This window comes from Nocardia sp. A7, assembly GCF_046549215.1.
In the GTDB taxonomy this organism is placed as follows: Bacteria; Actinomycetota; Actinomycetes; order Mycobacteriales; family Mycobacteriaceae; genus Nocardia.
Genome location: NZ_JAJPWE010000005.1, coordinates 624824 through 682111, shown reverse-complemented (window position 1 = coordinate 682111; position 57288 = coordinate 624824). Strand labels below are relative to the sequence as shown.

52 protein-coding genes (2 of these 52 only partly in view) are annotated in these 57288 nt (G+C 67.0%); 27 read left to right on the top strand and 25 right to left on the bottom strand.

All coding sequences use genetic code 11. The features are described 5' to 3' along the window. The 3 genes in view from ACLJPD_RS28740 to ACLJPD_RS28730 are tightly spaced (each overlapping or abutting the next) and all read left to right on the top strand, a layout consistent with a single transcriptional unit that may run on beyond the window. Positions 1-402: the 3' portion of a ferritin-like domain-containing protein gene (locus ACLJPD_RS28740; RefSeq protein ID WP_410876289.1), read on the top strand. The gene continues 525 nt to the left of window position 1, outside the view; only the last 402 of its 927 coding nucleotides appear in the window; its start codon lies off the left edge, out of view; the stop codon is at positions 400-402. After that, positions 399-959, top strand: coding sequence for an NAD(P)/FAD-dependent oxidoreductase (locus ACLJPD_RS28735; protein ID WP_410876288.1), 561 nt, complete (start codon positions 399-401; stop codon positions 957-959). The genes ACLJPD_RS28740 and ACLJPD_RS28735 overlap by 4 nt, the downstream gene beginning before the upstream one ends. After that, complete coding sequence (locus tag ACLJPD_RS28730; protein WP_410876287.1) at positions 956-2431, top strand: flavin-containing monooxygenase; 1476 nt, start codon at positions 956-958, stop codon at positions 2429-2431. Before ACLJPD_RS28735 ends, ACLJPD_RS28730 begins: the two co-directional genes overlap by 4 nt. Before the next feature lie 16 nt (positions 2432-2447). Here ACLJPD_RS28730 and ACLJPD_RS28725 read toward each other — a convergent pair whose 3' ends face one another. The 4 genes from ACLJPD_RS28725 to ACLJPD_RS28710 all read right to left on the bottom strand — a co-directional run bounded on the left by ACLJPD_RS28725 (position 2448) and on the right by ACLJPD_RS28710 (position 6668). Beyond that, positions 2448-4430, bottom strand: a complete 1983-nt coding sequence (locus ACLJPD_RS28725) for an AfsR/SARP family transcriptional regulator (RefSeq protein ID WP_410876286.1) — start codon at positions 4428-4430, stop codon at positions 2448-2450. 21 nt (positions 4431-4451) lie between these two features. Beyond that, the gene (locus tag ACLJPD_RS28720) at positions 4452-5114 is read right to left on the bottom strand and encodes a TRADD-N-associated membrane domain-containing protein (RefSeq protein ID WP_410876285.1); all 663 of its coding nucleotides are present in this window, start codon (positions 5112-5114) and stop codon (positions 4452-4454) included. Positions 5115-5323: 209 nt separating this feature from the next. Then, positions 5324-5674 (bottom strand): histone-like nucleoid-structuring protein Lsr2, encoded by a 351-nt coding sequence (locus ACLJPD_RS28715; RefSeq protein ID WP_410876284.1) that lies wholly within the window; start codon positions 5672-5674, stop codon positions 5324-5326. A gap of 145 nt (positions 5675-5819) precedes the next feature. After that, positions 5820-6668: an SDR family NAD(P)-dependent oxidoreductase gene (locus tag ACLJPD_RS28710; protein WP_410876283.1), complete on the bottom strand. Its 849-nt coding sequence runs from the start codon at positions 6666-6668 to the stop codon at positions 5820-5822. Between the two features lie 42 nt (positions 6669-6710). Between ACLJPD_RS28710 and ACLJPD_RS28705 the strand changes: the two genes are divergently transcribed. After that, positions 6711-7700 carry an alpha/beta fold hydrolase gene (locus tag ACLJPD_RS28705; RefSeq protein WP_410876282.1) on the top strand — a complete coding sequence of 330 codons (990 nt, stop codon included), beginning with the start codon at positions 6711-6713 and terminating at the stop codon, positions 7698-7700. Here ACLJPD_RS28705 and ACLJPD_RS28700 read toward each other — a convergent pair. Further along, positions 7682-8272, bottom strand: a complete 591-nt coding sequence (locus ACLJPD_RS28700) for a dihydrofolate reductase family protein (protein ID WP_410876281.1) — start codon at positions 8270-8272, stop codon at positions 7682-7684. The genes ACLJPD_RS28705 and ACLJPD_RS28700 overlap by 19 nt on opposite strands. Further along, positions 8269-9078: a metalloregulator ArsR/SmtB family transcription factor gene (locus tag ACLJPD_RS28695; protein WP_410876280.1), complete on the bottom strand. Its 810-nt coding sequence runs from the start codon at positions 9076-9078 to the stop codon at positions 8269-8271. The genes ACLJPD_RS28700 and ACLJPD_RS28695 overlap by 4 nt, the downstream gene beginning before the upstream one ends. A 145-nt stretch (positions 9079-9223) precedes the next feature. On the opposite strand from ACLJPD_RS28695, the gene ACLJPD_RS28690 reads away from it, so the two are divergent. The 5 genes from ACLJPD_RS28690 (at position 9224) to ACLJPD_RS28670 (ending at position 13249) form a co-directional block, all read left to right on the top strand. Further along, on the top strand, positions 9224-9685 hold the full coding sequence (locus ACLJPD_RS28690) for a VOC family protein (RefSeq protein WP_410876279.1): 462 nt from the start codon (positions 9224-9226) through the stop codon (positions 9683-9685). Between the two features lie 87 nt (positions 9686-9772). After that, on the top strand, positions 9773-10609 hold the full coding sequence (locus ACLJPD_RS28685; protein ID WP_410876277.1) for an alpha/beta fold hydrolase: 837 nt from the start codon (positions 9773-9775) through the stop codon (positions 10607-10609). A 76-nt stretch (positions 10610-10685) separates the two neighbouring features. After that, complete coding sequence (locus ACLJPD_RS28680; RefSeq protein WP_410876275.1) at positions 10686-11348, top strand: hypothetical protein; 663 nt, start codon at positions 10686-10688, stop codon at positions 11346-11348. Positions 11349-11565: 217 nt separating this feature from the next. Continuing rightward, positions 11566-11733, top strand: a complete 168-nt coding sequence (locus tag ACLJPD_RS28675; protein ID WP_410876274.1) for a hypothetical protein — start codon at positions 11566-11568, stop codon at positions 11731-11733. Between the two features lie 244 nt (positions 11734-11977). Further along, on the top strand, positions 11978-13249 hold the full coding sequence (locus ACLJPD_RS28670) for a PucR family transcriptional regulator (protein ID WP_410876273.1): 1272 nt from the start codon (positions 11978-11980) through the stop codon (positions 13247-13249). Here ACLJPD_RS28670 and ACLJPD_RS28665 read toward each other — a convergent pair whose 3' ends face one another. Next, a complete protein-coding gene (locus ACLJPD_RS28665; RefSeq protein ID WP_410876272.1) occupies positions 13250-14803 on the bottom strand; it encodes an acyl-CoA carboxylase subunit beta in 1554 nt (517 codons plus the stop codon). A 204-nt stretch (positions 14804-15007) separates the two neighbouring features. Beyond that, positions 15008-16744, bottom strand: a complete 1737-nt coding sequence (locus ACLJPD_RS28660) for an FAD-dependent oxidoreductase (protein ID WP_410876271.1) — start codon at positions 16742-16744, stop codon at positions 15008-15010. A 515-nt stretch (positions 16745-17259) separates the two neighbouring features. On the opposite strand from ACLJPD_RS28660, the gene ACLJPD_RS28655 reads away from it, so the two are divergent. The 6 genes from ACLJPD_RS28655 to ACLJPD_RS28630 all read left to right on the top strand — a co-directional run bounded on the left by ACLJPD_RS28655 (position 17260) and on the right by ACLJPD_RS28630 (position 26087). Beyond that, positions 17260-22722, top strand: a complete 5463-nt coding sequence (locus ACLJPD_RS28655) for a carboxyl transferase domain-containing protein (protein WP_410876270.1) — start codon at positions 17260-17262, stop codon at positions 22720-22722. Positions 22723-22896: 174 nt separating this feature from the next. Then, entirely contained in the window at positions 22897-23850 is a 954-nt protein-coding gene (locus tag ACLJPD_RS28650) for an Acg family FMN-binding oxidoreductase (protein WP_410876268.1), read from the top strand. Between the two features lie 67 nt (positions 23851-23917). After that, positions 23918-24208 carry a hypothetical protein gene (locus ACLJPD_RS28645; RefSeq protein WP_410876267.1) on the top strand — a complete coding sequence of 97 codons (291 nt, stop codon included), beginning with the start codon at positions 23918-23920 and terminating at the stop codon, positions 24206-24208. 1 nt (position 24209) lies between these two features. Then, complete coding sequence (locus ACLJPD_RS28640) at positions 24210-24884, top strand: HemK2/MTQ2 family protein methyltransferase (RefSeq protein ID WP_410876266.1); 675 nt, start codon at positions 24210-24212, stop codon at positions 24882-24884. A 28-nt stretch (positions 24885-24912) separates the two neighbouring features. Beyond that, positions 24913-25092 (top strand): CDGSH iron-sulfur domain-containing protein, encoded by a 180-nt coding sequence (locus ACLJPD_RS28635; RefSeq protein WP_410876265.1) that lies wholly within the window; start codon positions 24913-24915, stop codon positions 25090-25092. After that, a complete protein-coding gene (locus ACLJPD_RS28630) occupies positions 25092-26087 on the top strand; it encodes an iron-containing redox enzyme family protein (protein WP_410876264.1) in 996 nt (331 codons plus the stop codon). Before ACLJPD_RS28635 ends, ACLJPD_RS28630 begins: the two co-directional genes overlap by 1 nt. Here the strand turns inward: ACLJPD_RS28630 and ACLJPD_RS28625 are convergent. The 4 genes from ACLJPD_RS28625 to ACLJPD_RS28610 all read right to left on the bottom strand — a co-directional run bounded on the left by ACLJPD_RS28625 (position 26062) and on the right by ACLJPD_RS28610 (position 28474). After that, entirely contained in the window at positions 26062-26490 is a 429-nt protein-coding gene (locus ACLJPD_RS28625; protein WP_410876263.1) for an ATP-binding protein, read from the bottom strand. The two genes, ACLJPD_RS28630 and ACLJPD_RS28625, sit on opposite strands and share 26 nt — an antisense overlap. 77 nt (positions 26491-26567) lie before the next feature. Next, positions 26568-26987: an STAS domain-containing protein gene (locus tag ACLJPD_RS28620; protein WP_410876262.1), complete on the bottom strand. Its 420-nt coding sequence runs from the start codon at positions 26985-26987 to the stop codon at positions 26568-26570. Positions 26988-27103: 116 nt separating this feature from the next. Continuing rightward, positions 27104-27940, bottom strand: coding sequence for an RNA polymerase sigma factor SigF (locus ACLJPD_RS28615; RefSeq protein WP_410876261.1), 837 nt, complete (start codon positions 27938-27940; stop codon positions 27104-27106). Between the two features lie 96 nt (positions 27941-28036). Next, a complete protein-coding gene (locus ACLJPD_RS28610; protein WP_410876260.1) occupies positions 28037-28474 on the bottom strand; it encodes an anti-sigma factor in 438 nt (145 codons plus the stop codon). A 385-nt stretch (positions 28475-28859) separates the two neighbouring features. Here ACLJPD_RS28610 and ACLJPD_RS28605 point away from each other — a divergent pair, with 385 nt between their 5' ends. Further along, positions 28860-31007 (top strand): catalase, encoded by a 2148-nt coding sequence (locus ACLJPD_RS28605; protein WP_410876259.1) that lies wholly within the window; start codon positions 28860-28862, stop codon positions 31005-31007. A 122-nt stretch (positions 31008-31129) separates the two neighbouring features. Next, positions 31130-31396 carry a hypothetical protein gene (locus ACLJPD_RS28600; protein ID WP_410876258.1) on the top strand — a complete coding sequence of 89 codons (267 nt, stop codon included), beginning with the start codon at positions 31130-31132 and terminating at the stop codon, positions 31394-31396. Positions 31397-31403: 7 nt separating this feature from the next. Here ACLJPD_RS28600 and ACLJPD_RS28595 read toward each other — a convergent pair whose 3' ends face one another. Continuing rightward, positions 31404-32090, bottom strand: coding sequence for a PAS and ANTAR domain-containing protein (locus ACLJPD_RS28595; protein WP_410876256.1), 687 nt, complete (start codon positions 32088-32090; stop codon positions 31404-31406). A gap of 122 nt (positions 32091-32212) precedes the next feature. Here ACLJPD_RS28595 and ACLJPD_RS28590 point away from each other — a divergent pair, with 122 nt between their 5' ends. The 3 genes from ACLJPD_RS28590 (at position 32213) to ACLJPD_RS28580 (ending at position 34167) form a co-directional block, all read left to right on the top strand. After that, the gene (locus ACLJPD_RS28590) at positions 32213-32386 is read left to right on the top strand and encodes a CsbD family protein (RefSeq protein ID WP_410876255.1); all 174 of its coding nucleotides are present in this window, start codon (positions 32213-32215) and stop codon (positions 32384-32386) included. A gap of 82 nt (positions 32387-32468) precedes the next feature. Then, entirely contained in the window at positions 32469-33572 is a 1104-nt protein-coding gene (locus ACLJPD_RS28585; RefSeq protein WP_410876254.1) for a glutamate--cysteine ligase, read from the top strand. Between the two features lie 124 nt (positions 33573-33696). Beyond that, positions 33697-34167, top strand: a complete 471-nt coding sequence (locus tag ACLJPD_RS28580) for an anti-sigma factor antagonist (protein WP_410876253.1) — start codon at positions 33697-33699, stop codon at positions 34165-34167. Here ACLJPD_RS28580 and ACLJPD_RS28575 read toward each other — a convergent pair. Next, a complete protein-coding gene (locus ACLJPD_RS28575) occupies positions 34115-34900 on the bottom strand; it encodes an alpha/beta fold hydrolase (RefSeq protein WP_410876252.1) in 786 nt (261 codons plus the stop codon). The two genes, ACLJPD_RS28580 and ACLJPD_RS28575, sit on opposite strands and share 53 nt — an antisense overlap. 229 nt (positions 34901-35129) lie before the next feature. On the opposite strand from ACLJPD_RS28575, the gene ACLJPD_RS28570 reads away from it, so the two are divergent. The 3 genes from ACLJPD_RS28570 to ACLJPD_RS28560 are packed head-to-tail and all read left to right on the top strand — an operon-like array spanning position 35130 to position 38685. Further along, positions 35130-35630 (top strand): 2Fe-2S iron-sulfur cluster-binding protein, encoded by a 501-nt coding sequence (locus ACLJPD_RS28570; protein WP_410876251.1) that lies wholly within the window; start codon positions 35130-35132, stop codon positions 35628-35630. Then, the gene (locus ACLJPD_RS28565; protein ID WP_410876250.1) at positions 35627-36613 is read left to right on the top strand and encodes an FAD binding domain-containing protein; all 987 of its coding nucleotides are present in this window, start codon (positions 35627-35629) and stop codon (positions 36611-36613) included. Before ACLJPD_RS28570 ends, ACLJPD_RS28565 begins: the two co-directional genes overlap by 4 nt. Then, a complete protein-coding gene (locus ACLJPD_RS28560; protein ID WP_410876248.1) occupies positions 36610-38685 on the top strand; it encodes a xanthine dehydrogenase family protein molybdopterin-binding subunit in 2076 nt (691 codons plus the stop codon). The genes ACLJPD_RS28565 and ACLJPD_RS28560 overlap by 4 nt, the downstream gene beginning before the upstream one ends. Here the strand turns inward: ACLJPD_RS28560 and ACLJPD_RS28555 are convergent. Then, a complete protein-coding gene (locus ACLJPD_RS28555) occupies positions 38668-38949 on the bottom strand; it encodes a hypothetical protein (protein ID WP_410876247.1) in 282 nt (93 codons plus the stop codon). The two genes, ACLJPD_RS28560 and ACLJPD_RS28555, sit on opposite strands and share 18 nt — an antisense overlap. A gap of 154 nt (positions 38950-39103) precedes the next feature. Between ACLJPD_RS28555 and ACLJPD_RS28550 the strand changes: the two genes are divergently transcribed. After that, a complete protein-coding gene (locus ACLJPD_RS28550) occupies positions 39104-40015 on the top strand; it encodes a hypothetical protein (protein WP_410876246.1) in 912 nt (303 codons plus the stop codon). A 7-nt stretch (positions 40016-40022) separates the two neighbouring features. Here ACLJPD_RS28550 and ACLJPD_RS28545 read toward each other — a convergent pair whose 3' ends face one another. From ACLJPD_RS28545 to ACLJPD_RS28525, 5 genes are all read right to left on the bottom strand, one after another. Beyond that, entirely contained in the window at positions 40023-41699 is a 1677-nt protein-coding gene (locus ACLJPD_RS28545; RefSeq protein ID WP_410876245.1) for a DUF885 domain-containing protein, read from the bottom strand. Between the two features lie 78 nt (positions 41700-41777). Then, positions 41778-42419 carry a DNA alkylation repair protein gene (locus ACLJPD_RS28540; RefSeq protein WP_410876333.1) on the bottom strand — a complete coding sequence of 214 codons (642 nt, stop codon included), beginning with the start codon at positions 42417-42419 and terminating at the stop codon, positions 41778-41780. A 68-nt stretch (positions 42420-42487) separates the two neighbouring features. After that, entirely contained in the window at positions 42488-43120 is a 633-nt protein-coding gene (locus tag ACLJPD_RS28535) for a class I SAM-dependent methyltransferase (protein WP_410876244.1), read from the bottom strand. Positions 43121-43158: 38 nt separating this feature from the next. Continuing rightward, on the bottom strand, positions 43159-43872 hold the full coding sequence (locus ACLJPD_RS28530; RefSeq protein ID WP_410876243.1) for a DUF3159 domain-containing protein: 714 nt from the start codon (positions 43870-43872) through the stop codon (positions 43159-43161). Positions 43873-44094: 222 nt separating this feature from the next. After that, positions 44095-44649 carry a hypothetical protein gene (locus tag ACLJPD_RS28525; RefSeq protein ID WP_410876242.1) on the bottom strand — a complete coding sequence of 185 codons (555 nt, stop codon included), beginning with the start codon at positions 44647-44649 and terminating at the stop codon, positions 44095-44097. 330 nt (positions 44650-44979) lie between these two features. Between ACLJPD_RS28525 and ACLJPD_RS28520 the strand changes: the two genes are divergently transcribed. Beyond that, positions 44980-45795, top strand: a complete 816-nt coding sequence (locus ACLJPD_RS28520; protein ID WP_410876241.1) for an NAD(P)H-binding protein — start codon at positions 44980-44982, stop codon at positions 45793-45795. Between the two features lie 342 nt (positions 45796-46137). After that, on the top strand, positions 46138-46944 hold the full coding sequence (locus ACLJPD_RS28515) for a DUF4129 domain-containing protein (protein WP_410876239.1): 807 nt from the start codon (positions 46138-46140) through the stop codon (positions 46942-46944). A 58-nt stretch (positions 46945-47002) separates the two neighbouring features. On the opposite strand, the gene ACLJPD_RS28510 is transcribed toward ACLJPD_RS28515, so the two are convergent. The 5 genes from ACLJPD_RS28510 to ACLJPD_RS28490 form a co-directional block, all read right to left on the bottom strand. Then, positions 47003-47590: a TetR/AcrR family transcriptional regulator gene (locus ACLJPD_RS28510; protein ID WP_410876238.1), complete on the bottom strand. Its 588-nt coding sequence runs from the start codon at positions 47588-47590 to the stop codon at positions 47003-47005. Then, positions 47587-49128, bottom strand: a complete 1542-nt coding sequence (locus tag ACLJPD_RS28505; protein WP_410876236.1) for an MFS transporter — start codon at positions 49126-49128, stop codon at positions 47587-47589. Before ACLJPD_RS28505 ends, ACLJPD_RS28510 begins: the two co-directional genes overlap by 4 nt. An 82-nt stretch (positions 49129-49210) precedes the next feature. Beyond that, entirely contained in the window at positions 49211-50290 is a 1080-nt protein-coding gene (locus ACLJPD_RS28500) for an alpha/beta hydrolase (protein WP_410876235.1), read from the bottom strand. Positions 50291-50300: 10 nt separating this feature from the next. Continuing rightward, the gene (locus tag ACLJPD_RS28495; RefSeq protein ID WP_410876234.1) at positions 50301-51869 is read right to left on the bottom strand and encodes an ArnT family glycosyltransferase; all 1569 of its coding nucleotides are present in this window, start codon (positions 51867-51869) and stop codon (positions 50301-50303) included. A gap of 16 nt (positions 51870-51885) precedes the next feature. Further along, a complete protein-coding gene (locus tag ACLJPD_RS28490; RefSeq protein WP_410876233.1) occupies positions 51886-54096 on the bottom strand; it encodes an MMPL family transporter in 2211 nt (736 codons plus the stop codon). 272 nt (positions 54097-54368) lie between these two features. Between ACLJPD_RS28490 and ACLJPD_RS28485 the strand changes: the two genes are divergently transcribed. Continuing rightward, positions 54369-57288, top strand: the 5' end (the start) of a protein-coding gene (locus ACLJPD_RS28485) for an SDR family NAD(P)-dependent oxidoreductase (RefSeq protein WP_410876232.1). 3506 nt of this gene lie beyond the right edge of the window; only the first 2920 of its 6426 coding nucleotides appear in the window; its start codon is at positions 54369-54371; its stop codon lies beyond the right edge, outside the window.

The following is a 57288-nucleotide window of genomic DNA, read 5'->3' as shown; positions in this document are numbered from 1 at the left end:
GGTTTCCAGGTGCTCGAACAACTCGGCGCCGGCCCGCTGCGCCGGATCGCCATCGAGACAGCAGGTTTCGCGGTGCGCCCGTCGTTCGTGCTCGGGGCGCTGCTGTACGCGCCGCTGCTGTCACGGATGTCGACCAATATCATCGCGCTCGGGCTCGACGAGGAGAAGCTGTGGCAGGCGGTGCGCCGGTACGAGAACGTGGGGGAGCGCAGTCCGGCCATCCGCCGGGTTCCGCTGTATCACGTGGTGAAGATGCACGGGAAAGCCACCATTCACCGCCGTCAGCCGTTCCAGTTGCTCGCCGATGTGTCCAATGCCTGTATCGATCGCTTCCCGATCCGGGTCCTCGGCCACCGGCCGTCCTGGTCCGACGAGCTCACCTATGAACCGGTGGCGAAATGACGACGCCCCGTTTCGTCGGCACCTTCGCGGGCCGTCAGCTCCACACCACCGCCTTCACCCCGCGGCACGAATTCAGCGGTCAGCGAGTCGCGATCATCGGCAGCGGGGCAGCGGCCGCGCGACTGCTACCAGGAATCGCCGCCGAGGCCGCGCGGGTGACGGTGTTCCAGACCGAGGCGGCCTGGATCCTGCCACGCCTGCCGCTGCTCGGTGCGACGACGCCGCGTCGAGCACCGCAACGGCTCATCAGGCTGGTGGCTCGCGTCAATCTTCTTGTCCAGGTGCGTGATTCATGGTTGCGCCACCGTCTGACACCGGATGACACCGCGGGCGTCGCGGTGCACAACAGCTACTACCGCACCCTGCGGCAACCTCACTGCACGCTGGTGACCTGGCCGATCGCCCGGCTGGTGCCGATGGGTGTGCGCACCGTCGACGGCATCGAGCACCGGGTGGACAGCATCGTCTACGCCGACGACGCAGGCCACGTCGTGCGCACTGTCGCCCGGCCCGGCCGCCTGCATCCGTCGGCGGCACTCGTGAAGGAGATCGCATGAGCACCAAGGGAATCGACCACGAGATCGTCATCGTGGGAGCCGGGTTCTCCGGGATCGGCGTGGCGATCGAGTTACGCAAGGCCGGGTTCGACGACTTCGTGATCATCGACGAGGCCGACGGCGTCGGCGGCACCTGGCATTGGAACACCTATCCCGGTGTCGCCGTTGACATCCCGTCGTTCAGCTATCAGTTCTCCTTCGAACAGCGCACCGACTGGTCGCGGGTGTACGCGCCCGGCCGCGAACTCAAGGCCTACGCCGAATCGTGCGTGGACAAGTACGAGCTGCGTCCGCGCATTCGCTTCGGCATCACCGTAGTCGGCGCGGATTTCGACGAAGAGGCCGACCGATGGGTGCTGCACACCACCGACGGCGAACTCACCGCGCGGTTCGTGATCAGCGCGACCGGCGTCCTCACCAGGCCCAAGCTGCCCGAGATCCCCGGCATCGAGAGCTTCACCGGGACCACCATGCACACCTCGCGCTGGGATCACCGTCAGGACCTGCGCGGCAAGCGCGTGGCGATCATCGGCACCGGAGCTTCCGCGGTGCAGGTGATCCCGGAGATCGCCTCGCAGGTGCAACACCTGACGGTGTTCCAGCGCACGCCGATCTGGTGTCTGCCCCGCCCTGATCTGCCGTTGCCCCTGGCCGCTCGCCTGGCGCTGAAGATCCCCGGTGGCCGCACCGTGACGCGGCTGGTCAGCCAGACCTACGTGGAGTTCACCTTCCCGCTCGCCGCCCACTACCACCGCTCCCTGCCCACCGCGGCGATCGGCGAACGCGCGGGCCTGGCCCATCTGCGCCGCCAGGTGAAAGACCCCGCCGTGCGGGCCGCACTGACCCCGAAATACGCCCTCGGGTGCAAACGACCGAGCTTCTCCAACGACTATCTGTCGACCTTCAACCGGGCGAACGTGACCCTGGAAACCGAGGCGATCAGCGAGATCACCCCCACCGGTGTGCACACCACCACCGAACACCCCGCCGACGTCCTGATCCTCGCCACCGGCTTCAAGGTCATGGAGTCGGGCAACATGCCGACCTACGACCTGCACGGCGTCGGCGGCCGGAACCTGGAAACCTGGTGGGACGAGAACCGCCTGCAAGCCTACGAGGGCGTCAGCGTCCCCGGGTTCCCGAACTTCTTCTCCATCATCGGCCCCTACGGCTACAACGGCGCGTCCTACTTCACCCTGATCGAGAACCAGACCCGCCACATCCTGCGCTGCCTGCACCACGCGCGCACCAAGGACGCGGACCGCATCGAGGTCACCGAGGAAGCCAACGACCGCTACTTCCGCGAAATGCTCGCCCGCCGTGGTGGTCAGGTGTTCTGGGACGAGAGTTGCGCCGTCGCCAACAGCTACTACTTCGACAAACACGGCGACGTACCCCTTCGCCCTGCCTCGACCCTCGAATCTGCTTGGCGCAGTGGGCATTTCCCGCTGACGGACTACGCCTTCACGTAGCGGCGAGACCGGGCCGTCAGTGTGACGACAGCGCCGACTCGATGTTGTCGAGGTATTCGCGCACCGGACCCACGCCGATGAGCCCGCTCTGCGCGGTGGTTTCGGCCGCCGCGGGTGACAACTGGGTCCGGGCTCGGCGCATGATCTCGACATCGTCGACGGCAATGGCCGCCTGTGCCACGATCGCCCACAGTGCTTCGAACAGCAGGTCACGTGGCGGGGACGTGATGTCGTGCAGAGCGTTTTGCGCACTCTCGGACTCGCCGCGCGCGACGAGCAGGAGGGGCTCGACCCAGGATCTGTAAGGCCCCCAGTCTGTCTCGGAGGCGATCGCGGCGATCCGTTCTGTGTCGTGATGGCGCAGATACAGGCTCAGCTCGGCCAGTGGTAACAGGCCGCGTTCGAGTCCTGGCATTCCCGCTCCGTCGAGGGATGCGGCGGCTGCCGCGTACGCCGCTCGTGCGGTATCGAGATCCGTTGTCGCACTGGTACGTAAGGCCCGGTACCAGGTGGTGAACACCTCGACCAACGGCAGTTCGTAGCGCTGGGCGAGCGCGTCGGCAGCGTCGGCATGGCGGTCGGCGCCGGCGTGATCGTCGAGAGCGCACCGGGTTTGGATGAGGATGAGGTGGCCGAGCACCTCGGACGTGACGAGTTTGCTGTGTGCCGCTACCTCGACGATCTCGGTGCCGACAGTGTCGCGTCGCTGCGCCAGTCCGGCGCGCTGGAAGCTCTGCATGAACACACCGTTGAGGGCGAATGCCAGCAGCGTGGGCTCGCGCAGCCGCCGCGCGATTTCCTCGGCCTGGCGGGACGCACGCAGCGGGCGCAGACCGGACTCGGTCGGTGTGTCCACCGGCAGGGCGCCACGGGATTCGACGGCGATGGTCGCGAGCAGTCTGGCTCGGTCGGCGTCGTCGTGGGCGGGCAGGCGCAGGAGGGTCTTCTCGGCGATGTCGACGAGCCGTCGGTCCTGTGCGGGGTCGTCGGAGCGGGTCCAGATCGCGGGTACGTCGTAGATACCGATCACCCGGGCGGTCAGTTCGGCGTCACCGAGTCGGTCGGCGGTGACGACAGCTGAAATCCTATGTGCGCGGGCGGCTTCCAGTCCGCCGCCGCCCGTCACCGCGAGGTCGCGCATCAGGCCCGCGGTCGACTCGAGCCGCGTTCCGGTGCCCGGCGGTACCGCGCTGTCGTACGCGGCACGCGCCTGTTCCCAGACCTGCACGGTGGGATCGGTGGCGACCGGGTCGAGGTGTTGCGCCTGGCGCAGCAGATCGTGTTCGAGGCGTCGCAATGCCGGTCCGGGGTCGATTCCGAGATTCTCGGCCAGCATTCGCCGGGCCCTGGCGAGGACAGCGAGCGCGTCGGCTTGACGGCCCGAGCGGTACAGGGCGGTGGCCAGCAATCCCCATGCGTCCTCGCGCCACGGGTGCTCGGCGACGTGCGCGTCGAGGTCGGGAACAGCCGCAGCGGCGGCACCCAGTGCCAATTGCGCTTCGGCGCGGCGTTCGACCGCCAGCAGTCGCTGCTCGGTGAGCCGTGACCGTTCGGCCTGTGCCCATCCCGCGTCGGCGAAGTCGCTGTAGGCAGGTCCCTGCCACCAGCGCAGTGCCTCGGTGAGTAGTGAAAAGGCTCGACCCGCGGGCAGTGTCGATGCCGACCGCACCGCATCGTCGAATCGCCACGCATCGACGGCATCGGGTTCGGCGCGCAGCGCGTAGCCGAGTCCTTCGGTGACCAGCAGGCGTGCCGGTGTGCGGGGCGGGCGGTCGGGCTCGAGCGCGCGCCGCAGCCCGGCGACGAAGGTACGGACCGCGCCGACCGCGTCTGCTGGTGGCTCGTCCCACAGGTCCTCGACAAGCAGGCTGACCGGCACGATCCGCCGGTGGGCGAGGATCAGCCGGGCGAGCACCTCGCGGTAGCGCGGACCGCGCAGCGCGACCGGTTCGCCCAGGTCGTCGTGCGCGAGCACCGGACCGAGCACCTGAAACCGCATCAGGCCGATATTAGTGCGCGGTCATCGGTTACTCATCGCCGCACCGTGCCCCGACGCCGGATGATCCACTCCGGATTCGACGGGCACGGCCCGAAGTAGTTCGGTGACTTCCGTTGGCGTCGCGGACGGAAACAGTTGTCGCACGCCGATCATCGCCAGCAGCCGATCCTGATCGGCGCCGACCCCCATCCGTGACACCACATCATGCGCCGCGCGGTTGGCTTCCGCGATCTCGTCGGCTTTGCTCAGGCGCGTGAGGTTCTCACTCACCAACTTGTCGAGATCGGTCGAACGCTTGTAGAACAATGCGGTGATCCCGACCGGAACCGCCCCCATGATCGACGTCGCGGCGGCCGCATCCCGATTCCCGAATGCCACCATCGACGCCGCGGCCAGTACCACTACAACGCCACAGCAGCCACTGATCATGTATGCCCAGAAGAACGCTGTACTCTGCGCCATCGCACTGCGCACCTGGCGCAGGTATTCCTCCGTACGAGGACGGATCGCCGGGGCGTAGTCGATCGTCGAATCCGCCTGCTGCCCCGTCGTCACTATCGGGTCCGGGTCACCTGCAATGGCCACTTCGATTGCCCGCTTGTTGATCCGGCGGCTGAACGTCGTCGAGAACCAGGCCGACACGGCCGCGACAAATGTCGGAAACAGACCACCCAGGCCGATCAAGGCCAGTATTTCGTCCATCGTATTCCCCCGAAAGAAGCGCTCACACCCCAGCGAAGATGCACTCTACCGCGATTCGATCGGATCCAGCCCGCTCACCCAGTGGCACAGCACGATGCGCGGGACGACGCCGGACTGCGCTCGATGGTCGGAGCGACGAAAACAGCACGGCGCGCAGGGAATGCGCGCCGTGCTGTCGATGAACCGAAACTTTATGCCGAGGCCTGCTCATAGGCCGAGATGACCTCCGCCGAGATCCTGCCGCGGCTGGACACCGTGTGCCCGTTCTGCGAAGCCCACGCCCGGATCTCGGTCAGATCGTTGCGGCGGGTGGATTCGACTGCCGGTGCCGTGCCGAGCCGACGTGCGGTGCCCGCCTTTGCCCGGCCGGTGCGACGCGCGTAGGGAACCCACTGCTCGAATACCTCACGCAACTGCGCCGCGTTGGCATCGGAGAGGTCGATTTCGTAGGCCGCGCCGTCGATTCCGAATGTGACAGTCGCATCGGCAGCGGACGTGCCATCGAAATCATCGACAAGTGTGACAACGACTTTGCGCGCCATGGGAGTCCTGTTCGTTCGGGTGCCGAGAATTACCGTCGCCGATCTTAGTTGACCGGCGCGCGGGTTATTCGCTCGGTATCGGTGGCGATCGGTTCGCGCGTTTACCGGATTCATCACGGGCGGTTTCGTCGACGAGGGTTACGGATCAGTCGGCGCGCGGAATGCGTCCGTCTACGTCGGTGAACCCGTAATCCTCGGCGAGGTCGGCGACTTTCCAGGACTTGCCGGAGCGCGTGGACCGGCCCGGGTCGGCCGCGAGGGCAACCACCCCGCGCCCGGCGAAACGCGGAGTCTCGGCGGCGTCGAGGTCGAAGGTGCCTTCGCCGGGCAGGGTGACCTGACGGCGGCCGTGCTCGTCGGCCGGAACCAGCTGCAGCAGCTCGGTGTTCACGATTCCGGGCCAGATCGAGACCGCTGTCGCGCCGGTGCCGTCCAAGTCGTGGGCGAGGTCGGCGGTGAGGCGGTCCAGCGCGGTCTTGGCGACGCCGTACACGGCGTTGTGCATGTACCGCCGGGCGCCGGGGGAGGATACGTTGACGATGAGCCCGGTCGATTCGATCAGCAAGGGCGCCGCGAAAACGCTCGCCACGTAATGGGATCGCACGCCGATGTCGAAGGTCTGGTCCCAGGCTTTGGCAGGCACGTCCCAGAACTTGCGGCCGAGCCAGCGGGCGGCGGCGGGGGAGTTGTAGACGTTGTTGACGAGCACGTCGAGGCGGCCCTGCTCCGCACGGATGCGGGTGAACAGTTTCTCGACCGCGTCGTCGTCGCGGTGATCGCAGATCACCGCGATGCCGTGTCCGCCGAGCTCGGTGATCATCGCGGCGGTGTCGTGCACGGTGCCGGGTAGTTTTCCTGGCTCGGCGGTGCGTCCGGTGACATACACGGTCGCACCGGCCGCGCCCAATTCGAGGGCGATGCCTTTGCCGATACCGCGACTTGCCCCGGTCACCACCGCGACGCGCCCGGCCAGAATCTTGGGTGTTCCGCTCATGACCTCCGGACACTACCGTCAAATCAGAACACGTTCTAGAAAATGGAGGCGGCAGTGGAACAGAGATTCCTCGATACCGGCGGCGTCAGGATGCATGTCACCGAACAGGGGCAGGGCTACCCGGTGGTGTTCTGTCACGGTTTCCCACATACGGGATACATCTGGCATCGGCAGGTGGCGGCCGTGGCCGCGGCGGGATTCCGGGCCATCGCGCCCGACCTGCGCGGTTACGGCCGCACCGATGCCCCCGCCGACATCGCCGCCTACACCAACGTGGCGGTGATCGGTGATCTGCTGGCCCTGCTCGACGACATCGGCGCCGAGAAGGCCGTGTTCGTCGGCCTCGATTTCGGTGCCCAACTGGTGTGGGAGCTGTCGCTGCGTGCTCCCGAACGCGTCGAAGCCGTTGTGGTGCTGAACAATCCGTACGCTCCGCGCCCGCCGCGCCCGCCGTCGGCATTCTGGACCAAGGCGGCCCAACGTCATTTCCTGCACCTGTCCTACTTTCAGGAGCCCGGGGTGGCCGATGCCGAACTGGCCGCGCGGACGAGGGAATTCCTGTCCCGCGTCTACTACTCGCTCTCCGGCGACTACCACTATCTCGACACCTGGAAGAACCCACCGGGCCTCGGCTACCTCGACGTGCTGCCCCAGGCGCCCGCGCTTCCGTGGGCCTGGCTTTCCGAGAGTGAATTCGACGCCATCGCAGCAGAATTCGAACGCACCGGCTTCACCGGCGGTTTGAACTGGTACCGCAACCTGGACCGCAACTGGGAACTCGCCGAGCCCTTCACCGACGCCATGATCCAGGTTCCGGCCTACTTCCTCTACGGCGAGAACGACCCCGACATGGAAGGCTTCAGCGGCCGTGACCCCCTCGCCACGCTGCGCGCCAATGTCGCCGATCTCCGCGCGGTAGTGGAACTTCCGGGCGCGGGCCACCTCGTGCACCTCGAACGAACTGACGAGGTCAACGACTTCCTGATCACCGCCCTGCGGGAGGTCGGCGCCGATCAGCGCACGCGGTCGTAGGTCAGGGCCATCTCGCCCAACTCGCCGACCTCGTGACGTGCGAGCGTCCACTGTGATCCGGGCAGGCCGTCGTCGAACAGCCGCTGACCGTTACCGGCGATCTCGGGACAGATCAGCAGGTACAGCCGGTCGATCAGGTCCGCCGCGAGCAGATCCTTGATGACGGTCGGGCTGCTGTTGACGAGAATCTCGCCCGTCCCGGTGCTTTTCAGCGTGGTGACGAGGTCGGCGGCGGGCATGTTCACGATCCGAGTGCGCTCCCACGGCGCTTCGGTCAGCGTGGTCGACAGGACCACCTTGTCGGTGTCGACCAGCCATTTCGCATAGGCGCGGTCGCGGGGGTCGGCGTTCTCGTCGGCGGCGACGGTGGGCCAGTAGGTCAGGAAGCCTTCCGCGTTGACGCGGCCGAGCAGTGCGGTCGACGCGCCGTCCCAGATGCGGGTGAGGTGGTCGCGGGCGACCTCGGTGGTGGCGTAGCGGACGATCGCCTGCGCGTCGGTGGGGCCGCCGGGGCCGTTGTAGCGGCCGTCGAGGGTGAGGCCGATGTTCGCGGTGACAAGACGGTTGGTCATGGCTGTTCCTTGCTGTGGGGGAGGGTGTTCGCGAGGTTGTCGAGGACTCGGTCCCAACCGGTTTCGATGCCGGCGATGAAGGGAACGGCCGCGACGGTCGTTTCGGTGATGGTGAGATGGAGGGTCAGGCGGGTGCCGCCGGGGTGCTCGTCGAGGGTCAGGTCGTAGTGGCCGGTGAAGGAGACGGCGCCCGCGGCGTCGAGCACCGACAGATCGAACTCGAGCCTGCCCGGCTGTTTCGCGGCCCCGACCCGCCCCTCGGAGCGGTATCGCCGTCCCTCGGCGTCGCGGTAGTCGAGCACCGCGTGGCCGCCCTTCCTCGGCTCGATGACGCAGTCTGTGATCGTCATCGCCGGTGGCGCCCACCAGGATTCGAGCAGACTCGGATCTGTCCAGTACTGCCAGACGAGGTCCCGGGACGCGGTGAACGCGCGCTCGAAGGTGAAGCTGCGTCCGTCGGCCCACCGATTCCGGTCCGCGGCAAGCGATTCCACCGCGATGGCGGCTCGGTACCGCTCGACGACGTCGCGCTCGTCCGCGTGTGCGGCGATGGTGTCGACCAGGTCGGCGAGCCTGCTCTGGAGTTCCCGCAACGGTGCCGACTCGACCGCGTAGACGCGACGTTGTCCCAGCGGAAAGACCGTGACGAGCCCGGCGCGGGCCAGCGTCTGGAGGTGCTTGGTGGTCTGCGGCTGCCGCAATCCGGTCGACTCGGCCAGTTCGCCGACGGAGCGGGGTCGCTCGGCGAGTAGTTCGACGATGCGCCACCGCGCCTTGTCTCCCAGTGCTGAGGCGATCGCGTCCATGGTTTGAGTATTCACTAGGAGGAATATTCCTGTCAAGGAATATAGCGAGGTTGGCTGGACGCGGCTGGTCGGGCGGTGGTTCGCAGCCGAGTTGTCGGTGGCCTCGCCTACGGTGACGAAAAGGCCTGCCACGAACGGAGCAATGATGAGTCGCCATATTCAGATCACCTTCGACGCGCACGATCCGGCCGCGCTGTCCACCTTCTGGCGTGATGCGCTGGGTTATGTGCATCCGGGGCCGCCCGGGGTAGAGGTGCCCGCCGGTGTCGAACCGTTGGTGGTGTGGGATCAGTTTCTCGAACGCCTCGGGGTGCCTGCCGAGGAGCGGAACTCGAAGTCGGCCATCGAGGATCCGGCGGGGCACGGGCCTCGGGTGTTCTTTCAGCGGGTGCCGGAGGACAAGGTCGCGAAGAACCGGGTGCATCTCGATGTTCGCGCGGCACCGGGGTTGCAGGGTGACGAGCGAATGGCCGCCTTGGAGGCGGAGTCGGAGCGGCTGGTCGGCCTCGGGGCCACGCGGGTCGAGCGCTTCGAGCCCGAGCCGCCGATGAGTGCCGGGTGGATCGTGATGGCTGATCCCGAGGGGAACGAGTTCTGTCTGGACTGAATCCCCGTGCGAGCGGGTGCGTCGGCGTTACCGTGGATCGACCACGATGACGTGGTCACGTGGCTGCCACTGGAAGGAAGCCCGGGGATGCGGCATTTCGACTTTCGCGGAACCATGATCGCCTACGACGAGGCGGGTTCGGGGTCGCCGATCGTCTTCTTGCACAACCTCGGCGGCGACCGGCACATCTGGCGCGAGCAATTCGAGGCACTCCGGCACACCCATCAGGTTTTCGCGATCGACCTCATCGGCTACGGCGAATCGGACGCCCCCGACGACGGGTACACGGTCGAGAACTACCTGGACATGGTCACCGCGTTCTTCGAGGCGCACGATCTGCGCGATGTGACGCTGGTCGGCCACTGTTTCGGCAGCGCGTTGTCGCTGCTCTACACCCAGCGTCATCGCAGCCGGGTGCGGTCGCTGGTGCTGAGCAGCCCGCTCACCCCGGCCACCCTGCGACCGACCCGCACCGCATGGGCGGCGCAACTCGGCCGACGCCTGCGCATCGACTCGCTGCTCGCGCACGTCCGCGTTCCCGGCCCGCTGGCCGGGCTGATCGTGGCGGAACAACTCGGTTCGCAACGAGATCCGCAGTCGGCGGAGATCGGCGCGCACTTGCGCAAGAGCTGGACCGAACCCCGTCGGCTGATGGTCACCGCCGCGATCTCGCGCGAGATTCCGCTACTCGGTGAACTGGACGGCTTCGTGCCGCCCACCGACTTTCCGCCCATCACCACGGTGTGGGGGAATCGAAATCGCGTGCTGTGCGCGCAAGCCGGTGCCGCGCTGAACCGCACGTTGAAGCCGTCGCGGTCGATAGTCGTCGACGGTGCGGGTCATCTGGTGATGGTCGAGGCCCCCGATCAGTTCACCGCCGCGGTGCTCGCCGCGACGGCGGGCACGCGCGTGGCCGATTCCTAGGCTGCGACATGCGGCCACAGCGGGCGCTGTCCGTCGGTGCACCGAACTTGTCGGTGCGCACCTTTAGTCTGCTCACATGGACGGACCGGACTCTGCGCTACGCCGCCTGACCCGCGAGGCAGGAAAGTTGTTGCGGCCATACGGCTTTCATGGAACGGAAGCCGCTTGGACGCACGTCACCGCCGACGGTGTCGCCTCGATTCGCCGCACCCGCACCCAGCGGACCTGGACCGATGGTCAGCAAGTGCTCGGATTCGGCCTGGAACTCAGCGCGACGCCGAGAGCCTGGTGGGAATTCTGTCACTGGCGCGATGGCGTGCGAGGTCTCGAACCGATCGCGCTCGAACAGGCAACCGGGCCCGGATTGATCGATGAGCGCGGTCTGGGGGCGGAGCTGACCGAGTTGTGGTCGCTGCGGGTCGACCCGGCGCAGCGGGGACGTCCCGCGCTCCAGGCTGACGTCGACACGGTGCGCGCGGACTTGCCGGTGCGCGTGCACGCCTACGCCCGCCGGGCCCTGCGCCTGCTCGAACCGGACGCCTACCTCAACGAACTGCTGGCTGATCCGAACCCGCAGCCCGCGACCTTGGAAGCGATCGTCGTCCTGCTCGCCCAGCACGGCCCGGGGCCGCGGTTGGACGACGCGGTGACCCGGTTCCGATTATCCGTCGCGGACCAGGACGAGTCGGGCGCCGAAAACGCCATCGCCTACGTGCGCGGCCGAGCCGTTCCGGTCTGAGATGTCGTGCGTGAGCAGTTCGACGGATACCTCACGAGGATGCGAAACGCGAGAAATTCGCGGCGGAAATTGTTGTGGAAATCTCTGACAATTTCGCGGCGACGGAATTGGAAGGTCAAAAACTGTGCACGGTGATAGCGATCGTCGTGGTGGCCGTGATCTGATCGAGATGTCCCGATTCGGGGATGCTTCACAGAATACGAACAAGGATGACCGTATGAACTCCAGAATCACCCGTCCGCTCGCTGTTGTCGCCATCGCGCTGTCCGCCGGCGCGATCGTTGCCGGTCCCGCGTCCGCCGCGGCCCCGGCGCCCGTCTCGGGTTCGGTGGAAGTGTGTCTGCCGCTTCCCCTGCCGCTGCTCGAGGTCAGCTTGTGTCTGTGACCGGCTAACACGGCTATTTTGCGGCGGTGGCGACACCGTTCACGGAGTGAAGATGTGCGCGGCTCCGATTCGGATCCGCCACCGCCGCACCGCCGTAGACCCGCAGGCCTGTGGGTTTCTTTGTCGGAAAGCATCATTGATCCAGTGTTCTCTTGCGCCTTGTCACAAGCGAAGGTTGGACGGGGGATTGTCGATCACGGTAGTTTGGGGGCTTGCCCAGTGATCTGGGTGGGAAGGACTTATCATGGCTGGCACAACTTCCATCGAACCGTTCCTGACCGTTTCGGGGCGGCCGGTATCGAACCCCTTGAAAGATGTGCGGACGATTTCCCGCCACATGGTCATGCATTTCATCGAGAATGTCGTGCCGTGTGGCACGTTGCCCGGCGAAGCGCTCGACGGAGACGTCACCACGGTGACCCGGGTCTGTCTGGAACTGACCAGGAGCATGCTCGACGGCCGCGATATCCCGGGCCGGGTGGAGCGAGTACAGGCCGCCGCGGCCGATTGGGCGCGTGAGGGAATCCCGATCGACACCATTCACGACGCCGTGCACGAGGGCTTCAAACTCGGCTTCGATCTCGTCATCACCAATGTCACCAACCACGACTACGACACCGTCGTCGGGGTGGCGCGTCGGCTGATGGACGCCCAGAACATGATCACCTCGGCGGTCTCGGTGGCCTACGTTCGTGAACTGCGCTCGGTGGACAGCGAACACCACACGGCGGTGCACACGCTGACCTCGGCCTTGCTCGGCGGCCAGAACACCGCGACGATGGCACGCGAGTGCGGCATCGAAGTAGCCGAGCGCTATCACGTGATGGCACTGGAACTTCCGCCGCACGCCGAGGAATTCGACCCGTCCCTCGATGCGAAAGTCGTGGCTCGCCGCAAATTGCGCCGGGTGCAGGCCGAACTGGCGGACCGATGCGACGGGAAGGTGCTCTCGCTGTTGAGCGTGGACGGCGGTACCTTGCTGCTACCGGTCCCGGAATTCTCCGAAGCCGAATTGGACGAATTGATCGCGCATTTGTCCGCCGCGGCACAGGTACCGGTGCGTGCGGTGGCGACGATGGCGACGCCGACCGAAATCCCGCTCGCTGCCGAACAAGTCCATGAACTGGTCGAAATCGTGCACCGATTCGGCGGCCCAAGCAAGGTCTATCGCCCGCACGAATTGGCCCTCGAATATCAACTGACGCGACCGGGGCCCGCCCGCGACTATCTGAGTTCGATCGTCGATTCACTCGAAGCGCATCCGGAGCTGCTACGCACGCTCGAGGTGTATCTAGCCACGAATATGCAGCGTGCCAGGACCGCCCGCACCATGTTCATCCACACGAACACCGTCGATTACCGATTGAAACGGATCGGCCAGATGACCGGGTTCGACCTCAACGATGTCACCGGTCTGTGCCATTTGCGCGCGGCTCTGTTGATCCGGGCCCACCGCGGGTCCGGATCAACAGAGCTCTATCCCGGCCCGCGCGAAAACAGCTCTCGCGCAGGCTGATCACATCGGGTAGACCGAGTGCTTACGTGGGTTGAATTCCGGGGTGACCGGCGCCTTGTCGCGCAGCAGGCGCAGCGCGTGCCGAATCTCGAGGCGGGTGCGTGAGGGTTCGATGACAGCGTCGATGTAGCCGCGTTCGGCGGCGATCCACGGCGTGGCGACCGTCTCGTTGTACTGGTTGACCATCCATTCGCGCGCTGCGGCGCGGTGTTCCTCGGCGATAGCGGCCAATTGGCGTTTGCCCGCGAGGTCGACCGCGCTCTCGGCGCCGATCACCGCGATCCGGGCGGTCGGCCAGGCGAAGCTGACGTCGGCGCCGACCTGGCGGCAGCCCATCATGCCGTAGGCGCCGCCATAGGACTTGCGCACCACGAGGTTGATGATCGGTACCGTCGCCTCGATGATCGCGCGCGGGACCCGACCACCGCGGATGATCACGCCCGCGTCCTCCTGATCGAGACCGGGCAGCACGCCGGGGGTATCGACGACGAAGATCAGCGGGATGTTGAAGGCGTCGCAGAGCCGGATGAAGTAGGTCGATTTATCGGAGCATGCGGCGTCGATGGAACCGCCGAGCACCAGTGGTTGGTTGGCGATCACGCCGACCGGAAAACCGTCCACCCTGGCGAACCCGGTGATCAGGTTCGGCGCGAAAGACTCTCGGATCTCATGGAATTCACCGTCGTCGAACAGGCGGAGCAGGATGTCGTGCATGTCGTAGCCCGTGCGGTCGGAATCCGGGATGATCGTCTCGAGTTCCAGGTCGTAGGCGGTGATGTCGGGTTCCAGCCCGGGATTCACGACCGGCGGCTGTTCCAGACAGCTCGACGGCATGTAGCTGAGGTAGTTGCGGGCCCAGTCGAAGGCGTCCTGCTCGGTCTCGGCGACATGATGCAGGGTGCCGCGTTTGGCCTGTACCTCGGCGCCACCGAGCGCCTCGGCACTGACGTCCTCACCGTTGACGGCCTTGATCACGTCGGGCCCGGTGACGAACATGTAGGAAGTCTTGGTGCCGATGAGCACATCGGTGTTGATCGGCCCGTACACCGAACCCGCGGCGCACTTACCGAGGATGATCGACACCTGCGGCACATAACCGGAAAGCTTCTCGAGCACCCGGGTCATATCGCCGAAGGAGGCGATCGAACCGACCGCGTCCTGAACGCGCGCGCCACCGGAGTCGTTGATCGTCACCACCGGGCAGGCATTGTCGAACGCCAGTTTCAACGCACGCATGAACTTTCGTGCCGCTGCGACACCGACCGACCCGCCGTACACGGTCTGATCGTGGGCGATCACCACCACCGTGCGGCCACCGATCAACCCGCGGCCGGTGACCAGGCCGTCACCGTAGAGGGCGTCGGGCTGATCCGGCTGACGCACCAGGGCGCCGATCTCGATGAATGTTCCGGGATCGAGCAGCATGTTCATCCGCTCGCGAACGCTCGGGATGCCTTTCTTCGCCCGCTTGGCGATAGCGGCGTCGCCGGCGGGCTCCGCGGCGATCGCCAGAATTTCGGCAAGTTCATCGAGCTTCGCCTTGGTAGTTACCACGCTTACTGCCACCTTCCCAACAACTCAAGTGCTGTGCGCGACGGTAGTCGAATCACCGTGTGACCAGCGTGATAAGCGGCGGAGGCAGGAGAGATCACAAAGTCTGGGCCAGCTCTCTCATCGCATTCTCAACAACGCGCCGGACGCAGCGCACGCGCGGCGATTCCGCCGCAGCGCAGGGTCGCGGCGAATTCGCGGGTACGTCTAGCGATCTTCGTGTGCGGGCGCGGTGACCGGCCAGATCGGCAGGCGGAGTGCGGCGGTCGCGGTGGCGGGGACGACGGGGCTGTTCGGGGCCACCGCGGCGATCCGCTCATAGGGGCCGCCGGGCGCCGGGCGCGGATCCGGTTCGCCCTTGTTCGGCCACAGCGCGGCGGCGCGTTCGGCCTGGGCCGCGATCGTCAGTGACGGATTGACACCGAGGTTGGCCGAGATCGCCGCACCGTCGACGACGCTGAGGCCGGGGTAACCGTGGACCCGGTGGTAGGGGTCGATGACGCCGGTGCCCGGCTCGGTGCCGATGACGCAGCCGCCGATGAAATGCGCTGTCATCGGGACGTTGAACACATCCGGCCACGTACTGCCCGCTGTCGCACCGAGTTTCGCGGCGACGTGCCGGGTCGCCTCGTGGCCCGGTGGAATCCAGGACGGGTTGGGCTCGCCGAATCCCTGCTTACTGGTGAACCGGCGACCGAAAAGCCCGGGCCGAGTGTAGGTGGTGATCGAATTGTCGAGGCTCTGCATCACCAGCAGGACCAGCGTGCGCTCGCTCCAGCGGTTGGTGCGCAACAGTCGCACAGTCTGCACCGGGTGGCGCCCGGCGATCAGCAGGACCTGCGCCCATCGCGGCAGTCGCTGATCGCCGTCGACGAGGTAGGTGTTGAGCAGTCCCATGGCATTGGAGCCCTTGCCGTAGCGCACTGGCTCGACGTGGGTGTTCGGCGTGGGATGGAACGAGGACGTGATCGCCACGCCCTTGGTGATGTCGACATCCGGGTCGACCTCGGTGCGTCCGGCGCCGAGGATGGCCTCGGAGTTGGTCCGCGTCAGCACACCGAGCAGTGGCGAGAGTTCGGGCAGAACCGCGGTGTCACGCATGCGGAACAGCAGGTGCTGGGTTCCCCAGGTACCCGCGGCCAGGACGACGTGCCGCGCCGACAGGGTGGCGCGGTGTTTGCGGATCCAGCTTCCGGTGCGTTCGGTGTCGACCAGCCAACTGCCGTCGGCCTGTGGCCGGATCGCCGTGACGGTGGTCATCGGCGAGACCACGGCGCCTGCCTTCTCCGCCAATCCGAGGTAGTTCTTGACGAGGGTGTTCTTGGCGCCGTGGCGACAGCCGGTCATGCACTCCCCGCACTCGATACAGCCGGTGCGCTCGGGACCGACGCCGCCGAAGTACGGGTCGGCGGCGGTCTGACCTGCTTCTCCGAAATAGACCCCGACCGGGGTCGGCACGAAGGTCTCGCCGACTCCCATCTGTTCGGCGACCGACTCGATGATGATGTCGGCCGGAGTCATGTGCGGATTGCGCACGACGCCGAGCATGCGCCGCGCTTGGTCGTAATGCGGGCTGAGTTCGGCGTCCCAATCGGTGATATCGGCCCACTGGCGATCACCGAAGAACGCCGACCCCGGTTTGTAGAGGGTGTTGGCGTAATTGAGCGAACCGCCGCCGACCCCGGCGCCGGCCAGAATGAAACAGTCACGCAGGCGATGAATGCGTTGGATGCCGTAGCAGCCCAACCTGGGGGCCCACAGATACCGGCGCAGATCCCAGTTCGTCGCGGCGAAATCCGCGTCCGCGAACCGACGACCCGCTTCCAGGACACCGACGCTGTACCCCTTTTCCACCAGGCGCAGGGCAGTGACACTGCCACCGAACCCCGACCCGACGATCAAGACGTCGTAGTCGTAGGCGAGGGCGGGGGATTCTTCTGACACCGCCCCGACGGTAGAAGCCCGCTTGCCGAAGCGACCGGTTCGGCGCGCCCACTGGCAGAACTCACTATTTCGGGCGCGCTGTTATGGCACAGGTGACAGCACCTCGCCGATGGCGACTGTCGCGGCCGCGCCGATGCGGGCCGAGCGGACCGGTGAGGCAAACTGTGGGAAGAGAGGGATATCACCTCGAATATGTTGTAGGTCAACATGATTGATAGGATTTCGCAGTGAGTGGATGGTCCGGGACCGCAGACCTTGGCCGTCCACTCGCTTGGGGGATGTGATCGTTCAACCGCGTGGCATCGCGATGCCCGCCGCTGGTCATCTCGGCGTCTTCGTCCGCTCGTGTTCATCCGGTTGTATCGTGCTCGGCGGCCGCTCGTGTTCCGGCTACGTGCCGGTAACCCGCGCGCGGTGCTTGTATATGGGACACGGGGGTGCAGACTGCGCACGGACCGGGAGTTGCAAACCTCACCTGCAGGACGATGTCCTGGGTAAATGGAAGGAGTCGGCGAGTGTTCAGCCGTATCGCCATCGTGAATCGGGGCGAGGCCGCCATGCGCCTCATCCACGCCGTCCGTGATCTGGCGGCGGCGACCGGGCTACCGATCGAAACCGTCGCTCTGCACACCGACGTCGACCGGAATGCCACCTTCGTTCGGGAAGCCGACAGCGCCTATGACCTCGGTCCGGCGTCGGCCCGCCCGTATCTGGACCTCAAGGCTCTGGAGAAGGCACTCGTCGCCACGAAAGCAGACGCCGCCTGGGTCGGCTGGGGCTTCGTCGCCGAAGATCCCGCGTTCGCGGAGCTGTGCGACCACATCGGCGTCACGTTCATCGGGCCGAGCGCCGACGCGATGCGCAAGCTCGGTGACAAGATCGGCGCCAAGCTGATCGCCGAGGAAGTCGGCGTGCCCGTCGCGCCGTGGAGCCGGGGCGCGGTCGACACCGTTGAGGACGCCATCGAGGCGGCCACCGAGATCGGCTACCCGCTGATGCTGAAGGCCACCGCCGGTGGTGGCGGTCGCGGCATCCGCGTGATCACCAACGAGGCCGAACTCGTCGACGCCTACGAGCGCACCAAGCAGGAAGCCGCCCGTGCCTTCGGCAGCGGCGTCGTGTTCCTCGAGCGCCTGGTCACCGGCGCCCGGCACGTCGAGGTCCAGGTCATCGCCGACGGCCAGGGCACCGCGTGGGCGCTGGGCGTGCGTGACTGCTCGGTGCAGCGACGCAATCAGAAGGTGATCGAGGAATCCTCCTCTCCCGTGCTGAGCGCCGCCCAGACCGCCGAACTCAAGGCCTCCGCCGAGCGCCTGGCGATCGCGGTCGGGTACTGCGGTGCGGCGACCGTCGAGTTCCTGTACCACCCCGGCGACCAACTGTTCGCCTTCCTCGAGGTCAACACCCGCCTGCAGGTCGAGCATCCGATCACCGAGCTCACCACCGGTTTCGACCTGGTGCACGCGCAGTTGCGGGTGGCCTCGGGCATCAAGCTCGAGGGTGAGCCGCCGGTGGAGCGCGGCCACGCCATCGAAGCCCGCCTCAATGCCGAAGACCCCGACCGCGACTTCGCGCCCGCCCCCGGCCGCATCGTTCGCCTCGATCTGCCCGCGGGCCCCGGCATCCGCGTCGACACCGGCGTCAGCCAGGGCGACACCATCCCCGCCGACTTCGACTCGATGATCGCCAAGATCATCGCCTACGGCCGCGACCGCGGCGAAGCGCTCGGCCGACTGCGTCGGGCCATGGCCCAGACCCGGGTCGTCATCGAAGGCGGCGCGACGAACAAGAGCTTCGTGCTCGACCTGCTCGACCAGCCCGAGGTCATCGACGCCAGCGCCGACACCGGTTGGATCGACCGGGTTCGTGGCGAAGGTCGCCTGGTGACCCATCGCCACTCCACCGTGGCGCTGGCCGTAGCCGCGATCGACGCCTACGAGGAAGACGAGCGGGTCGAACGGCATCGGCTGCTGTCGACCGCGTCCGGTGGGCGCCCGCAGGTGCAGCACGAATCGGGACGGCCGCTCGACCTGAAGCTGCGCGGCGCGGGGTATCGGGTGCGCGTGGCCCGGATCGGCCCCCACCGCTTCCGCGTCGGCATCGAGGCCGGTGGCGAATTGCGCACCGCCGATGTGGATCTGGAGCGTTTCGATCACCACACCGGCCAGATCGTCGTCAACGGCACGCGCTACCGCCTGATCACCGGCACCCACGGGCCGACGCACGTGGTGGATGTGGACGGGGTGACCCACCGGATCAGCCGTGACGAAGGCGGTGTCGTCCGCTCGCCCGCCCCCGCGCTGGTCGTCGGCACGCCGCTCGAGGTCGGCGCCGAGGTCGAGGCCGGTGCGCCGGTACTCGTCCTGGAGAGCATGAAGATGGAAACGGTGCTGCGCGCACCGTTCCGGGCCAGGCTGAAGGAATGCGCGGTCTCGGTCGGCACGCAGGTCGAGGCGGGCGCGCCGCTGTTGCGGCTCGAACCGCTCGCCGATGACGACGAAGAAGCCGAGGCCGCGACCACCGGCACGGTCGAGCTCGACCTGCCCAGCGCGACAACACCTTTGCGCGCACACGAGCGCGTGGCCCGCGGTCTGCAGGACTTGAGCAGCCTGCTGCTCGGCTTCGACGTGGACCCGCACGACGACCGCCGTGTCCTCGACGACTACCTCACGGCCCGCCGTGAATCCGTCGCCGACAGCCTGCGCCCGCTCGCCGAAGAGCTCGAACTGGTGCAGATGTTCGCCGATCTCGCTGAACTGAGCCACAACCGGTCGGCCGACGACGATCACGGACAGGGTCACGTCCACAGCGCCCGCGAGTACTTCCACACCTACCTGCAGAGTCTCGATGTCGAGCGGGCCGGGCTGCCCGAGTCGTACCAGGCCAAACTCGGTGCGGCGCTGGGCCATTACGGGGTCACCGAGCTGGACCGAACCCCTGACCTCGAAGCGGCGGTCTTCCGGATCTTCCTCGCTCAGCAGCGTCCCACCGACACCGTCAACGTTGTCACCGCACTGCTGCGCGAATGGCTGACCGAGCCGATGCCCGACCAGGTACTGCGTGAACCGGTCGGCCTGGCGCTCGAGCGACTGGTGGCGGCCACGCAGGTGCGCTTCCCGGTGATCGCCGATCTCGCCCGCGGCCTGGTCTACGCCTGGTACGGCCAGCCGCTGCTGCGCCGCAACCGTGCCCGCGTGTACACCAACGTCCGCAAGCACCTGAGCTACCTGGACGCGAACCCGCAGGCGGACGATCGCACCGCCCGGATCGCCGAAATGGTGCGCAGCACCGAACCTCTGGTGCGATTGCTCGGCCAGCGGCTCGAGCGTGACAAGCACGATCACACTGCGATGCTCGAGGTGCTGACGCGGCGCTACTACGGCAACAAGGGTCTCACCGGGGTCCGCACCGAACAGGTCGGTGACACCACCTTCGTGGTCGCCGACCGCTACGGTTCGACGCTGGTCTCCACCGCCGTGAGTTTCGACAAGCTCGACTCCGCACTGGACGGTCTGGCCGAATCGGCCACCGGCGCGGTCTCCATCGACGCCGACATCTACCTCAGCTGGGAATCGCAGCCGGAGGACTTCGACGCGATGGCCGCGGCCCTGCAGGACGTACTCGGCGCGCATCCGGTGCCCAAGCAGGTGCACCGGATCACCGCCACCGTCGCGGGCAGCGGTGGCTCGGTCATGCACCACCACTTCACCTTCCGTCCGTCGGTGACCGGGATGGCCGAGGAGCGGTTGATCCGCGGCCTGCACCCCTACATCGCGCAGCGGATGCAGTTGGAGCGGTTGCGCAAGTTCGACCTCACCCGGTTGCCGTCCTCGGACGAAGAGGTCTACCTGTTCCGCGGCGTCGCCAAGGAGAACCCCTCCGACGATCGCCTCATCGCCTTCGCCCAGGTCCGCGACCTCGCGGCGCTGCGCGACCACGACGGCCGACTGGTGGCACTGCCCACCGCCGAGAGCGCGATCGCCACCTGCGTCGACTCGATCCGTCGGGCCCAGTCGCGGCTGCCATCGGCCAAGCGGCTCAACACCAATCGCATCGTGATGTACATCTGGCCGCACATGGATGTCACCCGCGCGGAGCTCGAGACCATCGGTGGCCACGTGCTGCCGTCGGCCGCGGGCGCCGGGCTCGAGGAGATCCTGCTCATCGCGCGTCAGCGCGATCCCGAGACCGGCGAGCTGACCAAGGTCGGTGTGCGCATCTCGTTCCGTCCCGATGGCGGATCCGAGGTGACGGTCGAGGAGCGGACCGACGAGCCCGTCGAGCCGTTGGACGAATACCGGCAGAAGGTGCTGCGCGCCGCGGCCCGCAACACGGTGTACCCGTACGAATTGACCGCTCTGCTCGGTGATTTCGCCGAGTACGACCTCGATGCCGCGCATGCGCTGGTACCGGTCGAGCGGCCGAAGGGTCACAACAAGGCGGCGATCGTCGCCGGTGTGGTGACCACACCGACGGTCGTGCATCCCGAGGGTGTCACCCGCGTGCTGCTGCTCGGTGATCCCACCAAATCGCTCGGCGCGCTGTCGGAACCGGAGTGCCGCCGGGTGATCGCCGCGCTGGATCTGGCCGAGAGCATGCAGGTGCCGCTCGAGTGGTACGCGCTGTCCTCGGGTGCGCGGATCTCGATGTCGTCGGGTACCGAGAACATGGACTGGGTCGCGGCCGCGCTCAAGCGGATCGTCGAATTCACCCAGGGTGGCGGCGAGATCAACATCGTGGTCGCGGGCATCAATGTCGGCGCGCAGCCGTACTGGAACGCCGAGGCCACCATGCTCATGCACACCAAGGGCGTGCTGGTGATGACGCCGGATTCGGCCATGGTGCTGACCGGAAAGCAGTCGCTCGACTTCTCCGGTGGCGTCTCCGCCGAGGACAACTTCGGCATCGGCGGCTACGACCGCGTGATGGGCCCGAACGGCCAGGCGCAGTACTGGGCGCCGAACCTGTCCGCCGCCCGCGACGTACTCATGGCGCACTACGAGCACACCTACATCGCCCCCGGCGAGCAGGCACCGCGCCGGGCCGAAACCACCGACCCGGCCGATCGCGATATCTCCGGCTTCCCGCACACGTTGGCGGACAGCACCTTTGCCACCGTCGGTGAGATCTTCTCCGCCGCCGCCAACCCGGATCGCAAGAAGCCCTTCGATATTCGCACCGTGATGCGGGCACTGGCCGACCAGGACCACCCGGTCCTGGAACGCTGGGCCGGCATGGCCGACGCCGAGACCGCGGTGGTGCACGACGCGCACCTCGGCGGAATCCCGGTGTGCCTGTTGGGCATCGAGTCCCGCAATGTGGCACGCCGCGGTTTCCCGTCCACCGACGGACCCGACACCTACACCGCGGGCACCCTGTTCCCGCGTTCGTCGAAGAAGGCCGCACGGGCCATCAACGCCGCCAGCGGTAACCGGCCACTGGTGGTGCTGGCCAACCTGTCGGGCTTCGACGGCTCGCCCGAGTCGATGCGCAAGCTGCAGCTCGAGTACGGCGCCGAAATCGGCCGCGCCATCGTGAATTTCGACGGCCCCATCGTGTTCTGCGTGATCTCGCGCTACCACGGCGGTGCGTTCGTGGTGTTCTCGAAGGCGCTGAACCCGAACATGACCGTGCTCGCGCTGGAGGGGTCGTTCGCCTCGGTGCTCGGCGGCGCACCGGCCGCCGCGGTGGTGTTCGCCGGTGAGGTGAAGGCAAGGACCGCCGCCGATCCGCGCGTGCGGGAGCTGGAGAGCCAGGTCTCGAACGCCGTTGGTACCGACCGCGCCACGCTGAGCGCCGAACTCGACGAGACGCGCTCGTCGGTGCGCGCGGAGAAGCTGGGCGATGTGGCGGCGGAGTTCGACCGCGTCCACAACATCCAGCGCGCGGTCGAGGTCGGTTCGGTGGATGCCATCGTCAGCGTCGCGGATCTGCGCCCGCGGATCATCGCCGCGATCGAGGCTCGACTGCCCGCGTAATCAGGACCCAACGGACCGGGCTCGGCGACTGCGCCGGGCCCGGTCCTTTGTGTGTCGGTATCAAAGCCCCAGGTCAGGGGTGTTCCCGCTCACATCGACCGCACCTATACCCTGAATTCCTCGAACCGCATCCGCGCAACGCCGACCTACGAGCGGAAGGGAGATCGGCGAGTTATGCCGAGCATCGCAACATGCCGAGACGCGCTGGAATTGGCAGTGCGCGCCCCCTCGGTGCACAACACCCAGCCGTGGCGATGGCGGGTCCAGCCGGGCCTGGTCGAACTGTTCGCCGACTTCGGGCGTCAGGTCACCGCGACAGACCCCAAGGCGCGTGCGCTCGTGGTGAGTTGCGGCGCCGCGCTGCATCACCTCGAAGTGGCCTTCGCCATGCTGGGCTGGCAGGCCCACATCGATCGGATGCCTGACCCGGATCGACCCGACCATCTCGCGACAGTGCGGTGCACGCCCCGCCCGCCGTCGGACCTCGATATCCGACTGGCCGCCGCGATCCACCTGCGGCAATCCGATCGGCGCCGCTATCCCGGCCGCCCGGTGCCCGCGCGGGAGCTGCGCGCGGTGTCACGGTGCGCCTCCCGATTCGGGGCCGCGGCCCGCCACGTCCCCGAACGCATGCTCCCCCAGCTGGCCGCACCCATGCGCCGCGCCGCCGCCCGACATGCGACGGACACCCGTTATCTGACGGAATTGGCGCAGTGGAGCGGCTGCCACGGCGGCCCGACCGGGGTACCCGCCCGCAACGCGCCTGCTGCCCGATCCTCGGACGAACTGCCGGTGCGGGTCTTCGCCGAAGCGGAGTTGGCCGAGTACACCGACGAACCCGACTCCGCCCACTGGCTCGTCGTGTGCACACCGAACGACAATCAGCTCTCCCAGCTGGGAGCGGGCCAGGCGACGAGCGCGATGTTGCTGCAGGCCACCTATCTCGGCCTGGCGACCAGCCTGCAATCCGAACCGCTCGGCATGTTCGATCTGCGCGAGCAGATCCGCACCACGGTCCTGCAGGAGTGCGCGTATCCCCACGTCATGATCAGGGTCGGCGTCATGCCACCTGCCGCGGCACCGCTGGAATCCACGCCGCGTCGCCCCCTGGGCGAGATCATCGACTGATTGTCTTCCCGGTTTGCGGGCATGTCCATGATCAGGGCGGCGTCTGCCGTCGAAAGGAGCGTGCGCGATGAATCAGTCAGAGAAGCAGTTTCCCGATGACGCTCGGACCACTCGAACGCATGCGGGGGAGTCGATCAGAGACGCCCGGAACTGGCCCGGTTTGATCCTGATCGGTGTGGGGTTGGTGCTGGTCGGCCTCACACTCACCGCGGCCGGATACGGCTTCGCGGGCTGGGCCGTGATCGCGGGTGTGGCATGCGGGCTGTGCCTGGTGGCGGGCATCGGGCTCGTGGTCTTGGAGCATCGGCGGGTGAAAGCGCAGGAGGGTCTGGCGCTCGGCGAACCGCGGGGGCACTGACGTGGTGGTCATCCGCGCGCCGCGGGTCTACCGTCCGCAGGCCGACACCTGGTTGCTCGCCCGTGCGTTACGTGAGGTGCCGTCGCTGCGCGGCGGCCGGGTGCTCGATGTGTGCGCGGGGTCCGGCGCGCTCACGGTGGCCGCGGCGGCGGCGGGTGCGGGCAGTCTGACCGCGGTCGATCTGTCCCGGTCGGCGTTGATGTCGACGTGGATGAACTGTCGGCTGCGGGGGATCGCGGTGGAATTGCTGCACGGCGACTTCGCGTCGGCGTTGCGGTTGCCGCGCTTCGACGTGGTGGTCGCGAATCCGCCGTACGTGCCCGCCGAGCAGGTGGCCGGACGAGGTGCGGCGCTGGCGTGGGACGCGGGCCCAGATGGTCGCAGCGTGCTCGACCGGCTGTGCGCGATGCTGCCGGACCTGCTCACCGAACGTGGCGTCGGGTTGATCGTGCACTCGGCGGTCAGCGACCCACAGCGCAGCTTGAGCCAGTTGCGCGAGCTCGGCGCGAATGCCCAGGTGGTGGCGACCGGAACAGTGCCGTTCGGACCGGTCATGCGGGCCCGAGCCGGATGGCTCGCCGCGAACGGTTTCATCAGGCCTGGCCAGCGCGAAGAGGAACTGGTGGTGATCCGTGTCGACCGAACATCTTCTCCCGTCGCCGCCGACCCTGCCTGAGTCGAGCCGACCCGATTCGCGTCGCGTTGTGCTCACCGAGGATGGGCCCGCGCTCATCGACGGCCCTGTCGATCTGGTGACCGCCGACGGCGAGGTGCTGCACTGCGACCGCTTCGTGGTGGCGCTGTGTCTGTGCCGCCGATCGAGCACGTATCCGCTGTGTGACACCAGCCACCGGCGCCGACGTCGTCCGAGGAGTGCCGACTGATGTCGTTTCGACCATTGCCGAGACCGCGCGGTGAACTGTCCGCCGCGGTCATCGAATCCCTCACGCGCCCACCGGGTTCCGTGGTTCCCACGGCTCCTGAACTCGACCCCTACAGCGAAGATCTCCAGCTCACCCTGCACACCTGCTACGAACTGCACTATCAGGGTTTCGCCGGTGTCGACGAGAACTGGGAGTGGGATCCGGACCTGCTCCGCCTACGCCTGGATCTGGAGAACCGATTCCGCTCGGCCCTGCACGCCGACGTCGCGGGTGGCGACGACGTCGACGAAGAACTCGACCGACTCCTCGAACCGACCAGCGACACCGGCGGCGTCGCCGGCTTCCTCGCCGAGCGGGGAACCCCCGATGAGCTACGCGAATACTTCGTCCACCGCTCGATCTACCACCACATCGAGGCCGACCCGTACGCCTGGGTGATCCCGCGCCTGCGCGGACAGGTGAAAGCCTCGCTGGTCGCCGTGGAATTCGACGAGTTCGGCGGCGGACGCGGCGAACGCGTGCACGCGCGGCTGTTCGCGGACCTGCTGTCCGGTGCCGACCTCGAACCCGGCTATCTGCACTACCTCGACATCGTGCCAGCGCCGATGCTCGCGCTGGTTGACATGATGTCGCTGTTCGGCCTGCACCGCGGCCTGCGCGGGGCACTGGTCGGGCATTTCGCGACCGCCGAGATCACTTCCTCGCCCGCGTCGCGGCGCCTCGCCGAACTCGCCCGCACCCTGCTGCCGCACCCCGCGTGCGCGCACTTCTACACCGAACACGTCGAAGCCGATGCCGTGCACGAACAGGTGCTGCGCCGCGATGTCATCGCCGGGATGCTGGCCGCGGAACCCGGTGAAGCCGCCTCGATCGTGTTCGGCATCCAGGCGACCAACTTCCTGGAAGATCGTTTCGCCGAACACGTTCTGCGGTGCTGGAACGAGGACCGCAGTTCACTGCGCGAACCGATCAGTGCACTCGCCGCACCTGTGTGAAGGTGATGGCAACCGGGTAACCGCCCTTTTCGCGGTCGTACGGATCATGTTCGGCGACAAGGTGATCGGTGATCGATCCCATCACATTCCAGCCGAATCCCGACGTATCGATCGGGTCGGTGTCGCCGCAGACGCCCCGCACGGAGATCCTGATTCGGAATCCGTCGGCGACCACGTCGCAATGGAGCTGGGAACCCGGTACCGCGCCGAGTACGAGGCAGGTCGCCGCCTCATCGAGCGCGACTCGGGTATCGGCTACCTCGTCGACCGAGAAACCCGCAATCAGGGCAACGGTTTCGGCGACGGCTCGGAGCATGACAATCTGCCCCAGGTCTGCGTCGATCTGGATCTGGATCGCTGTCGCGTGTTCGGAGTCGGTGATGATCCGGTCGCTCGAATCCACGATGTCCTCCTCCCTGGCGTGCGCTGGAGTGGGCTTCATCGTGCGCTTACCCCCGAAAGGGTGGAGCGAAACAGCGGTCAGTGGCCAGGTTCTGATCCGGTCGCCTCGTCGATGGACAGATAGTACCGGAACAGCGGTCGCACGCCCACCAGATCCAGCGCCCGCTCCACTTCGCGGGTGCCGGTGAGCAGGCGCAGCTCGACCCCGTGTGCCCACGCATCAGCTTTCGCGGTGCCGAGCATCGCCGCGACCCGGATGCTCATGAACGCGGTATCACGCAGATCCAGGATGACCACACGCACACCGGAATGCACCGAGCGGTCGAGCAACGCGCAGAATCGGGGCATGCGCGCCGCGTCGAGTTCGATTCCGGCGTGCAGGACCCAGCAGCCGGGCCGCCCGGGGTCGCGCAGCGCCAACTCGGCCGCGGCGCGTGCAGAGGATCCGCGGTACCAGCGCAGCCGACTCGAGTGCCGACGATCCATGACGACAGACATACGGACCTCCTGTGCGACAGGGCTTTCCGGATCACACTTGCGAGGGTGCGGTGACGGGACCGGGGTCGGCTGGAGGTCTCAACCTAGGACAATTCTGGCACGTGGTGGCGCCGCTGTCACTGTGTCGGCGTCGGTTCGGCGAGTGCCTGCTCACGCAACAACGCCAGGGTCCGCGACAGGATCCGCGAAACCTGCATCTGCGAGACTCCGAGCTCGCCGGCGATCTCGCCCTGCGTCTTGGACTCGTAGAAGCGCATGATCAACACCTGCCGTTCCTCGGCGGGCAGGGCCGCGATCAGCGGGCGTACCGCCATCGCGTCTTCGGTGAGCTGGTAGCACGGCTCGTCCGAGCCGAGGGTGTCGGTGATCGGCTGGGTGGAATTGTCGCGACCGTCGTGGGTGACACCGTCGATGGAGTTGGTCTGGTAGCCGTTGCCCGCCACCAGCGTGCGGGTGACCTCGATCAGGTCCACGTCGAGTTCGTCGGCGAGTTCGCGCGCGTTGGGCAACCTGCCCAGCCGCTGTGACAGTTCTTCGGTGGCGGGTCCGATCCTGAGCTGGATCTCCTTGAGCCGTCGTGGTACCCGCACCGCCCACGTGCGATCGCGGAAGTGCCTACGCACCTCGCCCATGATGGTCGGGATCGCGAAGGACAGGAAAGAGGAGCCGCGGGTGACGTCGTAGCGGTCGACGGCCAGCACCAGCCCTACCCTGGCGGTCTGCTCCAGATCGTCGAACTGCTCGCCGCGACCGTTGAACTTGCGCGCGATGTGATCGGCGAGCGGCAGACACAGTTCGATGACGTGCCCGCGCAGTGCGTCGTGGTGCTCGTCGCCCGGTGGCAGCGCGCACAGCTTCTCGAACCACGGCTCGATGTTGTCGTAGCTGTCGCCGCGCGAATGGGATCGTCGGGCTGTCGGCTGTTCGGCTGTCTTCGTTGATTCCCATGTCATCGCTACTTGCCTCGCTTCCAGGCGGTTGCAGATGTGTTCATGGGGTACCCACCGGGACCCGGGGCTATGCCCTGCAACCAGGCTAGCGCTCGATGGTCACGACTGCGACGGTCCGTGTAAGCGTCGAATCCAGCCGAATTCGACGGTGGTCGGATAGCCGCCGCGCGCCGGGTCGAACCCGGCGTAATCGGTGCGCAGCGCGTCGGTGAGGGTGGCGACGACGTGCCAGCCGAAGGATTGCTCATCGAGCGCGGTGGGCTCTCTGGCGAGCGCGCTCACCCGGGCGCCGAGCGCACCGTCGCCACCGGTGAACGAGCAGTCGAGCTGGGAATCGGGCGTCGCGACCAGCATCAAAGCGGTGGCGACCTCATCGAGCGCCAGCAGTAGATCGGTAACCTCGTCGAGCGCGAAACCGCCGACGAGCAGCACGGTTTCAGCGAGCGCGTGCACCATGCTGAGCTGGTCGAGTTCGGCGGGGACCTGGAATCCGACGGTCCGCGAGCGGGGAGCGATATCGCGATCTCGAGCTCGCACGCCACCTCCCTCATCCATCACCGTTGATCGGAGGTTACCCCGTAACCATCCGATCACGCCTCGAGCTCATTTCGGGTCGTTGCCCGTCGACTCGGGCTCATCCGGACGCTTACCCCGGTTGTTGCGCATCATCAGAACCACCGCGACGAGCACGACCAAGGCCACGATCGCAAGTATCTCCATATTCGTCGCATACCCAACGAGCCGACCCTGAACCGCTGTTTACCGCGCGAATAACGCGGTAGTCCCTCGGGGATGGTACTTCCGACCGGGAGGGCTTCGATCACGGGTTTCCCGGACTCGCGGTCACCGGCGGCAGACCGATTCTCTGATTTTCCTCAGTGCGACGAAGGTCCTCAGTGCGACGAAGGGATGACAAAATACAATGACCTCCCACGATATTCCGCCCGAATTCACGCGCCCACCGACTCCGCCCGACGAGGACGCGGGGACGCCGTGCGAACAGGCAGGGCCCGCACCTGATCAAGAGGGTCCCGCGTTGCGCGGTCCCACCGGCGCGCCGATTGCCGGCGACGCGTCCGTGCGCGCCCAGCAGGGCCCTCGGCTGACCACTCCGCAAGGCGCAGGCGTGGCCGATACCGATCACGCGCTCAAGGCAGGTCCGCGTGGCCCGACGTTGCTGCAGGACTTCCACCTGCGGGAGAAGATCACCCACTTCGACCACGAGCGCATCCCCGAGCGGGTCGTGCACGCCCGCGGCACCGCCGCGCACGGAGTATTCGTCGCCAATGGCGCCGCCGCGTCGCTGACCAGGGCGAAATTCCTGGCCGCCGACGCGCGCACCCCGGTCTTCGTCCGGTTCTCCACGGTGCTCGGCTCCCGCGGTTCGGCCGATACGGTGCGCGACACCCGCGGTTTCGCGGTGAAGTTCTACACCGAGGAAGGCGTCTACGACCTGGTCGGCAACAACATTCCGGTGTTCTTCATCCAGGAAGCGATCAAATTCCCCGACGTGATCCACGCCGGAAAACCCGAACCGGACCGCGAGATCCCGCAGGCGCAATCCGCACACGACACTTTCTGGGATTTCGTCACCCTGCACACCGAGGCGACCGCACACACCTTCTGGAACATGTCGGACCGTGCGCTGCCGCGTTCGTTGCGAATGATGGAGGGCTTCGGTATCCACACCTTCCGGCTGGTCGCCGAAGACGGCACGACGAGTCTGGTGAAATTCCACTGGAAGCCGCGGCTCGGTGTGCATTCGATGCTGTGGGAGGAAACACAGCTGACGGCCGGGTTCGACCCTGATTTCCATCGCCGGGATCTGGCCGACACGATCGCGGCCGGCATGTCACCGGAATGGGATTTCGGTGTGCAGGTATTCCCTGACACACCCGACCACCTCTTCGAGGGGATCGATCTGCTCGACCCGACCAAGATCGTCCCCGAAGAACTCGCGCCGGTGCAGACGATCGGCACCCTGCGACTCACCGCGAATCCGCAGAACTTCTTCGCCGAAACCGAGCAGGTCGCGTTCTGCCCGACACACCTGGTCCCCGGCATCGAGGTCACCGACGATCCGCTGCTGCAGGGCAGGCTGTTCTCCTATCTCGACACCCAGATCAGTCGGCTCGGCGGCCCCAACTTCACCCAGTTGCCGATCAATACCCCGCACACCGCGGTCAACGACCTGTCCAGGGACGGTATGCACCAGAGCGCCGTGCACCCCGGAGTCGCTGCCTACAAACCGAATTCACTGGGCGGCGGTTGTCCCTACGCGGCGAGTTTCGCCGGGGACGCCTATGTCGAATCGCCGACACCCATCTCGCCGCCGACGGCGAAACTGCGGACATCAGCCAACAGTGCGGGCTCGGTATCGTTCGCCGACCACTACTCGCAGCCGCGCATGTTCTATCGCAGCCTGACCAGCGGCGAACAGCAGCGCCTGGCAGACGCGTTCGCGTTCGAACTCGGCAAGTGCGAGAAGGAGACCGTCCAGAAACGCGCCCTGCAGATGCTGGTCAATGTCGACGACGGGCTGGCCGACTACGTCGCCGGGCAACTCGGACTCGACAAGCCCGCGCCGACCGGCGAACCCGTGGATCTCGCGCCGAGCCCCGCGTTGTCGCAGCGGCGCGGCAGTTTCCCGGTGGACGGGCGCACGGTGGCCGTGCTGGTCGACGACACCGTCTCGGCCGATGCGGTGGGTGAGGTTTCGGCCGCCTTGGCGGAGGCGAAGGTCAGGCCGATGGTCGTCGCGGCGCGCGGCGGCGTCATCGACGGCGTGCCGGTGGCACGAACCTTCGCCACGATGCGGTCGGTCGAATTCGACGGTGCGCTGCTGCTGGCGAGCCCGATCGATCCGCGGGTCGATCTGCTCGTCGGGGAGATGTGGCGACACGGCAAGGCGATCGCCGCGGTCGGCGACGGCGCCGCGGCGCTGGAGCGCGACGGCATCGACGCGGATGCCCCTGGCATCACGGTCGCCGATGCCGCGGCGGCGACCAGTGGGCTGCTCGCCGACCTGGCCGAGCATCGCGCATGGGCGCGCATCGAGGCCGAGTCCTGATCCACGCCAGCTGGTCGGGCGCACCATCGCGACGCCGACGACGTCGTCGCGATGGGCGCTCGGCCCGCATCATGGCTGTTGCGGACGCGCAACGCCGACCACCTGATGATGAGAAAGAGGCGATGATGTTCGCGATCGAGCTCACCGAGCCGAGCCCCGTGCCCGCACCCCCGGAGCCCGCGCCGCCGGGTCCGGCACCTGAACCGTTCCTGCCGGGCCCGGGTGACCCGGTGCCGACTCCGCCGTCGCCTCCCGGCCCGGATCCGGTGCCCCCGCCGCCGATCCCGCCCGGCCCCGACCCGGTGCCCGCCCCGCCGACCCCGCCGGGTCCCGGTGAGCCACCTGCCCCTCCCGGCCCCGACCCGTTGCCTGTGCCGCCGATCCTTTGAACCCCCGCTAGCCGACGGGGTCGGCCCGGACGCCCTCGTGCGCGGTCAGTAGCACGTGGTCGAGGCGGGTGCGCAGGCGCACCTCGTTGTCGGCCACCGTCGGCAACGCGGTCACCACCCGCTCCGCGATCACTCGCAATTTGACATTGGTCTCCTGCGAACGCCACCGCAGCACCCGGAACGCCTGATCGGCACTGACACCGTAGGCGAGCATCAACGCGCCCTTGGCCTGCTCGATCGTCACCCGCGCCGCAAGCACTCCGGGCAGGGTGGTGTCGAGTGCTTCGCGCCGGTACCCGGCGGCGGTGTCGGACAGATCGATGTAGTAGCCCTCGGTGCCGATCGGTGTCCCGTCGACGTCGGCGAGCGGTTCCGACACCACCAGCACGTCGCGCACTCGTCCATGCGTGTCGATGATGCGGTGATGGCTGGAGAACGCGCCGCTGTCCTCGACCGAGGTGATCATCGCCGCGACCCGGTCGCGATCCTCAGGGTGCTTGTGCGACAGCAGCATTTCGGTCGTCGGCACCGTGCCGGGTGGGTATCCGTGCATCGTCGCGACCTCGTCGGACCACTCCCACTGCCGGGTGGCGAACCGGAACCGGAAACGACCGACGGTCAACGGGTCACCCAGTCCGATCACGCGCTCGACCAGAGCGCGCTCTGTCATGGATACGTCGTCCCGTTCGGTCATGAACTGATTATTCACCTCGCGCGTCTCCTGTTTGCCCTTTGCGAGCACGGGTAGGCCACTGATGGGTCCCCAGGACGGCCCACGGTCGATGATCCGGCCGACGAACGTCTGAAAGGAAAACCATGAGCATCGCTGACAAGGCCAAGAACAAGGCCGAAGAGCTGACCGGCAAGGCCAAGGAAGCGACCGGCCGTGCCACCGACGACCGTAAGCTCGAGAACGAGGGTCGCGGCGAGCAGACCAAGTCGAACCTGAAGGACGCGGGCGAGAAGGTCAAGGACGCGTTCCGCGACTGACCGGCCACACTTCGCCCGGGTCATCGGTCCTTCACCGGACCGATGACCCGGGCCTGCTCATCGGTGCGGGAGGGTGATGGAAATGTCCGCGCATGTTCCGACGGTCGGCGTCGAAGAGGAATTTCTGCTGACCGATCCCGAGTCCGGCGCGCCCGCGCCGAAGAACACGCTGGTCGCCGACACAGCGAAGAAGGCGGGGATCGATCTGCAGCTGGAATTGACGAGCTGCCAGGTCGAGACGAGTAGTACGGTGCACTCCGATATCGGTGAGTTGCTGGCGGAACTGCGGACCGCGCGGCGCCGGGTGGCCGAATGTGCCGCCGAGCACGACACCCGTTTGCTCGCGGTGGCGGTGCCGCCGACCGTCTTTGCGGGCTATCCGGTCACCGACACACCGCGCTATCAACGCATCGCGCATTCCTTCGGCATGCTCGCGCACGAGCAGGGGCTGTGCGGATGTCATGTGCACGTGGCGGTTCCCGACCGGGAAACCGCGGTACTGGTCGGCAATCATATGCGTCCGCGGTTGCCGTTGCTGTTGGCATTGACCGCGAATTCGGCGATCTACCGCGGCAGTGAGACCGGTTACGCGAGTTGGCGCAGCATCCTGTGGCGTCGTTGGCCCAGCGCGGGCCCGCCACCGTATTTCTCCTCGCTGCGCGAATACGAATCGACCGTGGCGATGATGCGGGCCAGTGGCAGCATTCTCGACAACAAGATGGTGTATTGGGATATTCGCCCGTCGGAGACCTTTCCGACCGTCGAAGTCCGGGTGAGCGATGTGCCGGCGACCGCGGCGGAATCCGCCCTGCTGGCCGCACTCATCCGGGGAATGGTCTGCACCGCGCTCGAGGCGATCGCCCACGGCATCCCCGCGCCGGCGGTGTCCGGCGACATCCTGCGGGCCGCCTATTGGAACGCCGCGCGCTCCGGGCTCGACGGCAACGGTCTGGACCTCGTCGCCGGTCGCGTCGTTCCGCATCGGGACCTACTCGCCGAACTCGTCGACGACATCGCACCCGCACTGCGTCGCTGTGGTGACCACACCTTCGTCACCGAGGGGCTCGCGGCGATCGGCGAGCGCGGAAACGGCGCGCGCCGACAGCTGGCGGCGATGCACCGACGGCACGAGATCGCCGATGTGATCAGCGAAATCGCCGACGCCACCCTCGACGGATGCCGCTGAGCGTGATTTCCGCGTGCATCAGATCCATCACAATCGGTGACACCATCGAATCGGCGTGCTCTGATGGAATCACCTGCCGATCTAGAGCCACCTGGATCGGCCGGGGCAGTGCGTATACCTGCCGGTGCCGAGGGATCGAGCGCTCGTGAACACTCAATCCAGCCATGATGACGAAACAGTTCGGGTCGATGTACCCGTCTCGACACTCCACACGGAGGTCACCCTTCATCACACAGCCACAGTCCTGCACGTGCACGGCGAAATCGACGCCTGCAACCTGCCCCAGTGGCGCACCGTCCTCGACGAGGCGTTGGCAGCCGAGGGGGAGTCCGGCCATCTGGTGATCGATATCCGGCACGTCAGCTTCATGTCCTGCCGGGCGATTCTCGACATGGCCACCCGCGCCCAGCGGAGTACGGTCCGGATGAGCGTGGTCAACCCCGTGCCATCGGTCACCGACCGCATCATCAGCGCCGCAGGCCTCACCGAATGGCTGCCCGTCTATGCCAGCCGCACCGAGGCCATGCCCACCGCCGCCACGCTCAACCGTTCGCCCCGGAATCCGTCAATATCGGCAGCAACGCCTTGGCGCTGACCATGTGGTTCTGCCCGGCGAGCATCCGATGGGTCGAATGCGGAACAGCGTCGGCCAGTGCGCGCGCCACCTGATGAAGTTCGGGCGGACTCTTCTCGCCGACCACCACCTGCACCGGGACCTGGATACCCGTGAAACGGTCAACCGGCGGCAGGATTTCGGTGATGGCGATGTCGTACATCAGCGTGGGGGCAAGGGCTTTCATGGTTTTCCAGCCGGGAAACAGCGGAAGCAGGGCGATGAACACCCGTGGCATTCCGATCCCTTGCAGAAAAGTCCGCACCGCTCGACCGTTCTCGGCGCCGGCGAGACGGTCGCGAACCCGTTCCGCCAATCGCGCGTAGGACACCTGTTCGGCCTCGTCGTGCACATAGGACGCGTCATAGATCACGACCCTGTCGATCTTCTCCGGCATCCGCGCCGCCGCTTCGAGCGCCAGCGCAGCCCCAGACGAGTGGCCGTAGAGAATCGCGCGCCCACCCGCGGCATCGATGATCGCCTCGATGTCGTCGACCTCGCGCTCGATCGCATAGGGCTGCGCGTCCCCACTGGCCCCACGTCCGCGCCGGTCATAGTTGTAGACAGTGAATTCCGTGGCGAACAGCTTGACGTCGGAGACGATGGGCAGAAACCGCCGGAAGCACGTCGCACCGGTGATATACACCAAGGCCGGCCCACTCCCGGAAACGTCATAGGCGAGTTCCGTGCCATCCTTCGACGTAGCGAACTGCATGATCGTGGTCCTCTCGATACCGGGAACGGGCCGTGCTCGACCCACCGCTTCTACCGATACGACGGATCCGGCAGCGGGAATTCATCGGCAACGCCACCACGGATGTGGTCGGGAGCATGCGAGCCGGACCGCGGGATCGGTAGGGTGGCGCAGGTGTTGGTAGCGGGCTCGGAAGGGCCGGCTGCGCTTGTCGGGGTGAAGTCGGGTTCGCGCGACGAGAGGCCGTTCGATGCGTGCGCAGATCAGTTTGACCGTCGATGGGCAGACGCGGGCGGTGGATGTCGACACCCGCACGACCCTGCTGGACGCCCTGCGTGAGCAGTTGGGCGTCACCAGTCCGAAGAAGGGGTGCGATCGCGGGCAGTGCGGGTCGTGCACGGTTCTGTTGAACGGACGGCGGGCCACGCTGTGTCTCGCGTTGGCTGTCGCCCACGACGGAGCGACGATCGTCACCGCCGACGGGCTCGCCGACGGCGACGACCTGCACCCGGTCCAGCGGGCCTTCCTCGAACACGACGGCTTCCAGTGCGGGTATTGCACGCCCGGCCAGATCTGTTCTGCGGTCGGCATGCTCGACGAGGTGAAGGCCGGTGCGCCGAGTCACGTCACCGCGGAGCTGGCCGAGGTCGAACTGAGCGTCGACGAGATCCGGGAACGCATGAGCGGCAACTTGTGTCGCTGTGGCGCCTATCCGAACATCGTCGCGGCGATCGCCGAGGTCGCTCGATGAGGGAGTTCGCCTACGAACGCGCCACCGACGCTGGGCACGCGGTCGCCGCGGTGCTCGCCGAGCCCGATGCCGTATTCCTCGGCGCGGGAACCAATCTCGTCGATCACCTCAAACTCGGGATCATCGCGCCCGGCAAACTGGTGGATGTCAGCGGACTGCCGTTCGATCAGGTGACCCAACTTCCGGACGGTGGGGTACGCATCGGCGCGGCCGTGCGCAACGCCGATCTCGCCGCGCATCCGGGCATCAGGGCGCGCTATCCGATGCTGTCGGCCGCCCTGTTGGCTGGAGCGTCCGCCCAACTGCGCAACCTCGCCACCACCGGCGGAAACCTGTTGCAGCGCACCAGATGCCCTTACTTCCAGGACTCGACCGTGCCGTGCAACAAACGCGAGCCGGGCAGTGGATGCTCGGCGATCGGCGGGTTCGACCGCGACCATGCCATCCTCGGTGCGTCCGACCAGTGCATCGCCACCCACCCCTCCGACATGGCGGTGGCGATGGTCTGCTTGGGCGCGGTGGTGCGGGTGCTCGGGGCCGTCGGCGAGCGCGAGATCCCGCTGGTCGACCTGTACCGTTTACCCGGCGACGAACCCGACCGCGATACCGTCCTCGATCACGGCGACCTGATCACCGCCGTCGACCTGCCCGCGCTCGACTGGGCCACCACCTCCACCTACCGCAAGGTCCGCGACCGCGCGTCCTTCGCGTTCGCGCTGGTCTCGGTGGCGGCCGCCGTCGACATCGCCGACGGCATCGTGCGGGACGTGCGGATCGCCTTCGGCGGTGTCGCGCACACTCCGTGGCGAGCGCGGACCGCCGAGACCGCACTGCGCGGGCGCGCTGCCACCGAGGCGAATTTCGCCGCCGCGGCAGATGCCGAACTCGCCGACGCACGCCCACAACGTCAGAACGGTTTCAAGATCCCGTTGGCGCGCAACGTCCTGGTCGCTACCCTGCGCGAACTGAGTGAGGCACGGTGAACTCACCGGCGATCGGCAGCTCACCCACCCGCATCGACGGACCGGCCAAACTCCGCGGTGTCGCGCCCTACGCGATGGAGCATCCGCAACCGGATCCCTTGTACGGCTTCGTGATGCAGTCGACCATCATTCGAGGCCGGATCCGCGAGATCGACACCTCGGTGGCCGAGCGGATCGACGGTGTCGTCGCGGTGCTCACCCACCGCAATGCTCCCCGGCTGGCCGTCGACGACAACAACGAACTGTTCATCCTGCAGGACGACGAGATCGCCTTCCGCGGGCAGGTGATCGGCGCCGTCATCGCGACGAGCCAGGAGGTGGCCTGCGAAGCTGCCGCCCAGGTGCGGGTGACCTATGACGAACAGCCTGCCGACACCGTGTTCAGCGCCGACCGCGCCGACCTCTACACCCCCGAAGAGGTGAGCGGCGGCTTTCCCGCCGACACCTCGATCGGTGACGTGGACGCGGCCATGGCCATCGCCCCGGTCACGATCGACCACACCTACACCACCGCGATGGTCCACAACAATCCGATGGAACCGCACGCCACCATCGCGCACTGGACCGACGACTCCCTCGTGCTGTTCGATTCCACCCAGGGCCCACACGTGGTGCGTGCCGAGATCGCGCCGCTGTTCGGGTTGGCGCCGGAGCAGGTACGGGTGATCGCGCCTTTCGTCGGCGGTGGCTTCGGGTCCAAAGGCGAACCGCATGCCAATATCGTGCTCGCGGCAATGGCCGCGAAACTTTCCGGCGGGCGACCGGTGAAACTACCGCTGACCAGACAACAGTTGTTCTCCCTTACCGGTTATCGCACGCCGACCAGCCAGCGGGTCCGCCTCGGTGCGCACCCCGACGGCACCTTGACCGCGATCGCCCACGACGCGATCGCGCAGGCCTCCACGGTGAAGGAGTTCGCCGAACCGTCCGCGGTGGTCAGCCGCGTGATGTACTCGGCGGCCAACCGATCGACCTCCCACCAGTTCGCGGCGCTGGATGTCGGCGTCTCGTCATGGATGCGGGCGCCGGGGCACTGTCCGGGGATGTTCGCGGCGGAGACGGCCATGGACGAACTCGCCGTCGCCCTCGGCATGGATCCGATCGCGTTGCGCATCCACAACGAACCCGAGGTCGACCCGGAATCGGGACTCCCGTTCTCCACGCGCGGGCTGGTGGAATGCCTGCGTAGCGGGGCGCAGCGCTTCGGCTGGGCCGAGCGCGACCCGGCACCGAGATCGCGGCGCGAGGGTCGATGGCTGATCGGGTCCGGGGTCGCGGCGGCCACCTATCCGGCCGATACCGCGCCGGGCAACAGTGCCAGGGTGCGTCGGACCGGTGATCGCTACGAAGTCGCCATCGACGCCGTGGACATCGGCACCGGTACCTGGACCGCGCTCGGCCAGATCGCCGCCGACGCCCTCGGCGTCGACCACGACCACATCGACCTGCGGATCGGCGATTCCGACCTACCCGAGGGGACGGTCGCGGGCGGTTCGACCGGGATGGCCTCCTGGGGCTCGGCCGTGGTGGCGGCTGCGCGGGCTTTGCTCGACCGATACGGTCCGGATCCGGCCGACGGCGCCGAGATCACGGTAGCGGCGCCCGAATACCCTGGGCGAGAGAATTTCTCGACACACGCCTTCGGCGCGCACTTCGTCGAGGTCCGCGTGGACACCGACACCGCCGAGATCCGGGTTCCGCGCGTGGTCAGCGTTTTCGGTGCGGGCCGGATCATCAATCCGCGCACGGCCCGCTCGCAATTCATCGGCGCCGTGACCATGGGTCTGTCGATGGCACTGTTCGAACAGAGCGAATTCGATCCACGCCTGGGTGTGGTGGTCAACCATGACCTCGCCGGGTACCACATTCCGGTCAACGCCGATATCGGCGACATCGATGTCAGCTGGATCGACGAACACGACCCTCATCTGAACCCGATGGGCAGCAAGGGAATCGGTGAGATCGGCATCGTCGGCTCGGCGGCCGCGGTGGGCAACGCGATCTACCACGCCACCGGCGTCCGCGTCCGCCACGTGCCCTTCCGCCTCGAAGATCTACTCGGCGCACTGTGACGGCTTCGAACCCGCCGGCACGTTCATGAATGCGGAAATCACGTGATCGCTGAGGTACAGGCGTAATTCTGAGCGCCACTCGACGGGGATATCAACCGGTACCAGATCGAGTGCGTCCTCGACCTCGTCCCATATCCGGGGAAAGGGAATTCCGTTACGCGAGCAGGATTCGACCGCCACCTTCAGCTGTTGTGTCAGAAAATCCATCTGTACAGCCGATGTCACAGTGAATCCGGTGTCGAGAAGCAGTCCCAGATCGTCCATTTGTTTCCCCTTACCAGTTTCGCACCCCTGCTGTGCGCTCAACGTAGGTGACCGATCCCCGGTGCGCGAAACCGTGCGCAGGTTACTGGGCGTTCGGATATTTTTCGGCTGCCGGCTTGTGATCGGCACCGACCGGCCGGGGTAAGTTCGACCCATGACCTCCACGGCCCTCTACTGCGGCACGCGCTGGGACGAGCAGGGTCGATGGTGCTATGAGCTGCTCGGCGACGACGGAACCACCGAGCTGTTGCCCGGTGTCGGCACGCGGCTGGCGTTCCGGATCACCGATTCCGGGCGATTCTGCCTGGGCTACAACGGGTTCGGCAACGGCCGTCGTGGGCGGCTGGCCTGCCCTCGGCGCGCACGGGTCGACGCCGGGCGCCAATGTGAGCAGTGCCGGATCACCGAGGGCTGGTCGGTGGTGCACAGCCATCGTGGTCCGCTCACGGCCTTGCCCGAACAGGTCCGCGACTACCTGTCGCAGCCACATCACCTCTACATCGCGTATTTCGGCGACGGGATGACCAAGGTCGGGACGGCGTCGGCGTCGCGACGCAATCGCCGTCTCTTCGAACAGGGCGCGCTGGTCGCTCGATTCATCACCGATTCGCCGGACGGACTTCATGTTCGGGATCTCGAACGGACGGTGACCGAGCGCGCCGGGATCGGGCAGGCGGTGGCCGGTGTCACCAAGACCCGCATCCTGACGAAGCCGTTGCGTCCGTGGGCGGTGCTGGAATCAGCCGTCGCCGATGCGGCCGAGCATGCCGTGAGCGCGCTGCCCACCGACATCACCCGCACCGACATCGCCTGGTCCGGTGGGCGTGAGTTCTACGCCACCATCCTCGAGCACGGCCGATTCCCGGTCGCCACCGAAATCGCCGGGGAGCCGGGCGAATACCTCATCGACGCGGTGACCGCGCACGGGCACACGATCGCGTGCCGAGACTCCGCGGGCACCAGCGAACTCGTGTTGGTCAACGACACTCGGCTCGTCGGTCGGCGCATCGAGCTCGACCCCGCGGTCACGGCCGTCGCGCAGCCCGCGCAAACCAGTCTGTTCTGAGCGGCCCTCACTCCATCGCGGCGAGTTGCTCGCGCATCGTGTCCAGGCCCATGCCACCCAATCGCAAAGCGCGCGTGTGGAAGTCCTTCACATCGAACGACGCTCCCGCGCGCGCACGGGCCTCCTCGCGGGCCGTCAGCCACAGGCGTTCGCCGATCTTGTACGCGGGTGCTTGTCCGGGCCAACCCAAGTAGCGGTCGATCTCGTCGCGAGCGGTGGCCTCGTCTTCGAGGGTCCGCGTCAGCAGGAATTCCAGGCCGAGATCGGGAGTCCACCGCTCGCCCTCGTGAAAGTCGGTGCCGGCCGGAATCTCCCATTCGAGGTGCATCCCGATGTCGACGACCACGCGGGCGGCGCGGAACAGTTGCTGCGAAAGCATGCCGAACAGATCACCGTCGTCGTCGAGGTAGCCGAGTTCCTGCATGAGGCGTTCGGCGTAGAGCGCCCAACCTTCGCCGTGCCCGGAAGTGAACGACATCAATCGCTGGTAGGTGTTCAGCGAATCCGCTTCGTGTACCGCGGTAGCGATCTGGAGGTGATGGCCGGGCACACCCTCGTGATAGACCGTGCTGACCTCGCGCCAGGTCGCGAATTCCTCTTTGTCCGGCTCCACCGACCAGGTCATGCGGCCGGGACGGCTGAAGTCCGCGGTCGGGCCGATGTAATACGCGCCGACCACCCCGCCCGGCGGTGCGATGGCGCATTCCAGTTCCATGAGTTCGTCGGGGATCTCGAAGTGCTTGTCGCGCAATGATTCCAAGGCTTCGTCGGATACCTGCTGTAGCCAGGCACGCAGCTCGGCCTGCCCGTGCAGCCGGTATCTCGGGTCGGCGTCGAGCACTGCCGCGGCCTCGGTGAGGGAGGCGCCCGGTGCGATCCGGGCGGCGACGGCCACCATCTCGGCCTCGAGCCGGGCGAATTCCGTCCAGCCCCAGTCGTAGGCTTCCCGCAGGTCGAGGTCGGCGCCGGTGAAATAGCGCGACCAGAGCCGGTAGGTCTGCTCGCCGACGGCGTCCTTGGCGGGCGCGTCCGGCATGAGCTCGGCGCGCAGGAACTCGGCGAGGGCGGCATAGGCCCGCTCAGCCGCGTGCGCACCCTGCCGCAATTGCGCCAGTGGCGCGCCGTCGACACCGTCCGCGGCGGCGACAAACTTGGTGAAGAACCCGGTGTCGGTCCCGGGACCCGCCCAGGCGTCCGCCTGTTCGGCGACCTTGATGACCTGCCGCAGCGCACTGATCTGCCCGCGCTCGGCCGCGACCAGCAGCGAAGCCCGCACGCCCGCCAGCGCCTCGGGTACCCCCGCGAGACGCTGCGCGATCACAGCCCAGTCCGCGGCGGTCTGCGCGGGCATCACGTCGAACACCATCCGAATGTTCTGCACCGGACTTTCGATCACGTTGAGCGAGGCGAGGGGGAGTCCGGCGTCATGGATCTGCACTTCGAGCCCGACGCGTTCGGTGAACACCGCTTTCGCCGAGCGCTCGCCGTTGTCGACAGGTTGCGCATCGAGCATGGCGCGCAACGCTTTTCGCGCGATCTGCGCCCGTGCCTCATGACCGGCAGGCGAATAGTCGGTGAGGCGATCATCGTGTCCGGCGATGCCGAACATGGTGGCCGTGACCGGATCCGCGGCCGCGTACTCCTCGACGAACCGATCAGCTATCTCGTTCACACGCTGAGCCATGTAGACACGCTAACGGTGATCGGCCGCCGACGGGCGATGAGCTCCGCGGGCCGCGCAGGCGTCGGCGATCCGCCGCCTCTAGGTGTTCTGCCTGCGCACGATCTCGGTGATCCAGGTGGGTGCGAAGGGGGAAGTGCAGCCAGGGGGCGTGGGATAGTCCTTCAGGACCTGGAGGCGTTCGCCGATGTCGAGAGCGCGGGCGCGGTGGTCGGGATGGTCGATGCCGATCTGGGCCAGGCAGTGGTTCATCGCCCATTGCAGGCGGTCGGGTGCGGTTTTCATCCCCGACTCGATGAGGTCGAGCAGGTTGTCGAGGTCGAGGCCGTCTGGCTTCTTCGCGACTCGGTCGGTGGTGAGCGCCCAACCCGCGCTCGCGACGACCGGATCCGGATCGGCGAACCACGCCGTGCGTAATTCTTCGGCGTGCGGGTTCTTCTTCACGATATAGGCGACGAGCCAATCGTGGACCTTGGGGGTTCGTGCCTCGCGCAGCATCGTGTCGAGTTGGTCGCGATCGAATGCTCTCGGGCGACAGATCAGCAGGGCGAGGAGTTTCGCCGCGGTGTCATCGGTGTCCCAGAGTTGTTGTGCGAGTGCGGGTTGGGTCTTGAGCCGCTTGGCTATCGCACGCAATTTCGTGAGGTTCACACCGTGGTCGTCACCGTGCTTGGTGTTGACCGCGCGCATCTTCGGATCATCGAGCCCGGCCAGTTCGGCCATCACCTCGTCGGCTGTCACTTCGGGCACCTGCGTCTCCTGATCTCGTGCTCGTCGGTGACCATCAGGGGTCAGGTTCGGGCGTCGGGGCTGGAGTTCGCGCGTGAGAACACCGCCACCAGGAAGTCGGAGTCTTCGGTGAATGGCCGCAGGTCCCAGGTCGAGAGCAACACGTCGACGGTGAGACCGGCAGTTTCGGCATCGGTCAGGAATTCGGAGAACTCGTAGCCGCGGTTCGCTCCGAATCCGATGACAACGCGTCCTCGCGGAGCCAGATGCCGAGCGAAACCTGTCAGCACTGCCACCCGGGTAGCCGGGGCGAGAAACGTCACCACATTGCCCGCACACACGATGGCGTCGAAGTCGGCGCCCGGCAGGTCCAGTTCTGCGAGGTCACCGACCAGCCATGTCGGGCCGGGATGGTCCGCCCGCGCCGCTTCGATGAGCACCGGGTCGACGTCGACCCCGACCACCGTGTGCCCCACATCGTGCAGGTACCCGCCGGTCCGCCCCGGCCCGCAGCCCGCGTCGAGCACTCGGCTACCGCGCCCGACCATCGCATCGATCAACCGCGCCTCACCCACAATGTCGCTCCCTTGCGCAGCGAGCTCCCGAAACCGCTCCACATACCGCCCCGAATGCGTCGGATCGGCGGCGACAATGTCTTCCCAACCGCTGGGCGTCCGCTCATCGGACATGTTCATGATGGTCTCCTCGACTCGGCCGCCGTACGAACCCGACCTTAGTCGCGCTCGATGAGAGGCAGTCGGCGGCTTCGGGGCTCCACTCGAATGGTGCCGCGGACCGTTTCGGTCAGTCGCTTCGTCGAGCGGCGGAATGCCCAGACGACGACCAGCAGGGCCAGCGCCAGCAGCGGGGTTCCCATGACGATCTTCGCGGTCGCCAGCCACCCCGCCGCTTCGGTGTCGTAGAGCCAGTCCTGGACGACGTAGCGGGTGGCGAACAGGGTGGCGAGGGCGAATGTGGCAAGGTCGTGCGCGCGCAGTGACGGGCGGTCCTGCCGCCAAGCGAATTTGTTGCCGTGCATTGCGTTCCACAGCAAACCGGTCAACGGTCGACGGGCCAGCAGTGAACCGAGTGTGACGACGGCACCGGCCAGGCTGGCCCAGATGCCGATCAGGAAGAACCCGCTTGCCGAGCCGGTCCACGCGGCGACCCCACCGGCCACGACGACACCGGTGAGTCCGCCGCTCGCCTGTACGGCGGGCTCGCCGCGGGCGATCCGAATTCCCATGATCACCAGGGCGAGGGCAACCGCCGACCCGATGGCGATCGGCAGTGCCACCAGTGCGTTCGCCGTGACGAACGCGATGATCGGGATGGCCGTGTAGATCATGCCGGTCGTGCCACCGAGCTGATCGATCAGCTTCTGTGTCGGATCGGCAGACGGTATGGGCGAGGAAGTCTCGTCGGGCTCGTGCGGGGAAACAGGCATTGTGCTCTCCAAGCTGTTGCGCGAGAAAGATGTTGTGCGAGGAACATGCACAATGTTCGTCGGCTCGAATGCCGAGAAACAGTGCGCGACAACATCATTTCCAGTGACAGCGTCACGGGTGCGGCATGACATCTGTCATGCGGCGGCCGGTGGAGTGCGAATGCCTGCTGAGCTGACGGGCGCGTGGTGGCCGACCGCGCGGGTCGGCCACCACGCGTGCCGTTACGGCGTCGAGTAGCCGATGAGGGCGCCGATGCCCGCACCGATCGGGATGGTTACCAGTGCGCCGACTCCGCCGAGGAAGAAGCCGAGCACCGCGCCGATGCCCGCGCCGATCAGGGCGCCGATGCCCGCGTTGTGCTGCTTGCGAGCCTGGGCGTCACTGGCCGCGTCGACGAAGTCGGCCATATTGGCATTGACGACGGCCGGTGCGGCGGTGGGACTCAGTGTCGCGGAACGGCCGTCGGCGGAAATGCCCGCGACCAGGTCGAAATCGCCTGCGCCCGTGATGATGCGGGTCGGCAGGGCGGCGACCACCCGGCCTGCGGAGTCGGTCAAGGTGACCGCACCACCGGCTAGAGCGAACGTGCCGCCGGGAGCGGACACGGTGAGCCCGGAGCCATCAGCCAGCGGGCTCGCGGTGAACGCCACGCCGCCATCGACACCGTGCACGATCGGAACCGTGGCTGACGGTGCGGCCTGCGCGGTGGTAGTGGCCGCGAAACCGACGGTTCCTGCTGCGAGAACGGCTACTACGCCGATTCGTGAGAATTGCATCCTGCCCCTCCAGTCTGCCCGCCTGATCCGGCGGAACATCCTCTGCCGGACCGGATCTCGGTCCGAGGACATTTTCGCATCGCCGACGATTCCGTGGAACCCACCAGCGGTGATACCGTAAAAACATCATCACATCGACATAAATGATGAATGACATTGCCACACCATAGATATCGGTACGGTTACCGGAAATTTTCCGATGCTCCGGGCGCGACGCCACCGTCGTCCTCGACCGCCGATCCGGAGATTTCGTCGAAAATTGCCATGTGCGCCGGTCGGATTTCGTTGGCAGGATCGAATGATTCAACGATCCGAGACGGAGGGAAACCGATGACAATCCTGGTGACCGGGGCGACGGCCAATATCGGGCGCATGGTCGTGGACCAGCTGATCGCGCGAGGTGCGAGCGACATCCGCGCGCTCACCATCAACCCGAGCAGAGCGGCACTGCCCGCCGAGGTTCAGGTGGCCCGAGGGCATCTGGGTCGACCGGACAGCTTGCCCGCGGCATTCGAGGGTGTCGATCGGATGTATCTGGCACCGTCGCCGGACAACGTCACCGAGGTGCTCGAGCTGGCGCGGGCCGCCGGTGTGCGGCACGTCGTCGATCTGTCCGGTGAGCCCGAAAGCTGGTGGGGCAGTGTGTGTGACGCGGTGGAGGGCAGCGGCCTGGCCTGGACCCATCTGTGGCCGGCCGATTTCATGGAGAACACGCTGACCTGGTCCCAGCAGATCCGCGAAACCGGCGCCGTCCGGGAACCGCACCCCGGCACTGCGACCGCGCCCATCGCCATGAAAGACATTGCCGCCGTTGCCGCGACCGCACTGCTGACCGACGGCCACGTCGGCCGCGCACACTCGCTCGCGGGCCCGGAGATCCTCACCCGCGCCGACCTGGTGGCTCACCTCGCCGATGCCCTCGACCGCGATATCACCTTCCGCACCTCCACCCGCGAGGAAACCATCGCCGCCCTGCAACCGACCATGGGTGACAACACCACCTGGTACGTCGACAATGTCCTCATCGACTTCACCCCACCCCCGGAATCCCTGCCCACCACCAGCGTTGCAGACATCACCGGCCACCCCGCCACCACGTTCAGCGACTGGGCGCACGCGAATGCCGCCCGCTTTCCAGTCGCCTGACCCACCAGGAAGGCGCGAGGCCGACGATCGGCCCCGCAATATTCATTGCCTCGGGGTAATAAAATGTTGTGGTGTACAAGGAATCGTCGGAATACTGAGGGAGTTCGACCAAATCTTGTGCGGTCGGTTCCTGGTGCGCGGGGGAAATGCCACTATGTGGGCATTTCAGGTGGCTTCCAGGGGTTCGGCGGTAGGGCTGTGGGAAAAATATTGGCGCCAGTAGGTCGATTGGTCGCGGCGGTCGCATTGATTGTCGCGGCGATTATCGCGCTGCACGGGCGTTTACCTGGGACGGTCGTTCCCGGTGAAACCGGCGCGCCTTCGCCGGTGGCTGTCGCATTGATGCCGGTGTTACTGCTGGTTTCGGTAGTGATCTTGCTGGCGGGGGTCGTCGTCAGTCAGCATCGGCTGCCGTTGGCGATGCCCGCTGTCGAACGCGGCCTCAGGGTTCGCTTGTCGTTCAAGCGGTTCGCGGTGCTGGTTCCGGTAGCGCTAAGTGCCGTCGCACTGACGTTCGCGGTCGGGATCACCATGCTGTTCGTCTTGCCCGGTGCCAGGCGTCAGCCTTCGGCGAGACCTCTGATCGACGAGGGGACACCGCCGGTGCCGGACGCGGTCGACATCCAGGTGGTCGACTCGGCGGTCGACTCGTCACGATTGAGTGGGATGGCGTTGCTGGGGGCGGTGGGTCTGGCGATCGTGCTGATCGGCATCGCGCTGGTCGGTCTCGTCGGTGCCACTGTCACCGGGCGGCGCCCGCCCGTGGTCGATGGGGTGGAACTGACCGAGGAGGAGGTGTCGAGCACGGTCGACTCGCTCACCAGGGCAGCCGAGATGGGTCTGGCCGCGATGAACGCGCCGGGTCAGGATGCGCGCACCGCGGTGATCGCCTGCTATGTGGCGATGGAGGCCGGGTTGGCCGCGGATCGTGCTGCGGCGCCGTTGATTTCGGACACCCCGAGAGAAGTGCTGGAGCGCGCTTTCGACAGCGGTGTGCTGCACGACGACGGCGCACACGAACTGGTCGCCCTGTTCGAGGAGGCCAGGTTCAGCCCGCACGCGATGCTGGGCTGGCAACGCATCCGCGCCGAACAACTTCTGCGCCGGGTCCTCGCCGACCTCCAAGCCCGCGACGAAGTACCGGTGTAACCGCCCCGGCGACTGGGCTATTGGTTGCGCAGCGTCTCGCCGTACAACTACGTGCCGATCATCCGCGCGTGCTTCCCCGGAGGGCTGTGCGGAGAACTGCCCGGATGTGATCGGGGTCGGCCGCGCCGTCGTTGAGGAGGATGGCGGTGCACAGGCCGTCGGACAGAGCGACGACGGCCTCGATCGCCTCGGGGTCGTCAGTCTGTGTTCGGGCGAGTTCGGCGACATTGTCGCGCCAGCGGCGCGCGACCGGTCGCAGGGCGGGCCGGCGTGCCGCGAGGGTCGACAGCTCCCGCTCCGCGAGCGCTCGCTCACGTCCGGATCCGGCGGATTCGGCGATGAGCTCGGCGAGGCCGCTGAGTGGGTCGTCATCGGTGTCGACGAGTTCACGGATGCGCAGTGTGTACGCCTCTGTGACGCTGGTCAGGGCAGCTATCAACAGATCGTCCAGGGTGGCGAAGTAGTAGAGGGTCAGGCTGGTCGTGATCCCAGCCTCTTTGGCGACGGTGCGATGGGTGACGCCCGTTGCTCCGTCGCGGCGGACGATCTCGAGCGTGGCCTCGAGGATCTGCGCTCGTCGGCGTCGGCCGCGCAGTGTGCGACCGTCGGCGGTGTCCTGCTCGGTCTCGATCGCTTTCTCCGTCATCGCTCACTCCCGGATGTGGAGACTACCGGCTCCGCCGCACGGTCGTCGGCGCCGAGTGGCCGCAGGTGCCGCAGCGTGACGAAGCAGGTGAGGGCAGCGACCGCGACGGCGATACCCGCTGCGAGAGACGCGGTGTTGAGTCCGCCGGTGAACACGGTTCGCGCGTGGTCGAGTGCGTCGGCCGATATCTGGTTCGACAGGGACGAGGCTCCGGACAGGCTGTTGCTGTAGGTTTCGGCCACCGGTGCCGACAATCCGGCGGGGACCTCGATGTCGCGGTGATAGACCGCGGCGGTGAAACTGCCGAGGAGCGCGACGCCGACGGCGATCCCGAGCTCTTGGACGGTCTCCGACAGCGCGGCCGCCGACCCGGCCTTTTCCGGTGGTGTCGCGCCGACGACGATATCGGTGCCCAGCGCGGCGATGACCCCGAGCCCGAGGTAGACAAGGGCAAAGCCGGTGACGACGGCACGCGTGCTGTCGGTCCCGGCGAGCGCCAACAGCGTGTATCCGGCCAGCGACAGTGTCAACGTGGCCGCCATGACCACTCCTGGTGAGATGCGGGCGGCCACGAGCGGTGCCCCGATGGCCCCGACGAGCATGGCCAACGCGGGCGGGCCCATCCACAGCCCAGCGGCCATCGGCGAGAGGTCCGCGACGAGCTGCAAGTACTGGGTGACCAGGAACATCACGCCACCGAACCCGACCAAGCCGATCAACAACACGGACAGGGCCGCGGAGAAGGCTCGGCTGGTGAACAGCTTCATGTCGAGCAGCGGCTCGGCAAGGCGCAACTGACGACGGACGAACGCGACGGCGGCGGCGCCGCCGACCAGGCCTGCTCCCACGGCCTGGAGGTCGACGCCGTGGTCGGCGGCGTGCTTGATCGCGTAGATGATGGGCAGCAGCGCGGCCAGCGACAACCCGACGCTGAGCAGGTCGAGCCGACCGGCACGTGTCCGGCGCTCCGGAAGCAGCGCCGGTGCACCGGCCAGCACCAGCGCTGCGACCGGGACCGCGATGAGAAAGACCGCACCCCACCAGAAGGCGGCGCTCAGCGCCCCACCCACGATCGGGCCCGCGGCCATCCCCAACGCGAACATGGTCGCCCACACCCCGATGGCCGACGCGCGTTGCCTGGCGTCGGTGAACATGGTGCTGATCAGGGACAGGGTCGAGGGCATCAGCGTCGCTCCCGCCACGCCGAGTAGCGCACGTGCCGCGATCAACCACAGGGCCGTTGGAGCGAATGCCACCGAGACCGAGGCCGCGGCGAATGCCGCCACTCCGATCATCAGCAACCGGCGCCGTCCGATTCGGTCGCCCCACGTTCCCATCGTGATCAGGAGCCCGGCGATGAAGAAGCCGTAGGCATCCATGATCCACAGCGTCTCGGTCGCGGTCGGATCGAGGTCGACGGCCAAGCTCGGTACCACCAGGTACAGAGCCGTCACATCGAGCCCCAGCAGCATGGTCGGCAATGCCAACAGTGCGAGACCGCCCCATTCACGCCGTCCAGCCGACTGTCTCGCGCTCATCGCGCCGCCTCCTCGAACTAATTGAACTATCGTACTAGTTGTACCATCGTTCAACTAAGCAGGAGGTCGGGCCCCATGCGTTCTAGGGCACGAGCAGTGCGGCGGCGCGTTCCCAGTAGGTGTGCATGTCCTGCTCCCAGTAACCCCAGGAATGCGTGCCCGCCGGGCGGAAGTCGAAGGTCGCCGGGATATCAAGGGCGGCAAGTCGATCGCGCAACAACGCGGTGCACACCACGGTGATCCCGTCGAGCACGCCGCCGATGAGCAGCTGATCGAGCAGTTTCATCGGACTGCTCTTGACGCCGGGGCCGGTCAAGGTGTCCAGCGGGCCCGGCAGACCGTTGCCGGTACTGACATACACCTGAACACCGCGCAGCTTCTCGGCGTTGAGGGCCGCGTCGTTGGCTGTCCAGGCCGGATCGGTGGGTGGGCCCCACATGTTCAGCGGGTTGCCGCGCCGCGCGGTGACGATCGAGGCCACCATCGCTTGACCGGCCGGGTTACTGGTCTGGATGCACCCGCTGAACGAGCCGACCATCTGAAACCGTTGTGGCGCTTCCTGTGCCATCCGGAACACCGCCGAGCTGGCCATCGACAGACCGGCGACCGCGTCGCGGCCGGTGCCGTGGAAGGCCGAGTCGATGATCGGCGGGAGTTCGGTGGTGAGGAAGGTCAGCCAGCGGTTGCGTCCGGTGCCGGGATCGTCGGTCTGCCAGTCGGTGTAGAAGGTGCCCGCACCGCCGATCGGCATGACGATGTTCGCCTGTTTCGCACCGAAGAATTCGATGGCGTCGGTCTTGGTGAACCAGTTGCTGCCCTCCCGCCAGTCGGGGGTGTCGGTACCACCGTCGACTCCGTTGATCAGATACAGCGAGCCCGCAGGCGCCGTGGGATCGGCGGCGGGGATGACCGCGACGGTGACCGCGCGGTTCATCGCCGCCGAGTGCACGGTCAGGTCGATCACCTTGCCGGGCCCCTTCGCGGCCGCCGCCACCGCGAACGAACCGTTCGGTGCCGGACGTGCCTCCGCCATCGCGCCGGCGGCGACCAGGTCCGGGGCCGCGTGCGCCGTCGCGACGATGGGCAGGCCCGTGGCGGCGAGCGCCACCGCGAGAGCGAGCCGTCGCACCATCGAATTCACCACTGCCTTGTCTCCGTTCACTGCTGTGTGCCTATTTCCCATGTCGGCTGGTCCCATCGATGAACCGCAGCTGCCTGGTATCGGGCCACAGGACCGACCACGGTTCGCTCGGTCCGCTGCACAACCACACCGCGACGCCGCGGTTCACGCCGGGAAAGCCGAGCGGTTCGTCGATGTGGGTCAGCAGGGTCGTCTGCGCGAAGTGGGTCCGCAACGCGGTGTCGGGATCGTCGACCCCGACGTAGAGGACCGTGGTCGCGTTGTCCGGTGGTGTGCCGAAGTAGCCGTAGCCGCGGTTCGGGCTGAACACGGCCGGTAGACCGGCGGCGGGCCCGAAGTCATCGAGTGCCGCTGCCTGCCAATAGTTCTGGGTCACGATCACCAGAGCTTCGCGCTGTTGCGGCGGAACCCGGTGGTAGGTCTCGGCAACCGCGGTGTTCAGGTCCTCCCACCCGCTCGGACCGAAAAGCACACTGCGCGAATGGATCTGCGAATAGTCGTCGGTGGACTGCCGTAGTGCTGACTCCGGCAGCGGCACGATGACGACGAGCGCGACGCAGATCGCGGTCGTGAGTCCGCCGAAGCAACCGCCGACGATCGCGGCGCGTCGGGTGAACCCCCGGTCTGCCAGATACACCGCACCCGCCGCGAACAGGCCGGGAAACGCACCGGCGACGAAATACGGGCGCAGACCGAACAGGACGACCGCGCCCAGACCGAGCGCGATCATCGGGATCAGGAAGTAGTACGGACGAAACCGCTCGGCCCGCAGTCCCGCCCACATGCCGATGATCAACAGCAGGCCGCCCGCCCCGGTGACCTGAATCAGCGACCACGGCACCGCGAACAGTCCGGCAGTGGCCAGTTGTTCGTCGCGCACGATCGCGCCCATCGCCAGCTGTGGCCAGCCGTTGTCGTGTTGCCACAACAGAATCGGGACGGCCGTTGCGGCGAGCAGTCCTGACCCGAGCCACCAGGCGGGCCGACGCAGCATCTCCCGTGGTCCGAACACGGCCACACCGACGGCGAGCACCGCCCAGATGATCGGAATCAGCCATTTGACCTGGAAGTCGACCGCGGCGACGAATCCCGCCGCGACCAGCAGGTAGTCGTCGCGGGTGCGCACCCAGCGGATCAGCAGCCACGCCAGGGCCGCCGTCAAGGTGAGGTCGAGGGCGAAGGTGCTCAGCATCGCCGATTGCATCACCGCGATCGGGGTGGTCGCGTAGGCGAACGCGGCGACGGTCTGGGCGAGTCGACCACCGCCGAATTCCCTGGCCATCACCGCGCTGAGCACGATGGCCAGCACGGTGAACAGCAGCGCGGGCAACCGCAGCGCGACGGTGGATCCCGGCGCGAGGTAGTCCGACAGTGCTGCCAGGAGTGGAACCAACGGCCCCTGATCGGCATAGCTGACCGACGGATGCCGCCCTGCCGCCAGGAAATACAGTTCGTCGCCGCTGATGCGGTAGCGATCGATCCTGACCAGGAACAGGGTCGCCGCCACGGCGGCCACGATCGACACCTCGCGCCACGCGAAGGCGGGTAGCGCGGTGGTGGGGGTGGCCGGCACATCGACGGTGCCGCTCCGGACGTTCATGGTGTACTCCGCAGGTTCAGTCCCGGTCGCCGCGAGTTGGCGTCGGAGCAGCTCCGGAAGGTGTCGAGTGGGCGAGGATGTCGTGTGCCGGTGCGGGCTGCAGGCGTTTCAACCACCGAGGTGCCCACCAGCAGGCGTCCCCGAGCAGCCGCATGGACGCGGGCACCAGCAGCATGCGCAGGATGGTGGCGTCGATGAACAGTGCGGTCACCATGCCGAAGGCGATGTACTGCATCATCAGCAGATCCGACAGCGCGAACGCGCCGGTGACCACCAAAAGGATCACCGCGGCCGCGGTGATGATGCGGCCCGTGCGGGCAATCCCCGCCTGCACGGCTTCGGTGGTGGAGGCGCCCGCGGCCCTGGCTTCGACGATGCGCGACAGCAGGAACACCTCGTAATCAGTCGACAGTCCGTAGACCACCGAGACGATCACCACCAGGACCAGCGCCATGATCGGTTGTGGGGTGAAGCCGACCAGCCCGGCGCCGTGCCCTTCGATGAAAACCCAGGTCAACACGCCGAGAGTGGCGCAGAGCCCGAGCAGGTTCAGTGCTGCCGCCTTCAACGGCAGTACCAGCGAACCGAACGTCAGCGCCATCAGTAGCGTGCTCGCCAAGAAGACGAAGAGAATCATCAGCGGCATCCGCTCGACCAGCGCGTCGATGCTGTCCTGCTCCACGGCGGGCTGCCCACCGACCATCAGTGTCGCGCCGGGCGGCAGCGGCATCGAACGCAGATAGTCGATGGTCGCCTCGGCATCGCCGGAACCGGCGAGCACGGTCTGGGTGGTGAGGATCTGGGGCTGGAACGGCGACTGCATCGGTTCGGCGAACGGCGCTGCCAAGCCGGGGGCGTGGTTGGCGTCGGCACGGACGGTCTCGGCGGTTGTGGGGTCGAAAGTCACGATGACCAGGTCGATCGGGTCGATCTGGCGCAGCGGGAACAGTTCGTCGAAGTGCTGCTGGGCCAGGCGCGTCGGGTGTTCCGGCGGGAGAAAGCGCTCGTTGATGGAGCCGAAGGCCAGGTGCTGGATCGGGATGATGAGCAGCAACAAGCCGAGGCAGATCGGAATCGCTACCGCCAGCGGACGTTTCATGACTCCGGCGGCGAACCGGCCCCACCTGTTGTCGGGGACACGGTCGCTCGCGACCGGTTTACGGAACCAGTCGACGCCGAGCCAGTCGACGCGCCTGCCCAGCACGGCCAGCATCGCGGGCAGCAGGGTGATCGAGGTGAGCGCGGCCAGCGAAATGGTGATGATGGCGCCGTAGGCAAACGATCGCAAGAAGCCCTGCGGGAACACCAGAATGCCTGCCGCCGCGACCACGACGATCAAGGCCGAGAACAACACCGTGCGCCCCGCGGTGGTCACCGAGCGCCGGACCGCGTCGTCGACCGTGCGACCGTCGGCGAGTTCCTCGCGGAAACGACTCAGGACGAACAGCCCGTAGTCGATGGCCAAGCCCAACCCGATCATCGAAACGACAGGGGAGACGAAGGAGTTCACCTCGGTGACCGCGGTGAGGCAGCGCAGCAGGCCCCACGCGCCGAGCATGGTGAGTCCGCCGACGATCAGCGGAAGTGCGGCCGCGACGACGCCACCGAACAGGAAGAACAGCAGGACCGCGACCACCGGGATGGCGAACAACTCCACGCGCCGCTGATCCTGGATCATGGTGTCGTTCAACGCGAGGGTGACCGGTTGTCCGCCTGCGAGTTCGACCTCGACCCCGGGGATCACGAACTCCTCGGCGATCTCGCGGTAGTTGCGGCCCTGTTCGGTGGGATCGAGGCCGCTGACCGCGACCGAGGCGAACGCGTAGTCACGGGCGGGCGAGCCGAAGACATCAGGAAGCGCCACACCGGAATCAGTCGGCCAATACGCGCCGTTGACCCGGTCGATCTGGTCCGGGAACCGTTGGGTCAGGTTGTTCAGGCCCGCCACGACGGTCTCGGCGAAGGCCGGATCGTCGATCGTGGTGCCCTCGGGCGCCCGGACCAACAGGATCACGTCACCGCTGTGGTCACGGCCGAACGCGTTGTCGCGAATGTGCGTCGCGCGAACCGACTCCGAGGACGGATCGTCGAATCCCTGCGCGCTGAGATCCGCGCCGAGGCCGAGTCCATAGGTTCCCAGTGCCAACAATCCGGTCACCATCACCATGATCACCAGATATCGCCGCCGGACGACGGTGTCTGCCCACTGTGTCAACTCGGCGAACACATTCGCCTCCCAACTACTCGCGATGGGGTCGAACTTGTCAGCAGTCGATGGTCTTTTCGGTCGCTACCGCGCAATATTGCGGCCGGTCACAAAGACTCTCGAAACATTGTTGTGAACCGTGACTTCGCGACATGGGGCCGATCACAGGGGGTTTCGCGAATACCCGTCCGAAATTCCAGAGGTCGTTGATCGCCACGATCGCCGCATCGGCGGGCTTCTACGTTGGCACCAACGGTCACATGTCACAGGCCGGTCGAACCGGAGGAAATTGCGTGTCGGATATAGCCATTGTCGGAATCGGATGTCGGTTCGCGGGCGGAATCGATTCCCCGGAATCGTTCTGGGACTTTATCGTCGACAAACGCGACGGCGTCGTGGAGATGCCCGCCGATCGCTGGGATTGGCGCCGCTACTACGACCCCGAGCCGCGCACGCCGGGGCGCAGCTACACCAAGCACGGCGCCTTCATGACCAGTGATCCGTGGGAATTCGACCCCGACTTCTTCGGGATCTCGCCGCGCGAGGCCACGGTGCTCGACCCGCAGCAACGGCTGATGCTCGAGGTGACCTGGGAGGCACTCGACGACGCGGGCATCGCGGGCCGCTCGGCCGGCGCGCAGATCGGGGTCTACGTTGGCGGTTTCGTCGTCGACCAGTCGGTCATCGGCGTGGTCGGCCCGGCGCTGTTCCACACCGACATGCACACCCCGGCCAGTGCCTCCTACACGATGCTGTCCAACCGGATCGCCTACGCGCTGAACCTGGTCGGTCCGGCGATCACGGTCGACACCGCGTGCTCCTCGTCGCTGGTCGCGCTGCACCTGGCCTGCCAGGCGCTGGACAACGACGACTGCCGCGTCGCGGTGGCGGGCGGCGTCAACGTGATGTTGCAGCCCGAAACCTTCGTCCTCATGTGCAAGGGCGGATTCCTGGCCACGGATGGTCGCTGCAAGTCCTTCGACGCTTCCGCCGACGGCTACGGCCGCGGCGAGGGCGCCGGGATGGTGGTGCTGAAGAAGCTCGACGACGCGGTGCGAGACGGTGATCGCATCTACGCGGTGATCAAGGCGACGGGCTCGAATCAGGACGGGCGCACGACCGCGATCACCGTGCCCAATGTCGACTCGCAAGAGGCGCTGGCCCGCACTGTGTGCGAACGCTCGGGCCTCGCGCCCGACCAGATCACCTACCTGGAAGCGCACGGCACCGGAACGCTGGTCGGTGATCCCGTCGAATTGCGCGCGCTCGGTAGGGTTTTCGGCTCGCCGTCCGGACGCACCGGCACCATCGGCGTCGGCTCGGTGAAGGCGACGATCGGTCACACCGAAGCCGCCGCGGGCGTGGCCAGCGTGATCAAAGCCGCGCTGGCAGTACAGCATCGCACGCTGCCGCCGCAGGGTTGGCTGAACAATCCGAACCCCGACATCCCGTTCGACGAGCTGGGCCTGCACGTACAGACCGAGGCGCAACCGCTGCCCGCCGACAGTGGCCCGATGTCGGTGGCGGTCAACGGATTCGGCTACGGCGGCACCAACGCCCACGCGATCCTGCAGGAGTTCCGCGCGCCCGCGTCGTCGACCGAACCGGCCCGCCATCTCGGCATCCTGCCCATCTCGGCGCGCAGCACCGGTGCCGCGCGCGCGTTGGCAGGCCGGTTCGCCGACCTGATCACCGCGGGGGCCGACCCGGATCGGCTGGCCGAAGCGGCGTGGACCAGGATGGCCCACCACCCGTTCCGCACCGGTGTCCTTCTCGACGACTCCACCGACGAGCTGGTGCGCGCCCTGCACGAGTACGCGTCGGGCGCGGGCCGCGACGCCAGCCGCACGGTCTCCTCCGGCGCCGCCGAACCGGTGTTCGTGTTCTCGGGCATGGGACCGCAGCACTGGAAGATGGCGCGCGAGCTGCTCGCTGCCGGTGGGGTGTTCGCCGACACCGCCGAGGAGATCGACGCGGAGTTCCGCGCGCTCGCGGGGTGGTCGATCATCGAGGAACTGCGCAAGCCCGAGGAGGAGTCCAGGGTCACCAGCACCGAGGTCGCCCAACCCGCGAATTTCCTCGTCCAGGTGGGCCTGGTACGCGAACTGGCCGAGTACGGCATCGTCCCCGCGGCCATCGTCGGGCACAGCGTGGGTGAGGTATCGGCCGCGTATGTGAGCGGCATGCTGTCACTGGGCGAGGCGGTGCGCGTGGCGTATCACCGGGCGCGCCTGCAGGCCACGACCGCGGGAACCGGCGGGATGCTCGCGGTCGGAATGACCAGGGAGCAGGCCGACGCGCTCATCGCCGACGACCCGCGCGTCGACATCGCGGCGATCAACAGCCCGACCTCGTTGACCCTCTCCGGCGACGTCGACCGCCTGGACGAGATCGCCGAAAAGCTCACCGAGGACGGTGTATTCGCCCGCCGACTGCGCGTTGAAGTGCCGTATCACAGCCGACTGATGGACCCGATCCACGACGAATTGCACACGGCGCTGGCCGATCTGGCCCCGCAGCCACCGGTGGTGCCGCTGTACTCCTCGGTGACCGGGGAACTCGTCACCGGCGGCGACTGGAACGCCGAGTACTGGTGGTCCAATGTCCGTCAGCCCGTGCGGTTCTTCGCCGCGATCGGGAGCCTGATCGCCGCGGGCAGCCGGATCTTCCTCGAGGTCGGCCCCCACCCCGTGCTGTCGGGCAACATCCGCGAGGCCCTGGTGGACGCGGACGTGAACGGCACCACCGTGCCCACCCTGGACCGCGAGCAGTCCGATTCGCACAGCATCCGGCGCACTCTCATCGGTCTGCACGCCGCCGGTGTCCTCGACCGTGAACTGCTGTTCCCGGCCGAGCGCGGCGTCACCGCGCACGTGCCGCTGCCGCGCTACCCCTGGCAGCGCACCCGCCTGCACTCGGCCCTGCCCCTGTTCGAGCAGGCCCGCCTCGGCACGCCCGACGGTTACGCCATGCTCGGCGATCCCGATGTGGAGGGGCGCCCGGAATGGCTGCTGCAGGTCGGCACCGAACTGCTGCCCTGGCTGGCCGACCATGTCGTCAACGGCGTCAAGATCATGCCCGGCGCGGCGTATCTCGACGCGGCGTTGAGCGCGACCGCCGAGCGGATCGGCAGCAAACAGGTTGCGCTGGAAGGGGTTCGGTTCGTCGCGCCGCTGATCATGGGTGCCCCCGATGTGCCGCTGGTCGCGATGA

What these genes read in the sequence shown, in the direction of transcription:
- ACLJPD_RS28735 (WP_410876288.1), top strand. Translation starts at nt 399, where the DNA reads ATGACGACGCCCCGTTTCGTCGGCACCTTCGCGGGCCGTCAGCTCCAC.
- ACLJPD_RS28730 (WP_410876287.1), top strand. Translation starts at nt 956, where the DNA reads ATGAGCACCAAGGGAATCGACCACGAGATCGTCATCGTGGGAGCCGGG.
- ACLJPD_RS28725 (WP_410876286.1), bottom strand. Translation starts at nt 4,430, where the DNA reads ATGCGGTTTCAGGTGCTCGGTCCGGTGCTCGCGCACGACGACCTGGGC.
- ACLJPD_RS28715 (WP_410876284.1), bottom strand. Translation starts at nt 5,674, where the DNA reads ATGGCGCGCAAAGTCGTTGTCACACTTGTCGATGATTTCGATGGCACG.
- ACLJPD_RS28710 (WP_410876283.1), bottom strand. Translation starts at nt 6,668, where the DNA reads ATGAGCGGAACACCCAAGATTCTGGCCGGGCGCGTCGCGGTGGTGACC.
- ACLJPD_RS28705 (WP_410876282.1), top strand. Translation starts at nt 6,711, where the DNA reads ATGGAGGCGGCAGTGGAACAGAGATTCCTCGATACCGGCGGCGTCAGG.
- ACLJPD_RS28700 (WP_410876281.1), bottom strand. Translation starts at nt 8,272, where the DNA reads ATGACCAACCGTCTTGTCACCGCGAACATCGGCCTCACCCTCGACGGC.
- ACLJPD_RS28695 (WP_410876280.1), bottom strand. Translation starts at nt 9,078, where the DNA reads ATGGACGCGATCGCCTCAGCACTGGGAGACAAGGCGCGGTGGCGCATC.
- ACLJPD_RS28690 (WP_410876279.1), top strand. Translation starts at nt 9,224, where the DNA reads ATGAGTCGCCATATTCAGATCACCTTCGACGCGCACGATCCGGCCGCG.
- ACLJPD_RS28685 (WP_410876277.1), top strand. Translation starts at nt 9,773, where the DNA reads ATGCGGCATTTCGACTTTCGCGGAACCATGATCGCCTACGACGAGGCG.
- ACLJPD_RS28680 (WP_410876275.1), top strand. Translation starts at nt 10,686, where the DNA reads ATGGACGGACCGGACTCTGCGCTACGCCGCCTGACCCGCGAGGCAGGA.
- ACLJPD_RS28675 (WP_410876274.1), top strand. Translation starts at nt 11,566, where the DNA reads ATGAACTCCAGAATCACCCGTCCGCTCGCTGTTGTCGCCATCGCGCTG.
- ACLJPD_RS28670 (WP_410876273.1), top strand. Translation starts at nt 11,978, where the DNA reads ATGGCTGGCACAACTTCCATCGAACCGTTCCTGACCGTTTCGGGGCGG.
- ACLJPD_RS28650 (WP_410876268.1), top strand. Translation starts at nt 22,897, where the DNA reads ATGCCGAGCATCGCAACATGCCGAGACGCGCTGGAATTGGCAGTGCGC.
- ACLJPD_RS28645 (WP_410876267.1), top strand. Translation starts at nt 23,918, where the DNA reads ATGAATCAGTCAGAGAAGCAGTTTCCCGATGACGCTCGGACCACTCGA.
- ACLJPD_RS28630 (WP_410876264.1), top strand. Translation starts at nt 25,092, where the DNA reads ATGTCGTTTCGACCATTGCCGAGACCGCGCGGTGAACTGTCCGCCGCG.
- ACLJPD_RS28620 (WP_410876262.1), bottom strand. Translation starts at nt 26,987, where the DNA reads ATGTCTGTCGTCATGGATCGTCGGCACTCGAGTCGGCTGCGCTGGTAC.
- ACLJPD_RS28615 (WP_410876261.1), bottom strand. Translation starts at nt 27,940, where the DNA reads ATGACATGGGAATCAACGAAGACAGCCGAACAGCCGACAGCCCGACGA.
- ACLJPD_RS28605 (WP_410876259.1), top strand. Translation starts at nt 28,860, where the DNA reads ATGACCTCCCACGATATTCCGCCCGAATTCACGCGCCCACCGACTCCG.
- ACLJPD_RS28600 (WP_410876258.1), top strand. Translation starts at nt 31,130, where the DNA reads ATGATGTTCGCGATCGAGCTCACCGAGCCGAGCCCCGTGCCCGCACCC.
- ACLJPD_RS28595 (WP_410876256.1), bottom strand. Translation starts at nt 32,090, where the DNA reads ATGACCGAACGGGACGACGTATCCATGACAGAGCGCGCTCTGGTCGAG.
- ACLJPD_RS28590 (WP_410876255.1), top strand. Translation starts at nt 32,213, where the DNA reads ATGAGCATCGCTGACAAGGCCAAGAACAAGGCCGAAGAGCTGACCGGC.
- ACLJPD_RS28585 (WP_410876254.1), top strand. Translation starts at nt 32,469, where the DNA reads ATGTCCGCGCATGTTCCGACGGTCGGCGTCGAAGAGGAATTTCTGCTG.
- ACLJPD_RS28575 (WP_410876252.1), bottom strand. Translation starts at nt 34,900, where the DNA reads ATGCAGTTCGCTACGTCGAAGGATGGCACGGAACTCGCCTATGACGTT.
- ACLJPD_RS28570 (WP_410876251.1), top strand. Translation starts at nt 35,130, where the DNA reads ATGCGTGCGCAGATCAGTTTGACCGTCGATGGGCAGACGCGGGCGGTG.
- ACLJPD_RS28565 (WP_410876250.1), top strand. Translation starts at nt 35,627, where the DNA reads ATGAGGGAGTTCGCCTACGAACGCGCCACCGACGCTGGGCACGCGGTC.
- ACLJPD_RS28555 (WP_410876247.1), bottom strand. Translation starts at nt 38,949, where the DNA reads ATGGACGATCTGGGACTGCTTCTCGACACCGGATTCACTGTGACATCG.
- ACLJPD_RS28550 (WP_410876246.1), top strand. Translation starts at nt 39,104, where the DNA reads ATGACCTCCACGGCCCTCTACTGCGGCACGCGCTGGGACGAGCAGGGT.
- ACLJPD_RS28545 (WP_410876245.1), bottom strand. Translation starts at nt 41,699, where the DNA reads ATGGCTCAGCGTGTGAACGAGATAGCTGATCGGTTCGTCGAGGAGTAC.
- ACLJPD_RS28540 (WP_410876333.1), bottom strand. Translation starts at nt 42,419, where the DNA reads ATGGCCGAACTGGCCGGGCTCGATGATCCGAAGATGCGCGCGGTCAAC.
- ACLJPD_RS28535 (WP_410876244.1), bottom strand. Translation starts at nt 43,120, where the DNA reads ATGAACATGTCCGATGAGCGGACGCCCAGCGGTTGGGAAGACATTGTC.
- ACLJPD_RS28530 (WP_410876243.1), bottom strand. Translation starts at nt 43,872, where the DNA reads ATGCCTGTTTCCCCGCACGAGCCCGACGAGACTTCCTCGCCCATACCG.
- ACLJPD_RS28525 (WP_410876242.1), bottom strand. Translation starts at nt 44,649, where the DNA reads ATGCAATTCTCACGAATCGGCGTAGTAGCCGTTCTCGCAGCAGGAACC.
- ACLJPD_RS28520 (WP_410876241.1), top strand. Translation starts at nt 44,980, where the DNA reads ATGACAATCCTGGTGACCGGGGCGACGGCCAATATCGGGCGCATGGTC.
- ACLJPD_RS28515 (WP_410876239.1), top strand. Translation starts at nt 46,138, where the DNA reads ATGCCGGTGTTACTGCTGGTTTCGGTAGTGATCTTGCTGGCGGGGGTC.
- ACLJPD_RS28510 (WP_410876238.1), bottom strand. Translation starts at nt 47,590, where the DNA reads ATGACGGAGAAAGCGATCGAGACCGAGCAGGACACCGCCGACGGTCGC.
- ACLJPD_RS28505 (WP_410876236.1), bottom strand. Translation starts at nt 49,128, where the DNA reads ATGAGCGCGAGACAGTCGGCTGGACGGCGTGAATGGGGCGGTCTCGCA.
- ACLJPD_RS28495 (WP_410876234.1), bottom strand. Translation starts at nt 51,869, where the DNA reads ATGAACGTCCGGAGCGGCACCGTCGATGTGCCGGCCACCCCCACCACC.